The organism is Chitinimonas sp. BJB300 (genome assembly GCF_002735695.1).
Taxonomy (GTDB): domain Bacteria; phylum Pseudomonadota; class Gammaproteobacteria; order Burkholderiales; family Chitinimonadaceae; genus Chitinimonas.
Genome location: NZ_PDZH01000024.1, coordinates 1 through 44,843 on the forward strand (window position 1 = coordinate 1; position 44,843 = coordinate 44,843).

Sequence of the window (44,843 nt, forward strand, 5' to 3'; positions counted from 1 at the left end):
TTGAATGCCTGAGCATCAAGACGCAGAAGAACCCATTCGCACTTTGCCGCAAGTTACTGATCAACGCCTCCCGCGCGGCTTATGATCAGTTACAGCTGCTTCTCGCAGCTACTGCGTAACATCAGTACTTAAGTACATGAGGCTTTCGAACAGCACATGAACCCTGATCACGTCTGCGCAGCAAGATCGTGAACAGGTTCTTAGATTGGAGCTTAGGTATGAAAACGCCATTTACTACCCGCGAAGCTCGTCCCGGCGATGCACCTGCGTTATATGGACTGGTCAGTGCTTTAGCCGCATATGAGAAGTTGACCCATCTTTGTACGGGCAATGCCGAGCAATTGCATGAACATTTATGGGGCGCCCGGCCGTATATTGAAGCCTTGATTGCTGAGGTGGATAGGGGAGGCAATCCGCATGCAGTTGGCTTTGCCCTGTACTTCCATAACTACTCAAGCTTCCTGGCAAAGCCGGGCTTATATCTGGAAGACTTGTTTGTGCTGCCCGAATATCGACGTAATGGGATCGGAGAGGTGCTGTTTCGTGAGGTGGCGAAGCGGGCGGTGGAACGTGACTGCGGTAGATTTGAATGGGCGGTATTGGATTGGAATGCGCCCGCATTGAGCTTCTATCGTAAGCTTGGCGCTACGGTAATGCCAGAGTGGCGCATATGCCGTGCTACCGGTGGAACGTTGCGGGGTATGGCTGAGTTGATCCTCTGAGTACTGAATCGGCCGAGGGTTATCCCAGTCTGTAGCGGTTGTTCGTCATCTATGGGGCAATTCAAAACAGCGAATGGGCTGACGCTAAAGCGCTTTGGCTTTTATAGGTAATTTTCCTTATTTCAAGAACAAATCAGGCATTTTCAAGCCTAAGAACCTTGATCACGCGCTGCGCGGTATAGATCGTTAGTCGGTTTTTAGAACCGGTCTAAAGTCTGGTGAGCTAAGGCAAGATAAGGCGGAAACAGCCGAGGAAGCGGCATTTACACAGGGTAAATGCGCATTGCGAGGATGTTTTCAACGCCATATTGCTGACGCGCAGCAGACTCGTTAGACAGGTTCTTAGTAGGCAGCTTAAATAATACCCATCCAGGAGATTGCATGCGTTTCAAGACCTTGAGCCTAGTCCTCGCCCTATCGCTAGGGACGATGCTCCCGGCGTTGGCAGCGGAAGCTACAGTCAGCGCAAGCCAACCGGTTTCCCTGACACCCTTTGCAAGCGTGGAAGGCATTACTGAATATCGTTTGGCGAATGGTTTACGCGTGCTGCTGGCACCCGATGCTTCCAAGCCCACCACCACGGTTAACATCACTTATCTGGTTGGTAGTCGGCATGAAAATTATGGCGAAACCGGCATGGCGCATCTTTTGGAACACATGGTGTTCAAGGGCACCCCAAAGTTGCCCGGCAAAACCATCGTGCAAGAGTTTTCCAAGCGTGGCATGCATTTCAATGGCACTACTTGGTTTGATCGCACCAACTACTACGAGACCTTCGCCGCCAGTGACGATAATCTCGACTGGGCGTTGCAGATGGAAGCGGACCGTATGGTCAACAGCTTTATCGCCCGCAGTGACTTGGACTCGGAGTTCTCGGTGGTGCGCAACGAGATGGAAATGGGTGAGAACAGCCCTTCAAGCATCTTGATGAAGCAAATGAGCGCAAGTGCCTATCAATGGCACAACTATGGGAAAAACACGATAGGCGCACGTAGCGATGTCGAGAATGTCAAAATCGAGAACCTACAAGCCTTCTATCGTGCGCACTACCAACCCGATAATGCGGTGCTGACCATTACCGGCCATTTCGATCCCGTTCGCACCTTGGCAAAGGTGACGGAATTTTTTGCGCCGATTCCCAAGCCTACCCGGGTGTTGCCTATCACCTATACCCGCGAGCCGGTACAGGATGGTGCGCATGAAGTGACGGTAAGCCGTGTCGGCGATACCCAGTTGATTGGTGTCCAATATCATATTTCACCAGGTGCGCACCCTGATACGGCCCTGATGTCATTGCTGGCGCAGATCATGGGTGACACGCCAACGGGCCGGCTGCATAAGGCCCTGGTGCAATCGAAGATAGCGGTCGGTGTGGGGGCTAATACGTTCGAATTGCAGGAACCCGGCTATGTCATGTTCTTTGTCGAGTTGAACAAAAAACAGTCGCGTGAGGCAGCACGCAAAGCCTTGTTATCGGCGCTTGAAGGCATCGCGAAGCAGCCTATTACGGAAACTGAATTACAGCGCGCCAAGACCGCATTGCTGAATAATTTCGATATGACCCTTGCCGATCCCGTGGCTTTCGGGGTTGGCTTGTCGGAGGCGATCGCAGCTGGCGATTGGCGACTGCTTTTCCTGATGCGGGATCGCATTGAAGCGGCGACCGTCGCCGACGTACAGCGGGTAGCCAACAACTACCTACGGGAGTCAAATCGTACCCTGGGCCAGTTTGTGCCTACGGATAAACCACAACGGGCTGAGATTCCGGTAGCGCCTGATGTGGATAAGCTGGTGGGCGGGTACAAGGGGCGAGATGCCATCATGGCAGGTGAAAGTTTTGACCCTACCCCGGCCAATGTAGAGGCGCGCACTCAACGTATGAAGCTGGGCAATGGCTTGCAGTTGGCGCTCTTGCCCAAGCAGAACCGTGGTAATACGGTGAGTGGCGTGATGACCATGCGCATGGGTGATGAGAAGAGCATGTTCAAGCAGGCGATGGTGGGTGACCTAGCCGCGGCAATGCTGATGCGTGGCGCCGGCAAGTTGGACAGGCAGCAACTGGCCGACCGCTTGGAGCAGTTGAAAGCCAAACTATCTATATCTGCCCATGGTCAAAATCTGACGGTCAGTTTTGAAACGCGCAATAAACAGCTGCCCGAGCTGTTGGCGCTATTGCAAACGATATTGCGGCAGCCAACCTGGTCCGCTGAAGAGTTTGCCGCCCTGCAAAACGAGGCGCTGACTTCGATTGAAGACCAGATGCGCCAGCCAGAAGCGTTGGCCCAGCAGGCGCTTTCCCGGCACGGTAACCCATACCCCAAGGGTGACATTCGCTATAGCGCCAGTTTTGAGGAACAGATTGCTGAACTTAAATCAATCAAGCTGGCCGACCTCAAGCGCTTCCAGCAGCGTTTTTATGGCACACAGGATGCGCAGATGGCGCTTGTGGGGGATTTCGACGCCAAGGCTGCAGCTGCACAGTTGCAAACTTTGTTTGGTAGTTGGACTGCGCAGGAAAAATTTGTCCGCGTGGCTGACCCTTATATAGAGATAAAGCCTGGGAAAGTGCAGTTGGAGACCCCGGACAAAGCCAATGCCGCCTACTTTGGTGGCATGGCGCTGAATATGCTGGATACCGCGCCCGATTATCCGGCATTGGCTTTGGCGGGTCGGGTTCTTGGTGGGGGTGGGTTGAAGAGCCGCCTGATGGATCGGCTGCGCCAGAAAGAAGGCATCAGCTATGGCGTGGGTAGCTGGCTGCATGTAGGGCCGTTGAACAACAACGGTTCCTTGGGGCTGTATGCAATCTATGCCCCGGCCAATCTGGCCCGTGTGCAGGCGGCTATTCAAGAAGAAGTCACCAAGTTGGTCGAAACCGGCGTCACGCAGCAAGAAATCGATGAAGCACGCAGTGGTATCTTGCAAGAAGCCACAATTGCACGTACCCATGATGGTAGTTTGGCGGGTAGCTTGTCTAACCAGCTTTACCTGAAGCGAACCATGGCATTTACTGCGGAACAAGAAACCCGCTTGCGTGCGGTGACTTTGGCTGACGTGAACGCCGCGATTCGAAAGTACATCGACCCCGCGAGATTGGTGAACGTTTACGCCGGTGACTTTGCCCATGCAAAGCAAGCGGTGGCGAAATAGATGCAGTGAAATACGAACGCCCGGTTCAAACCGGGCGTTTTATTTCAGCAGGGCTGGTGGTGGTCAGCTACTTCAATTGCCTCCGGCCGGTATGCTGGCCCACGCCATAACTTCCGGCAGCATGGGTTCCCAATGCTGAAAGCTATGGTCGCCACCTTCTATGATGGTCTGTTTGCATCCTGGATAGTAAGCAAGGGCATCGCGGTAGTTCAGTGTCTCATCACCGGTTTCCAGCAATAGCCAATAGCGCTTGGCTGATATGCGGGCGGGTTCCAGTGCTTTTAGTTCAACTATATGGTGCGCTTCCAGCAGATACTCCTCACCCGTATAAGGGTTAAGTTGCGGACCCAAATATGCCTGCATGAGTTGTGCGGGGCGAACAGCTGGGTTGATCAGAACGGCACGGCAATCAAATTGCTCGGCGGCCCAGCTGGCCAGGAAGCCACCCAATGAGCTTCCCAATAGCGTGAGGTTGGCTGGGCCATGTTGTTCAATCACCTGGGCAATCAGTGCTGCGGCTGCACTGGGTGTCGATGGCAGGGTAGGGCAGATAAATAGTTCTGCTAGCCCGCGTTCTGCCAGCCAGGCCTGGGTCTGTTGTGCTTTCTGTGAGGCAGGGCTGCTATTGAAGCCATGTAGATAGAGGATTTTGGACATACGTTGGATCTTCCTATGAATGGCGAATTCTTAGAACCTGCCTAGCGTCTGCTGTGTGTCAGCAATACGGCCTTGAAAACACCCTCGGAATGCTCATTTACCACGCGGAAACGCCACTTCCTCGGCTGTTTTTGCCTTGTCTTGCCCTAGCCCGCGAGACTTTAGACAGGTTCTTATTCGAGCACGAGTGGTTGTACTGAATACAAGCCCATTATCTGGTTGCGCAGAACAAGCAAAAGTACGAGACCCGGCAAAGCTGTCAATACTGTGGTCAGGAAGAAGTTAGGCCAACCAAATGCTTCTACCATAACCCCAGACGCAGGTCCGACATAGACCCTGCCGAAAGCAGCGAGTGCAGATAGAAGGGCAAATTGGGTGGCGGTGAATTGCGCATGGCATAGTGCCATCAAAAGCGCGACGAAGGCGGTGCTACCCATGCCGCCACAGAAGTTTTCAACCCCTACCGCCAATACCATCAGGCCATAGCTTTTACCCGATACCGCCAGCAACCAATACATCAGATTCGACACCGCCTGCAGTATTCCAAATAAGAGTAAGGCACGCCATAAGCCCAGCCGGGCCATCCATAACCCCCCAACTAATGCGCCGACCAAGGTAGCGATAAGACCGAATACCTTGTTGACTTCGCCGACTTCGGTTTGGCTGAAGCCTACCCCCCGCAGCAGGAATGTAGTGGTCAGGCTACCGGCAAAGGCGTCCCCTAGTTTGTACAGAACGATCAGCGCCAATAGCATCCAGGCGCTGCGGCGCGAGAGGAACTCATCCAGGGGCCCGGTGAGCGCAGGAAATCCTACCCAGCGTGCAGCCCATATTGCCAATGCGCCGGCAAGCATGACCTCTCCGACCAAGTAGACCAGCCCCCAGCCTTTGCCTTCGGTAGGGATGCCGGCCAGTTCAAGGCCATTGCGGGCCAGTAAAAAGCCAAGCCCGCCGCCCAATAGCATCGCTACAAAGCCTTTCAGTTCCAATCCCGCGGGGGATGCCGGTTTGTCGGGCAACGCCAATTTAGGTGAAAGAAGCGTCACGATCGCCATGCCGGCCATAATGGCTGCGATAAGCCGGTAGGTACCGGGCCAGCCTAGCTGTCTTTCGGCGATGATGAGCGCGAATGCACCCGAGACCAGCATGGCCAATCGATAGCCAAGCACTCCGACCGCGGCACCTGCACCGCGTTCATCATCCTGTAGAAGCTCCGTACGGTAGGCATCGTAGGCAATGTCCTGGCTGGCAGACAAGAAGGCGACGGCAACACCAAATCCTGCCAACAGGCCGGGTGATACGACTGGGTTGACTAGCGACATGGCGAAGATCGCTGCGGCCAGCAATAGCTGGGTTATCAGCAGCCAGCCGCGGCGATGGCCAAGAAACGGTGGTTCAAAGCGATCCAACAACGGCGACCAGAGGAATTTATAGGTATAGGGCTGACCAATCAGGGCGAAGTATCCAATGGTTGCGATATCGAGCCCTGTTACGGTTAACCAAGCTTGCAAACTGCCGGCAGTGAGGGCGAGCGGCAGGCCGGATGCGAATCCTAATCCCAAGGATGCTGCAACACGGCGATTGCCGAAGATCGTCAGATAATGCGCCAAAGCCATACTTATAGCGCTCCCTCGTAGTCGATGATCAACGGGGCATGATCGGAGAACTTCACGTCCTTATAAATGCTGCCGGCTTGTGCCTGGGCTGCGATGCCGGGCGTACTGATCTGGTAGTCAATTCGCCAACCCACGTCCTTGGCATAGGCTTGACCGCGGTTGCTCCACCATGTGTAACCTGGGGCCTCGGGATAGAGGGTGCGCCAAACGTCAACCCAGCCATGATCTAATAATTCTGTCAGCCAAGCGCGTTCTTCGGGTAGGAAACCAGAATTTTTCAGATTACCTTTCCAGTTTTTCAGGTCGATAGGGTGATGGGCAATGTTCCAGTCACCGCAGACCACAATTTCCCTTCCTTCTGCCAACAGCTTACGCATGTGGGCCATGAATCGTTCAAGGAAGGCGAACTTGACCTGCTGGCGTTCGTCGCCGCTAGAACCAGACGGCTGATAAAGTGAGATGACAGAAAGCTGACCAAAGTCGGCGCGAAGGTAGCGTCCTTCGGCGTCGATATCGGCAATACCTAGGCCTTCGGTAACGCGATCCGGTTGGCGGCGACTATAAATGCCAACGCCGCTATAGCCCTTTTTTTCCGCTGTATGGAAATAGCCGTAATAGCCGGGTGGTGTCTGCATCGCCTCATTCATATCCGACAGATGGGCTTTGAGTTCCTGAACACAGACTACATTAGCTTTACTGGTGGCCAGCCATTCAAAAAAACCTTTGTTGGCGGCAGAACGCACGCCATTCAGATTGGCGGAAATAATTCGCATGGCAAGTTGCTCGACAAGGCAGATGAGAACCCGGAATGATATGCTATAAAGCATCGAAACCCGCATGCCGTCTCGCTTTTCAGGCCTTACTAATATGTCTAACGTACGTACCGATTTCATCGCCTTTGCCGTTCAACAACAAGTGCTTCGCTTTGGTGAGTTCCAAACCAAGGCTGGCCGGCAGTCCCCTTATTTCTTCAATGCAGGGTTGTTTCATGATGGCGCCAGTATTGGCCGGCTTGCTGAATTTTATGCAGCGGCAGCACTTGCGTCTGAAGTGCCTTTCGACATGCTGTTCGGGCCGGCTTATAAAGGAATATCGTTGGCAGCAACTACGGCAGTGGCATTAGCCCAAAAAGGGCGCAATGTGCCATTTAGCTTTAATCGCAAGGAGGCTAAGGACCATGGTGAGGGAGGATCTCTCATCGGTGCTGCACTGAAGGGGCGGGTCATGATTATTGATGACGTGATCTCGGCGGGGACCTCGGTGCGTGAATCCGTTGAGTTGATTCGTGCTCAAGGGGCGGAACCCGCGGGGGTATTGATAGCGTTGGATCGCCAAGAGCGTGGTCAAGGTAGCCAGTCTGCAGTACAGGAGGTCCAGGCTAAATACGGTATACCGGTAGTGGCTATCGCGAATCTGACTGATTTGATCGATTATTTGAATGGACAGCCAGAACTGGAACGAAATTTGCTGGCGGTTCGGCGTTATCGCGCCGAATACGGCGTCGTCTAAGGAAAACTGGAATCATGCGTACTCATCTACCTTTACTTGCCCTGTTGATTTGTCTGCCTGCTTCGGCTGCCATATACAAGTGGGTGGATGAAAATGGCAAGACCCAATATAGCGACAAACCGCCCCAGCAGCGGACCAGCCAAGGTGAGACCAAGTTGAATAACCGTGGCATGGTGGTGGATAAAACAGAAGGGCTGCTCACGCCTGAGCAGCAAGCTGCAAAGGAGAAAGAGCAGGCGAAGCAGCGAGAGGTGGCGCAAAAGGAATTAGAAGCACGTCGGCGCGATAAAGCGTTGCTCAACAGTTTTACCAATACCAGCGAAATTGATGCGCTTTTGCTTCGCAATGTGGAGCAGTTACAGGCCGGTATTCAGTCCGATAAGGGGCGGGTTGAAGCGGCACAAAAGCGCTTGGATGGTTTTTTGGCCAAAGCAAGCAAAGCCAACGCAAGTAATAAACCTGTATCTGACGATTTACGGGCCAATATTAAGGATCGTCAGGACGACCTTACCAAGATCCAGGAAGAGATAAAGCGCAAAGAAGCCGAAATCGCTCACCTACGCCAGCGTGCGGATGAGGATAAAAAACGATTCCTTGAATTACGCGGCCCAGGTGCCAAATAAAAAACGCCCGAACAGGGCGTTTTTTATTTGGGGTGTAGGTGATTATCAATTGGGCCAAAACGGGTAATCGAAACGCTGCAGTAGGGCCACGGTTTCTGTAAGCGGTAGGCCTACGACACCGCTGAAACTACCGCGGATCTCCTCGATCAACACGGCGCCTAATCCCTGAGCACCATAGCTGCCTGCTTTATCAAGCGGCTCGCCGCTGGCAACGTAGGCGGTAATTTCCTGGCTGCTAATGGTCCGGAAGCGAACAGTGCTCCGTGAGAGCGCATATTCAGTACGCTCACCATTGCTGATGGCGACGCCGGTCAGGACTTCGTGACTGCTGCCTGATAGCTTGTTCAACATGGATCGGGCATCAGCAGCATCAAGCGGCTTGCCGAGAATGGTGTCGCCAAGTGCCACAGTCGTGTCTGCCGCCAGCAATAACCGCTTCGGCAAACCCGCAGAGAGGGCTGCTGTGATGCCGGCATCAGCCTTTGCACGGGCCAGCCTCTCTACATAGGCCATAGCGGTTTCGCCCGCTTGCGGTGTTTCGTCGATTTCGCAGGTCACACGCTCAAAGCGTACACCGATTTGTGTCAGCAATTCGCGCCGACGTGGGCTGGCGGAGGCAAGGTAGATGGCTGGTTTATGGTGCATATGACCGTTATTCACGATGATAGGGATGGCCTTGATTGATGGCTACAGCACGATAAAGTTGCTCGACCAACAGTACTCGAACCATGCCGTGTGGCAGAGTCAGTGCTGAAAGCTGTAGTAGTTCGTTGGCTTGTTGCTTGATATCGGCATGTAAACCGTCAGCACCACCGATGACAAATGCCACATCACCACCATTGCGTTGCCAGCCCTGTAGTTTTTCGGCCAGCTTCATTGTGGTCCAGTTGGCACCACGTTCGTCGAGGATGATTTTGTGGCAACCAGCAGGAAGCGCGGCAAGGATGCGGTCGCGCTCGGTTTCCATCGCTTTTTCTACCGAACTGCCTGTGCGTTGTCCAGGCTTAAGCTCGATCAGCTCTATGTTTGCCTCGCGCGGCATGCGTTTGACGTACTCTTTGTAGCCTATTTCAACCCAATCGGGCATCTTGTGCCCGACGGCGATGATGTAGAGCTTCACACCTTGCCAGTTGGGTCGTCATGAGCCTGAATGGCGGCTTCCCAAGGGCGTGTGGGATTGAACGTAGGTTTCTGGCCGCCCCAGAGTTGTTCGATATTGTAGTAGTCGCGCACTGCCGGCAGCATGACATGAATGATCAGCGGGCCGGCATCGACCAGCACCCACTCACCGGTGGCATCGCCTTCCATACCGAGAATATCGACGCCGGCTTCCTTGAGTTTTTCACGAGCGCTATTGGCCAATGCTTTGACTTGGCGGTTGGAATTACCCGAAGCGACGATCATGCATTCAAACATGGCGGTCAGCTTGGTGGTGTCGAGCACGAGAATGTCTTCGCCTTTGATATCTTCCAAGGCGGCAACGGCGATATCGCGCATCTGCTCGATGGTGAGGTGTTGGGTCATGGTTGTTTGATAGCCTGATAAAGCAAATGCCGCCCGGCGTAATCTTGCACTGCAAAAGGCTCAAGATCATGGGCCAATTGCCCTAGGGTAAATTGAGCGCAAGCGGTGCAGGAAATGGCGAGCGGCGTTGTTAGCAAAAGCGTGATTGTACCTGCATCCACGGGGGTGGTCACGCTAAGTGTTTGAATTCTTGATGGGACTTTCTTTTTTGATGCGATTTGGATCAAATTCTTCCGGGGCACTAATTGATTAATAGGGCAGTGTTTTTTCCCGATCAATGAGATTGGACCACTTGTGCCAGTTTTCCCACGAATGGAAGTGGTTTGTTCCAAGCGAAGTCATGTGAGTGTCTTTATATTCAATCTCAACCCATCCCATTGCCTCAGAGGCAGTCCTCAACCAAGCGAACAATAAAGATATAGAGGGCGGCTTTGGGTGGGTGATGTTCAGTTGAGGGGTTGAGCCGGTTCTCAAAACATGTCTAAAGTCTGCTGTGCGTTAACAATACGGCGTTGCAAATACCTTCGGAATGCGCATTTACCACTTGTAAACGCCGCTTCCTCGGCTGTTTTCGCATTGACTTGCCTTAGCTCGCGAGACTATAGACAGGTTCTCAGGATGACTTCTTGAACTTGGCTACCAATGCTTTCAGCGCGCCAGCAGTTTGGGACAGTTTCTCGGCGGAACCGGCAACATCTTGGGCTTCGCGATTGTTGGAATCAATGGTGCTGGCCATGCGTTCGATGGTATTGGCGACTTCTTCGGCTGCCGAAGATTGCTGACGTAATGTGTCGGCAATTTGGCCAGTCATCTTTACTGTGTGTTCTGCTGCATGGGCTACGGCTTCCAAGCTGCGACTGCTGGCTTCAATTGAAGCCGTGCCTTTGGCGACCTCCGCTACTGCATCGTCCATGGTCATCAAGGTAGCCTGGGTTACCATTTGGATATTGGTGACATTGTTGCTGATGTCTTGGGTGGACTGGCTGGTACGTTCGGCCAGTTTTCGTACTTCGTCGGCTACTACGGCAAAACCTCGGCCCGACTCTCCGGCGCGGGCAGCCTCAATGGCAGCGTTTAGCGCCAGCAGATTGGTCTGGTCGGCGATTTCTTTGATGATGCCGGTCATACTGCCGATTCGTGCTACAGCATGGTTAAGGTCATCAAGGGTAGCGCGCGCATCACCCACCACTTCAACAATACGATTGGTCGAGGCCAGGCTGGCCTGCATATTTGCTTCCCCTTCGCGCACCACTACCTTGGCTTGCTGCGCGCTTGCCGCGGTTTCTTGCGTGGCGCGGCTGATTTCTGTGACGGATACACTCATCTGCTCGGTGGCAGCACTGACATGCATGGCTTGTTCGCTCTGCATATTGGTTTGTTTGGCTAAAGATTCAGCAGACTGGTCCAATTGATGGGATTGAGAAGCAATCTTTTGGGAAGTCGACATGACATCTTCAATCAGCGTGTGCAAATGCACCGACACGGACTGTATTGACACCATCATGGCGCCGAATTCGTCACCTGGTTCCGCTTGAAGATTGTTGTGGAAATCACCTGCCTCGATTTTGGCAAGGGCGGTTTCAAGTTTGTTTAACCCTTTTTCTGCTTGGGTAACCCACCAGCCTCCACCAACGATTGCTGCCAGAGCACCAAGGCCACCGCAGGTCCATACCACGCTTGTACCGGCATCAAGACTGGCGGCCAATGCGGTTGCTATGTTCATTACCGCCAAGAGGATGAATGCAAGCCAAGCGCGCTGGGCAAATGATAGCGTTTGCATAAGGATTACCAGTTGGTGTGGTGGGAAAGAGGCCGTACGTTGCTGATAAAGTGCCTTTGCCTTTGCCTAATGCCTTACCCGCCGAGCACCCGCTAATAGCAATGAGTGCCAGATTTGCGTACAGGAACATACCGATTAAGTTGGTCAGTTCGCCAAGTCGAGACATTGCGCAACCTGAGAAGCCGTCAGGACAGTCTTTAATCATAAGGCGCGAACGCCAACGTATTTCCGGCCTTCTACTTCAAGTTAGTTGATGCCGCGTGTATCAACAACCAACCTGCAAATATATAAAGTGTGGGTTTGTATTTTGCTGGAAAGTTAGGGCGCCTTGCCCACGTGGTTGATGTGATAGGCCCTGCAATCAGGCAAGGTGGTTGGCCGGCGTGGGTTTTCGTGGTTGGTCCCACGCCAAAGTACTAGCTGCGTACCTGCCCATCGCCCAGTACGATCCATTTTTGGCTGGTCAGGCCTTCCAGGCCAACGGGGCCGCGAGCGTGAATTTTGTCGGTCGAAATGCCGATTTCCGCACCTAAGCCATATTCGAAGCCATCGGCAAAGCGTGTCGAAGCATTCACCATCACACTGGCAGAGTCCACTTCACGTAGGAAGCGGCGTGCTTTGCTGTAGTTTTCCGTCACGATGGCATCAGTATGGTGGCTGCCATAGTTATTGATATGGCTGATGGCGGCATCCAGGTCTTCCACGACACGAATGGAGAGGATGGGTGCCAGATACTCTGTTCGCCAATCTTCTTCAGTCACAGCCAAAGCAATGGGCACGATGTCGCGGGTGCGTTGGCAGCCACGTAGTTCCACCCCTTTGGCGGCATAGATATTCGCCAATGCTGGTAACACCAAGGTAGCAATATTGTCGTTCACCAACAGGGTTTCCATGGTGTTACAGGTACCGTAGCGGTGGGTCTTGGCGTTGTCGGCGATCCGTATCGCTTTATCGAGGTCTGCCTCATCGTCGATATAAACGTGGCAGATACCATCCAGATGTTTGATAACGGGCACGCAGGCCTCACGTGACACCCGTTCGATCAGCCCTTTGCCGCCGCGTGGTACGACCACGTCCACGTACTCGCTCATGGTGATCAGTTCCCCCACTGCCGCTCGGTCAGTCGTTTCTACTACCTGGATAGCGGCTTCGGGTAGGCCGGCGCTGTGTAAACCTTCCTTCACCAGCGCGGCGATGGCCTGGTTGCTAAGCGCGGCTTCAGAACCGCCTCGTAGGATCGCCGCATTGCCCGATTTCAGGCACAGGCCTGCTGCATCGGCTGTCACATTCGGTCGGGCTTCGTAGATGATGCCGATGACCCCTAGTGGCACACGCATCTTGCCAAGTTGGATACCACTGGGGCGATAGGCAAAGTCGCTCATCTCCCCCACCGGGTCCGGCAAGGTGGCGATTTGACGTAGACCTTCCGCCATGGCGGTTATGCCACTGGGAGACAAGGTCAAACGGTCAATCAGCGCGGCTTCTAAACCAGATGCCCGTGCGTTGGTGACATCCGCGGCATTGGCAGCCAACAATGCTTCCGCATCGCGTTCGATTGCGTTGGCAATGGCATGGAGTGCTGCATTTTTTGCATTGGTGTCGGCCCGCGCAATCTGGCGCGAGGCAGCGCGAGCGGATTGCCCCATTTCATTCATGTATTGTTTGATATCCATGTCCCTGCTCCCTGAATACTGACTGACGTTCAATCGATTCTGCCAGATTCATCAGCGGCTTGTGGGGCTGGTTTGGGGCATCTATTTTGCGCCGTCCGGGCCGATAGCTCAGCTGGGAGAGTGCCGCGTTCGCAATGCGGAGGTCGGGAGTTCGATCCTCCGAAGGTCCACATCCCTGCCAGAAGATAAGGTGATGTACCCGATCCCTCGGCTAAAACCATCCATTGCCGGGATTAAAAATCTAAGCCATTGCACGAATGGCTTCATCGTGAAATTGTTCTGCTGCCAGCAATAGATGACCTGTCTTGACGTAGATAAGACAGCCTTCGACGCTAAAGGGGGTATGGCCCGACAAGTGGGGGCTTCGCATCCAGGTGCCTGCCGGATATATGCCGTGCTCGTCTTGAAAGGTGCCTTCCAAAACCAGGATTTCCTCACCTCCCCAATGGCGGTGACGGTTGAAGTGAGTGCCCGGTGCCCATCGAACCAATGCCACATTTTCGGTTCCATGCGCATGAAGCGGCAACACTGACAGCCCTGGCGTTACGCCGCTATACCAAGTTGCTTGCAGGGTATCGATGCGAATTTGCGTAACATCATCGTGATCAAACTGGTGGAGTTTGACAAAAAGGGTACAACCATTCTTGCTGAAGGGAGTGTGGCTGCTACCTGAAGGGTTGCGAATATAAGTACCTGCGGGGTAGTCCCCGTTTTCATCCGAGAACACACCGTCAAGCACCAGGATTTCCTCGCCACCTGCATGGGCATGTTCGGTGAAGCCTGAACCGGGGGCGTATCGGACAATCGTAGTGGCTCGGGCTTTTTCTCCGCCTATCCGATCGAGCATTCTGCGTTCTACTCCCGCCACGGGGGAAGCAACCCAGGGTAGAGTGTCTGACGGAATGATGACCTGACGGCCAAAGTCTGCGTTGATGAACATTGGGGTTTCCTCCTGATGAAGGCTAGGCCGCACAAGTTGTCCGGCCCATGCTTGTTTATTCAAATCACCTGCACAGAGCCTTCGAAGTTCACAGGCATGGCAAGGTTGAATCGGTTGGGGGATACACGTTGGCAGTTGCGATGAATTTCCTCGTACTGCTCTGGGGTGCCATCGCCAGAAACAATCAGCCGGTAACGTATCGTGTCGTAGCCGGGTTTGACCGCCGCGTCGATACCTAGGAAACCGCGCAGGTCTAGTTCACCACTTGTTTCAATGGCCAGTGAAGTCAACTTGACGCCCCGAATGGCTGCGCCGATGACAAACGTGGCAATCATGCAGGCGTTCAGCCCTGCAAATAGCAGCTCCTGTGGGTTGGGCGCGGTGTCTTCTCCGAGCAGTTCGGCTGGCTCGTCGGCTGGCATTGCAAAGGTGCGGTTGGTTTTGACGCCGGCCAGCGTCATATCTACGGCACGCGCCAGGCTGCGTGTCTGCCCTTGCCAGTCTGTACGTACCGTGTAGCTGATCATGCCCTTGGCTGCATCATGCTTTACGGCATCGACGACACCGCGCAAGGCATCGGTATCGATACCATTGATAAAGCCATTGGTGATATTCGGTTGCATTTCATTCTCCAGAGTTGGTTGGAACCGGCTTGCTGCCTTACGGTGGTTCCCTTGACGGATCTTTGCTGCTTGGAAGGCTGCCGTTAACAGGGAGTAGAACTGTTGAAGGTGCTGTGCACCCGGCAGTTCGCTACCCTACTGAGAACCTGTTTACGATCTGTCACGAGCGGCCGTCAGCGGGGTGAAGCGCGGCACAGAAACCGGAATGTACTTTGGTACATGAGGATTTCGAGCAGCACATGAGCCCTGATCACGGCTGCGCAGTAAGAGCATGAACAGGTTCTAAGGGCTGCTCGCAGTTCTTAATTCCGGCCTGCCATTACGCCGCCATCGACATCCCAAACCGCGCCCGTTACCCAGCCGGCTTCTTCTGACAGCAAGAAGGCGATCACATTGGCAATGTCTTCCGGTGTCCCAATACGGCCAATCGGGTGAAAACCGTTGAAGCCTTGCAGTGCTTCGTTGACTTGTTCCTTGGGAATGAAGCCCTCGTAGATGGGCGTCTGCACGACTGCAGGAGAAACGGCATTGACGCGGATACCGTGGTCAGCCAATTCCATCGCCAAATGCTGGGTCATGGAGTGCAAGCCGGCCTTGGCCATTGAATAGGCGGTTGACGGTGTGGCCTTGATGGACTGTTTGGCCCACATGGAACCGATATTGACGATGGCGCCCTTCGCTTTACGTGCAACCAGATTCTTTGCAAAGGCTTGTGTCAGGAAGAAGAACGCACGGTTGAGTACCAGATATTGGTCGTAGTCCGGCCCGGTGTGCTCAAGGAAGGTCTTAGGCAGGAAGATGCCTGCAGCATTGACCAGGAGATCCACATTCAAGTCGCTGCCAAGGCGTGCAATCAGTGTGTCGACATCCGCCTGCTTTGAAAAGTCAGCCACGATGCCGGTGACAATACCCAGGGAGCACAGCTCGGCGACTGTTGCGTCGACCACGGGTTGATCGCGACCAACAACGATAGCCTTACCGCCACCTTGCAGAATCTTGCGAGCGGTTGCCTTGCCCATACCGCTGGTGCCACCAAGAACAAGAACCGTCGACTGATTAAAATTACGCATTTTACAACCCTTCTAGTAGGTAGGCATGAAAGCCAAAAAGAATTAATTGGTTTGATCGAATGACTTTAGTACAGCATTAACAGCCTGATCAAAGCCATCAACAGACCGCATTGCACGCGCCACCAGCAAAGCACCCTGACAAACTGCCAAGAGCATGCCTGCTTGCGCAGCAGAATCAATTGCATCAGAAACGGTTTTCTGCTGCTGACCCGCCTCCAAAACCTGCGTCAGCCAGTGTTGATTCATTGACATGAATCGACGTACGCCAACTGCAATCTCGGGGGATACCACATCCACATCTGCTGCCAGCATGCCGCACACACATCCCCAGCCTTGTTCAAGGCTAGACCGGTACAAGTTTGCAAATGCTCGCAATTGATCGCTAGGGTATTTCTCGTGGCGAGAGATATCTTCAAGGAGTTGCTCGAATTGCACGATGTACTGGTCCAACAAAGCCACGCCCAAATCTTCTTTGGCGGGGAAGTGGTGGTGAATGCTTGGTTTGCGGATTCCGACTCTTTCAGCCAAATCAGCATAACTAAATCCGGTGTACCCACGGGTGCGGATGAGTTCTGCTGCGTTGTCGAGGAGTGCTTGTCTGGTGTCCATGTCGAGCACTCTACCTTCTGGTAGGTTTGTTGTCAACGGGAGGATATTTTTATTTTGCATATTGCAAATCGTCATGGTCTGCTTCGCTAAGCAAGAGATACTTCCCCACTCTTGCGGCTTGTCGGTCATGCGGTGGTGATGGTTGGGTGATGTGCGTAGTACTTACTGACTAACGAGCCATGTCATGCGCCAAGCCGTCGACCTGAAAAAAGCCTACCGCTTACTCAACCATGGTCCACCGTGCTGGTATCCAGCGCGTACGGCGACCAACGTAATGTCATGGCTGCCGCGTGGTGCATGCCGCTCGATTTCGACCCGCCCAAAGTCACCGTGGTCATCGACAAACACACGCTAACGCGGGAACTCGTCGAAGCCAGTGGTGAATTCGCCGTGAATATCCCCGCACGAGGGTTGGCTGCTATGACGGAGTCAGTGGGCAACCTCAGCGGCCGGGACGTTGACAAATTCGCTGACCTGAAACTCACCACCTTCACCGCAGAGAAAATCGGCGCGCCATTACTGGAAGGTTGCGTAGGCTGGCTGGAATGCAAGGTGATTGAAGAGCGGCATAACCAAGACAAATACGATCTATTTATCGCCGAAGTCATCGCAGCCTGGGCTGACCTTCGCGACTTTAGTAATGGCCGCTGGCATTTCGAACCGGGTAGGGCACGGTCAATCCATTATGTCGCGGGAGGCACGTTCTTCGAAACAGGAGAAGCCTTCAACGTCAAGGACCTATGAGGCGCAAAGGGCGCCAAACTCTTCGTCTCCAACGAGATATTACCGGGGACCATACGCTAATCCAGTGTATCGCTGGATACACCGGCAGCACGTAGGGCAGATCGCAAGGTTTGTTCGTAGCTGGGGCGAAAATCCTGGTCTAGCACAGTATTCGTTTCGATGCGGTCCAGACGGAACTGCCGATGCGCATTGCGTAGTTCGCACCATGCCACAAGGGTCCAGACCTTGCCCCAGAAGAACAGCCCCAATGGCCAGATATCACGCTGGTCCGCCTGACCATCCGGCTTACGGTAGTACAACCGGACTATTTTCTGTTTATCGATAGCATTGCGTAACGGGGCAAAGGCCGCCTCATGCTGGCCAGGGATGGCTGGTGCATGCATCGGCGTCATGCCGTGCAACATATCTGTCGGCAATTCGCTGCGTATTTTTGCCAGCGCCGCCTCCGCCGCACGGGCAAGCTGGGGGTCGCTCCAGGCAACCACCATCTCGGCACCCAATCGTAATGCTGCTAGTTCTTCACGATCAAACATCAGCGGCGGCAAATCAAGCTTATGGCGCAGGACATACCCTACCCCTGCTTCACCCTCGATAGGCACACCGCTCAGACACAGGTCACGCACATCCCGATACACAGTACGTTCCGACACTTCCAGGCGATCCGCCAACCAACGGGCAGTAGTCAACCGCCGGCCGCGGAGAAACTGGACAATCTGGAAAAGGCGGTCGGCTCGGCGCATGTCAGTATTTTATGGTCTAAGAACCTGTCTAAAGTCTCTCAAGTCAGGACGATACAAGGCGAAAACGGCAGGCTCTACCCCTCAACCTCTTTGCCAATCAATTCACACTGTGCAGGCCAACGCTATTGCCCTCACTATCACGCATGATGGCAATCGAACCAATGTCTGCACGCAGGAAGGTTTTGGGCATCAAAATCGCGCCACCAGCCGTTTCCACCCGGCTTAACACCGCATCCAGATCTGGCGTATTCAGATAGACCAGCGTGCCCGTAGTGCATATGCGGGCTTTTCACCAACGCGCCGCCCACACTAGTCTCACCATATGGCAACAAGGCCATCTGCATATCGCCAACGCTGTCATCATGGCGCAGCTTGGCTGCCAACACCGTCTCTTAGAAGCGGGTAGACCGGTCAAGATCGTCAGTCGGCAATTCAAACCAGTTCACGGCATGCATGGAAAGCTCCTGTCGGATGATTACCACCAAGTGGTGTAACGCCCATGCTAGGCGGGCACTACTGACAGCGTAGTGTCAGCAGTGCCGAATAGAGCCGCGCCTTTCTTTCGTACCGTCGCTCATGCTGTTGAATAGCGTGACGCCAAACCCGAATTTGGACCCTCGCGATTTCTTACATGGCGATATACCATATTGCCCATTTCTAATAAAGGTAGCTATCGTTCGCTTCGCTTTGTCATGCAGCAAGGTGCTCATAAATTCTTGATTAAGTACAAACTATGCGAATAAAACTGCGTAATATCCTTTTGATATGCTTTCTTTTCAGCTTTGCCGCTTGGGCAGGTGGAAAACACTTCAGCAATAATGCGGCTTCTGGCTCCACCACCCGCTCAGCTTCTAGTTTGACTATCACAGACATACATCAACAGCTGACCGAAACCGGCAATCTCGTGATTGTCTACGGCACTGGGATGTTAGGCGTCAGCCACGCGGCTATAGACGACGTGACAATGAAATTCAGTGCAGACTCAGACGATCGCCTGACGATTGAAGTACCTCAGAATACTAAACTTGGCCTCATCGAACTACAGGCTCACGAGTCCATCGTCCACTCTATTGAGCCGATTGCCTGATCCCCGTCCAGTCGAGGCAACAGAATCCAGTAGGGAGCAATGACTTTCGCCGCCTGCCCTACGCTGCCTAAACTCGTCGAACCCATGTTCGCCAACGACAGTAACCCGACGGGCAACCAAGCTGCCCGTGCGCTTAAATTGCATTACACCCGCAGCAGCACCATCTTCAAAGGGTGCTTGCCATCGCTACTGGGGAAGTCTGCCTCAGGGGTAATCCATTCGAATTCACGTACTGGACGGTCGGCCTTGGCGGCGCTACGCTGCAATTGGTCCAGCCAAGCATTGGCATCAACCTGGGCAACGTTGTTGCAGCAGATGATGCTGCCACCTTGTGCCGTCGCCAACAAGGCGGGCTTGAAGACGCTGCTGTAGTCATTGACCAAGTCCACAACGCCGAAGAGACTCTTGGCATAACGTGGCGGGTCTAGAAACACCAAGTCGAACTGGCGAGCTTCCAGCGTGTGGAAGGGGGGCATGCGTTTACCGCGCACCATCTTCGGCTGGCCAATACCTGCCAACTGGCGTACAGCCGGGAAGACGTCGCTCTGCACAAAGCGCGGCCGCGTGGCCAGCATGTTCAAGCGGGCGTTTTCCTTGCCAACCATAATGCTGGATTCGGCAAAGTCCACGTTCAGCACAAAACGCGCGCCAGCCTTGGCAGCCGCAATACCAACGCCTGAGGTATAGGCGAATAGATTCAGCACCGACTTACCCTCGGCTTCCTGCATGACACGGCGGCGGCCAGCACGCAGGTCAAGAAAAAGCCAAGGGTCCTGCCCCGCATGGCGAGCCTGGATACGGTAGCTCACGCTCAGTTCTTTCGCCTCACGCGGCAGCATCGCAACTTCCAGTTCAGCACCAGACAACGGGTTACGAATACGCGAATTGGCGTCGCTGCGGTCGTTGTAAACCGTTGCAAGGCCGGGCAGCACGCTGGCGTAGTAGTCGCTGATTACCGCCAAATCGCCCTCAGCCAACGGGGTATGGAAGGTTTGCACCAGAAGAAGGTCGCCATATCGGTCCACCGTAAGACCCGCTGCGCCCTCTACACTGCCATGGAACAAACGATAGGTATTGGTTTCTTCAGCATGCAGTTGCGCCAGTAAATCGGTGCGGTTGACATAGGCAGTGGCAAGCAAACTGGGCAAATCGTTGGACATAAGTGGTCTCCATGGCAGCCACCCGGGCTGCCAGTCAAAATTAGGGGAATGCGCCATTGTACCGGGCCCACATGGTTTTCCCCTTTCGACTTTACCGGACGGCAAGTCTGATGGCGTTCAAGCAGCGCTGCCGAAATCGGCTCAGTCTGGCTAATATCGACACCTATAAGCGATGTGATCGTCCTCAATCAAACCAACAAGATGACGTACTATCGCCTCCCAGTTCGACAGCATTAGGATGCTTAACCATGACAGACAACACACCACTCAGCCCGAAACCGTGCAAAAAATGCGGCTCGCCCGGCGAAGTCATGAAGGCAGGGTCAAATCGATTCTGGATCGAGTGCGCCAAGTTCGGCCGTAATGGCAACTGCAATGTCATCAGCGCCCAAGCCACTACCCGCAAGGCTGCAATCCAGAATTGGAACACCAACTGCGCCTAAGAACTTGTCTAAAGTCTGCTGCGCGTCGGCAATATGGCGTTGAAAACACCCTCGGAATGCTCATTTACCACTTGTAAACTCCGCTTCCTCGGCTGTTTCCGCCTTCTCTTGTCTTAGCTCGCGAGACTTTAGACAGGTTCTAAGCGCCTGTTCGATGCCTACTGCGAGCAGTATTAGTCCTGATGAAGAACCAGCAGCAGGCTTTGAAACAAGCCCTAAGGTGCTTTCGGAACCACTATGCCCTTCACCCTGGCCAACCCGGCCCATAGCATGCTGGAAATCAAAAAGAGCCGCTTTATTGGCTGTGTAGAACCCATTGGTGACCGTAGCGCCGCGCAATTGCGTGTGGCTGCACTCAAAGCCGAGCACCCCGGTGCGGTACATGTTTGCTGGGCACTTTTAGCGGGTGGGCAGTCAGCAGCGGTGGATGATGGCGAACCTTCCGGCACCGCTGGGCTGCCTATGCTGAACGTATTGCGCCACCAAGAGCTGGAAGGCGTATTGGCTACGGTCGTGCGGTATTTCGGCGGGGTAAAGCTGGGGGCTGGCGGTTTGGTACGTGCTTATACCGATGCCGTAGCTCAGGCCCTGCTCACAGCCGATAAGCTGCCTTTGCAAAGGCGAGTCCACCTTCGCTGTACCGTGCCTTACGCCTTGGAAGGCTTGCTCCGCCGCCATATTGCAACCGCAGGCGCAACTGAATTACAGGTCGAGCACAGCAACCAGGTTCTGTTCAGCTTTAATTTGCTTGATAGCGAGAAAACCGCATTCATTGCCCAATTGAATGAGGTATGTCACGGCCAACTGAATTGGCTGAATCCTGTCGACTGAGCTCGGCGCTAAGCCAGGTGATGCGCCAGCAATGGCGCCACATGCTGAAGAAACTGGGGCGACTTGCACCCCCGCGGGAACAGCAACCCCTAGCCTTTTGCCAGCAATCAACGCCTACCAGCGTCAATACGCTGCCTGTATTAACCAAGAAATCGAGCAGCGGCTATATCAGGGTCACTTCAAACCGGGTGCAGCTACGAAGGCACTTCCACCAGCATGCCGGGGTTGATCAACTCTACTTTCAAGCAAGCCCTGACGGGTGCAGAGCCGGGGGCTAGCCATGCATCCCATACCGCATTCATCGCAGGCACCTTGGCAAGGTTAGTCACATAAATCGTCGCCATCAAAAGACGTGATTTATCACTGCCGCCCAATGCAAGCGTGGCTTCAGCCTGGGCCAATACCTGTTTAACCTGCCCCTGCATATCCGCGTTGAGGACTGCCGGTACTTCGACAAAGTGAATCAGCCCCTGGTAAACCGTAGCGTCCGACCAGCGTTGTGTGGGGTTGATGCGTTGAATTTCCATAATTACTCCCTGGCAAATCAGCACGCACCGAAAGGCTCACTTAACTTTGGCGCGCGGGTGGCTTTGGTCGTACACCTCGGAAAGACGGTTGAAATCGAGGTGCGTATAAATCTGGGTTGTAGCGATACTGGCATGCCCCAACAATTCCTGGGTTGCACGTAAATCACCACTGGCTTGCAGGAAATGGCTGGCGCAAGCATGCCTTAAGCGATGAGGGTGCAGCTTGTCGCCCAGGCCCAGCTTGTCCGACCAATTTGAGAGCCGCATCTGTACTGCGCGGGCTGTCATGCGGTGGCCGAAGCGGTTCAGAAACAATGCCGTTTCACCAGCTTGAAGCAATACGGTACGGCAAGGCAGCCAATTCGCAATCGCCGCCAGGGCAATCCGCCCAACCGGCACCACGCGCGACTTGCCACCTTTACCCAATACCCGCAACGTGGCGTCCGGGTGAAGGTCGGCAAGGTCGGCACCTACCAATTCGGATACCCGCAAGCCAGACGAATAAGCAAGCTCGTACATGGCGCGGTCGCGCAGGGCCAGCGGGTCGTTATCGCTCAGGTTATCCAGAAAGCCCGCCGCCGCATCAACACTGACCGGGCGGGGTAGCTTCTTCTCGGCGCGAGGCGCACGCACCGAGGCCACTGGATTGAGGGTGAAGTCGGTTTCCCGTACCAATAGCCGGAACCAGGTTCGCCAAGCCGATAATCGCCGAGCGATACTGCGTGCATCGTGCTTTCTTTGCCGCATCTGTCTGACAAAACCGCGAATATCGCGTGCTGTCAGTCGGTCCAATGGGCAGTCACCCGCTAAATCCAACAACAACTGCGCATCCGCCAAATAAGCCGATCGGGTAGCCGCTGAACTACCGTGCTCACCTGTCAGATACCGCTCGAATCTTGCCAGTGGCGTCATCGACAACCACTCAGTCCAGGCAACGCGCCAGCGCAGCCGAAGCCAATTCGCCAATCCGCGCGAGGTAGAGCGTGCCCATCTCTGGGTAGAAGCGCTGCGCATCTTCACAGGCCAGCACCAAGAGTCCAAAGGGTGCATCATCGGTCTTGAGCGCAACCTGGGCGAATGATTTCAGGCGTGCGGACGACTCGCCCAGCCAAGCACTGACTTCGTCGGTGACATAAGGGCCGCAATAAGGCATGCCCAGGCTATGCGCCAACTGCTGCACTTCATGGCTGACCTGGGCGAATTCGCTCAAGGTCTCGTCTACCTCGCTTCCCCACAGGCGCACAGCCACATGTGGCACACGGAAGTGCTCTTGCAAGTGGTAATTCAAGGTAGCCAACACACCACTCAAATCCCGCGCCTGCAGCAACGCCATGCTCAGCTGATGCACCTTGTCGCCAATCTGGTCATTCTCTTCACCAAACTGCAGCAACTCGGCAAGCTTGTTTTCGATCAGCTTGTTTTTCTCACGCAGGGTAAGTATTTGGCGTTCCGCAATAGGAATCGCCCGGCCGCCATGCGGGTGAGGAATAAAAATCTCCGCGACCAGATCGGCATATTCTTCGAAGAAATTCGGATTGGCTTTCAGCCAGGTAGCAACATCGGGGGACTGAATGGGCATGGCTTTATCTCTCCATGGATTGATTCAGAATACGCGCGCAAGAGGGCGGCGTAGTCTCTCGAACATCGTAGGCACTTCGCACTACGAATCCAAATAACTCAAATATCGATTTCGCCTTCAAACACCGTTACAGCCGGGCCCGTCATCTTTACAGGATAGCCAGGGCCGTCCCAGTTGATGGAAAGATCACCGCCGCGGGTATGCACCAATACGGTGGTATCGAGCAATCCTCGACGAATGCCAGCCACGACCGCCGCACAAGCGCCACTACCGCAAGCCAGCGTCTCACCCGCACTGCGTTCGAACACGCGCAGGCGGATCTCGCATCGACTGACAATCTGCATATACCCGGCATTTACCCGGGCAGGAAAACGTGGGTGCGACTCAATGAGCGGCCCTTCAATCACCACAGGCGCGGCATCAATATCAACCACTACCTGTACAGCATGGGGGTTGCCCATTGAAACAACCGTCATCTCGATCAAGCTCTCCCCCACCAGGACAGGGTGGCTGACCGCCTCCTCATCGGCCACAAAGGGAATCTCCGCCGGCTGGAAACGTGGTTCCCCCATATCCACCGTCACCAGCCCATTCGCTTCGAGCTGCGGCACTATCAGCCCCTTGGCAGTCTCAACCCGAATCGCTGGTTTACGGCTTAGGCCTTTATCGTGCACAAAGCGGACAAAACAACGAGAGCCATTACCGCACTGCTCTACTTCGCCGCCATCCGCACCATTAAAAATGCGATAACGGAAGTCAGCCTCGGGGTGATGGGGGTTTTCCACCAACAAAATCTGGTCGCACCCGATGCCGAAGTGGCGGTCGCCAATCCGTTTGAGTTGGTCGGTACTGAGTGCAATCGGCTGGCTGACGCCATCGAGCACGACAAAGTCGTTGCCCAGGCCGTGCATCTTGGTAAAACGGAGCTTCATGAAAAGAGCCTGCTATGCACTGGTGGAAAAGGATTTACCGCCCCCGGCCCTTGGCGTCAATCTGTTGCAACCCATCAAACCATCGCGGCGTAGTCAACCATGATGCATCGGTACATCACAACGAACAGCCCCGCTGCTTGCGCGCGTAGCGCCGCCCCATGGTTGATGATGCCCTGCTGGATCCAGATCGCCGGTGCGCCTATCGCAATTGCGCTATCCACCACGCCATCGACTTCAGCGGCATTACGGAACACATTGACGATATCCACCTTACCCGGCACATCTTCCAGCCGCGCATAGGCAGTTTGGCCCAACACCGATTCGACCAACGGCCGTACCGGCACAATCTCGAAACCCCAGGCCTGCATCTGGTGTGAAACGCGGTAACTGGGCCGGGCTGGCGCAGGCGAAAGCCCAACCACCGCAATGCGGCGGCTACGCTTGAGTAGCGCACAGATTTCCTGGTCGGGAGGATTCTGGAACATAGAGGAGATGATGCCACCACTGGCCTGTAGAAGCGACTTTGCTTTTAGAACCTATTCACAATCTTATTGCGCAGCCATGATCAGGGCTGCTCGCGACAGATCTTGAACAGACTCTTAACCAGCAGACAGGTTCTACCCAAAGGTGGTTCAACTGCCGGACTTAAACCAAAGCAAGCGACAACGCAGCCAAGCTGGCGCCTATCATCGCGCCGGCCACGACATCGCTAGGGTAGTGCAAGCCAAGCACAGGCCGGGAAACCGCAACCAGTACGGTAAAAGGAATAAGCAAACCGGCCAATACCGGGAGATAAGCCAAAGCCACGATGCTGAGGCTGACGGCGTGCAGGGTATGGCCTGAAGGAAAGCTGTACTCATCGAGCACATCGTAAGCACGGAGGATTGCTTCGGAACGCATAAAGGGGCGGGGCCGTGACGTGATGCGTTTCAGCCACTTGTACAATATCAACCCAGCCAAGCCCACACCCACCATGTGCATTACCACGGGCAATGCACTCAGCCCGTTCACCAGCAACAGACCCGCCATCAATACATACCAGAAGATACCGTTTCCCACCCGGCTGATGCAGACAAAGAAACCGCGCCAGAAATGATAACGGCTGGCGCGGTTGCAGCAGGCGGTCCAGTGCTGGTCTAGCGCCAGCCAATCTTCACGATTCAAAGGCAGACGCATGCTGAATCTCCAGAGGAGGGCCGGGCGGGCAGCGGCATACCGCATTGCCGCTCTTGACGTACAGCACGATCGCACAGTCTTGGCTTGTCATACGCTGTAGCCTGCTATGCAAGCATGTCTAGCGCATGACGTTCCCATTAAGCTTTCGTGACGCCTGCCCGCCAACTACGCGTTATTCGCCACGGTGCGAACACCCGCAAGCCACATGGCCCCCGGCAATTGTTTTGGATAGGGTGGGGCTCATGCGATCCCCGGCCGCCAAACGCGTACGAATCTGCCATGTAGCCGATAGCATATTGCGCAGCGCCGCCTCGGTTTCCGCCCAGCCACGGGTTTTCAAGCCGCAGTCTGGGTTCACCCACAAGCGCTCGGCGGGAATCACCTTCAACGCTTTTTCCAACAACGTCGTCATCTCAACCACGGGCGGCACGCGTGGGGAGTGAATGTCGTATACACCCGGGCCTATTTCATTGGGGTAGGCAAACTCACCAAAGGCATCCAGCAACGTCATGGCCGAACGTGAGGTCTCGATGGTAATCACATCAGCGTCCATGTCCGCAATCGCCGGCAGGATGTCCTCGAACTCCGAATAGCACATGTGGGTATGGATCTGTGTCTCGGGCCGAGCACCTGCTGCGCTGAGCTTGAAGGTGGTCACCGCCCAGTCCAGGTATGCCGGCCAGTCTGCCTGTTTCAGTGGCAGACCTTCGCGAAAAGCCGGTTCATCGATCTGGATCACCGCGATACCTGCCGCATCCAACTCGGCCACTTCATCACGCAAGGCAAGCGCCATCTGGTAAGCCACTTCGGCACGTGGCTTGTCATCGCGCACAAATGCCCATTGCACCAGCGTAACCGGGCCAGTCAGCATCCCTTTCATGGGCTTTGGTGTGAGTGTCTGGGCGTAGCGTGTCCATTCGACAGTCATGGCGTGAGGGCGGCTCACATCACCCCAAATAACCGGTGGTTTCACACAACGCGAACCATAGCTTTGTACCCAACCATGCTGGCATACCGCTACGCCGACCAGTTGCTCGGCAAAATAATCGACCATATCGCTGCGCTCGGCCTCGCCATGCACCAACACATCAATGCCCAGTTCCTCCTGCTTGGCCACTGCTGAGGCAATCTCAGCCTTCATGGCGTGGGTATAGTCCGCTTGGCTAAGTTCACCCCGCTTGAAGGCTGCCCGCTGCGTCCGGATTTCGGTGGTCTGTGGGAAGGAACCTATCGTAGTGGTAGGTAAAAGCGGGAGTTGTAAGCGCGCCCGTTGCAGTTTGCTGCGGCCTGTATAGGCCAAACCACGGTTATGGTCGGGCAATTCAGCCAATCTAGCGGCCACTACAGCACTATTACGCGCTGGCAATTCGCGGAAACGGGTCAAGGCAATACGATTGGTCTCCAAAGCCTGAAAGCAGACACTGCGGCCCAAGCACAGCGCACGAGACAAGGTAGTCAGCTCAGCCAATTTTTGTTTGGCGAAACTCAAGCCATCCTTGATGTCATCGGTCAGCCTGGTTTCCTGATCCAAATCGGTGGGTACGTGTAATAGCGAACAGCTGGGTGCTAACCACAATGACTCACCCAGTCTTACATATAGTGGCGAGAGCCTATCTAGCGCGACATCGAGATCAGCCTTCCAAATATTGCGTCCATCGATAATACCCACCGACAGTACTTTGCCAATTGGCCAATCGACAAAGGCATTCAACTGGCCCACTTCGCGTACGGCATCCAAATGCAAGCCGGCAACTGGCAAGGCTTGCAAGAGGGTTGCCTTATCGGCCACACCCGCAAAGTAGGTGGCAAGCAGAATATGCGAGTGGGCTGCAGCCAATTCACGGTAAACCGGCGCAAAGGCAGCAAGCCATTGGGCATCCAGGTCCAGCCCCAGGATTGGCTCATCCAACTGTACCCATTCACAGCCTTGGGCTACCAATTGCTTAAGCAGCCGTACATAGGCAGGTACCAGACGTGGCAGCAGGGAAAGCGCGTCGATGCCGTGTACACGAGCCAGCTTCAGCAGGGTGAGGGGGCCAACCAACTGCACCTTTGCTTTGAATCCAGCTAACTGGGCTTCTTGCAGTTCGTCGATCAACCATTGCGGCCCACCATCGAACCGGGTGTCGGCATCAAACTCGGGCTTGAGGAAGTGATAATTGGTGTCGAACCATTTGGTCATTTCACACGCAGGCTGGGCTGCATTGCCACGGGCCAGTTCAAAGTACTGGCGACGACTCAACTTTGCAGGTTCAAAACCAAAACGCTGGGGCGGTGCACCAAGCAATACGGTGGCATCCAATATCTGGTCGTAATAAGAAAAATCTCCCACCGCGACAAAACGTAAACCTGCTTCACGCTGCCATTGCCAATGACGCAAGCGCAATTCCCTACCCTTGGCTTCGAGGCCTGCCTGGTCTAAATCGCCACCCCAAAATTTTTCGACAGCAAACTTCAGCTCACGCTGGCTACCAATACGGGGAAAACCAAGGATGTGAGTGGTCAACATGAGTAATCCTTTAGCATTTGGCTGGAATGAATGAACGATTTGCATCATGGGACGGCAATGCTTATGATTCAAACGCATCTTTTTCCAGTTCTTCATCGATATTGCTCATGAACCACCAATTAGAACTGCGCCATCTGCGCACCATTGCCGCCTTATTCGATGCCGGCGGTGTGGCGCGGGCGGCCGAACGACTTAATCTGACGCAATCGGCCTTGTCACATCAGCTCAAGCAATTGGAAGATCATTTCGGGTTGAGCTTGTTCGAGCGCAAATCACAACCGCTGAAGCTCAGTCCTGCGGGGCAACGCCTGCATGCACTGGCGCAGAACGTATTGCCAGCGGTGGCCGACACCTGTCGCGATATCGCCCGGATACGGGACGGTGCGGCTGGCAGCTTACGGGTAGCGGTGGAATGCCATACTTGCTTCGACTGGCTGATGCCCGCCATGGATGAATTCCGCCCACGTTGGCCCGAAGTAGAACTCGATATCGTCTCGGGCTTTCATGCCGACCCGGTGGGGCTCATCCACCATGACGAAGCAGACGTAGCGATCGTCTCGGAAAAAGACACCAATGAGCCGATGTATTACTTTCCTTTGTTTCGATATGAAATTGTCGGGCTGGTGGCGAACGACCATGCCCTAGCCGCCAAGAGTCAGCTTGATGCCGCCGACTTCGCCAGCGAAACGCTTATCAGCTATCCCATCCCTGACGACATGCTGGACGTGATGCGCCAAGTGCTGACACCTGCGGGCATTGCCCCGAAGCGGCGTAGCAGTGAGCTGACCGTGGCGATTCTGCAACTCGTCGCCAGCCGGCGCGGGGTGGCCGCCCTGCCGGCATGGGCGGTGGCGCCCTATTTGGAACGACGCTATGTCACAGCGTTGCCGATTACGGCTCAGCGTCTGTATGGCGAGCTCTACGCAGCCGTTTCCAAAGGACGAGCCGCTCTGGCGTATGTGGAAGATTTCGTGGATACGGTAAAGGCTACCTGCGCAGCAAGCCTTCCCGGCATAGAACTACTATAAGGCTACGTGGCATACGCGAGAGGGTATGAAAGTGCGCTAAGAACCTGTTTACCATCTTGCTGCGCAGCCGTGATCAGGGCTCATGTGCTGCTCGAAAGCCTCATGTACCCAAGTACATTCCGGTTTCTGCGCTGCGCTTCACCCCGCTGACGACTGCTCGCGACAGATCGTAAACAGGTTCTAAGCAAAGTTGCGCCATACTTATGTCGCTCTACGCGACTTCCGCCCCAAAACCAAACACAACGATTGCCATTCGAGCACTTGCTTGGTTACAGTGACCCCCGCATGAATGAGACCGCCAAACGTATACTCGATCTGGCCGAAGTCCTGTGGTTGGAGCGTGGCTTCAATGGCTTCAGTTACCAGCACCTCGCCAAACCCATGGGCTTGAAGAATGCAGCTATTCATTACCATTACCCAGGTAAGGCTGATTTAGGCGTGGCGCTGGTGGCTCGCTTTCGACGCCGCTTTCAGCGCTCGGCTGCGCACTACGCCGCGACCAGCAACGACCCATGGGACAAGCTCGAAGCGTATGTCGAACTCCTGACGGTAAGCTATGCCGATAGCGAACGGCTGTGCCCAACAGGCATGCTGGCTGCCGAATGGGCCACATTGCCCGAGCCGGTGCGCGAAGAGGCGCGGGGGTTCATGCGCGAGTTATATGCCTGGTGCGCGGGTGTATTACATGAAGGTGTGACAAGCGGGCATTTCCGCTTTGCTGGCAGTTGCGAAGATAAAGCCGCCCTCCTGCTGGCTACATTGCAGGGGGGCCTGCAAGTCGCCCGTTTTGAGCCTAATTGGCTTGACGCCATCAAAAAGCAGCTGCGGCTTGACCTGGGCGCACGCTAGCCGCTTTTATAAAAACCTCCTCTCCTCCTCTTGCGGAGACGGGCTAGTAACAACACCTCACTGAATAACGGTACCGGCCCTAACGCCGGACAATCTGGAAGACAGCATGGAAAAATTCAGCAACGCCTTTAGCCGCATCGTCGCCAAATTCGAGAAGGTGCCCGGTCCTATCCGCCGCTGGGCACGCTCGAAAGCCTTAGGCAGCTATGTGAAGTTTGCCGGTACCGCCGGAGTGGACTTTGAAACCATCAGTACTGAACAAGTGGTCTGCCACATCAAGAATGTCACCAAGAACCAGAACCATATCAAAGGCGTTCATGCCGCAGCCATGGCACTGCTTGCGGAAACAGCCACGGGTTTTGCAGTGGGAATGAACCTGCCCGACGACAAACTGCCCCTACTAAAAAGCATGAAGGTAGAGTATAAAAAACGCGCCCAAGGTGATCTGAAAGCCATCGCTGCGCTGACGACCGAGCAAATCCAGCATGTCCGTACCTTGGAAAAAGGCGATGTCACCGTGCCGGTAACCGTCACTGATGAATCAGGCAATGAACCTATTCAATGTGAAATGGTATGGGCTTGGATTCCGAAGAAACGCGGCTGAAATAGCACGCAGGCACTCTTCCTGCACGCTAAGCTGAAAGAAGAATTGCCTTAACAGGATATCTCCATGTCCCTGCCCCACTACACCACGCTCAGCATCACCCTGGAAAATCACGTCGCCCAGATCATTTTGAATCGGCCTGACAGGGCGAATGCCATGAATGAAGCCATGTGGCGTGAGCTGAAAGAAGCCATGCACTGGCTTGATGAGGAGCCCACCGCGCGTGTCGCCATTCTTAGCGGCAATGGCGCGAACTTCTGCGCCGGCATTGACTTCAGCATGCTGATGGCAGTGCAAAATCACGTGCAGGATGAATGCCAGGGCCGCCAAGCCGAAAAACTACGCCGGCTCATCATGAGCTTGCAAGATAGCCTTAGTGCGATTGAACGCTGTCGCAAACCGGTTATCGCCGCTATTCACGGCGCATGTGTTGGCGGTGGGCTTGATTTGATCGCAGCTTGCGACCTGCGTTACTGCTCTGTCGATGCCCATTTTTGCTTGAAGGAAGTCGACCTGGGGATCGTCGCAGATGTGGGTGTATTGCAGCGTCTGCCCATGATTATCGGCGATGGCCGTACACGCGAGTTGGCATTCACCGCCCGCGAGATCACAGGGAAGGAAGCAATGCGCTACGGCCTGACAGCCCAATGCCTTAGCGACCGGGATTCGCTGCTGATGGAAGTCATGACCATCGCCGACACCATCGCCGCCAAGCCACCTCTAACCGTGCGCGGCATCAAGGACAACCTTAACTATGCCCGCGACCATTCAGTAGAAGAAGGCTTACGTTACGTCGCCACCTGGAACGCCGCCATGCTGGTGTCCAAGGACTTGGAAGCCGCTGCATTGGCGCAAATCACCAAACAGGTGCCCAGCTTTCTGGACTGAGTCACACCGTAGCGCTGCATGAATAAAAAAGCCCGGACCAATCTTTCGGGCTTTTTTATCGTCGCCTATGCTGTCGATTCAATGTTGCAGAATCTTCGACAAGAATTGCTGTGCACGCTCGCCCCGTGGCGTACCGAAGAAATCCTCCTTCAAGCAATCTTCTTCGATCTTGCCCTTGTCCATGAAAATCACCCGGTTGGCTACCTTGCGGGCAAAACCCATTTCGTGAGTCACGCACATCATGGTCATGCCTTCGTGCGCCAATTGCACCATGACATCCAGCACCTCATTCACCATTTCCGGGTCAAGAGCCGAGGTAGGCTCATCGAACAACATCACGATAGGGTCCATTGCCAGGGCACGGGCAATGGCGACACGCTGCTGCTGGCCACCTGACAATTGACCTGGAAACTTGGCAGCCTGCGCCTTCAGACCCACCCGGTCCAAAAGCTTGGCGCCCTTGTCCATCGCCTCTTCGCGGGTACGACCCAATACCTTCTGCTGGGCAATCGCCAGATTGTCGGTAATGGTGAGGTGAGGGAACAGCTCAAAGTGCTGGAATACCATGCCGACACGTGAGCGCAACTTGGGTAAGTTGGTCTTCGGGTCTGCGATCGAAATCCCATCAACGATGATGTCGCCTTTCTGAAAAGGCTCAAGCGCATTGACCGTTTTGATCAACGTGGATTTACCCGAACCAGAAGGGCCGCAGACCACCACAACTTCGCCCTTCGTCACTTCGGTGCTGCAATCGGTCAGCACTTGGAAGTTGCCGTACCATTTGGAAACGTTCTTGATAGAGATCATGGGATGGTCCTCAAAGCCTTAGCGGATCACGGCAATCTTGGCATGCAATTGCTTTACCAGTCGCGACAGCGTGAAGCTGATAACTAAGTAGATAATGGCAACAGAGACATACATCTCAATAGGGGTGTTATCACGGTTAGCTACCTTGCTAGCCGCGCCCAATAAGTCGGTAGCGCCCACCACATAAACCAGCGACGTATCCTGGAACAGAATGATGGTCTGGGTGAGCAGAAGCGGTACAACATTGCGGAAAGCCTGCGGCAGAATCACGTAGCGCATGTTCTGGCCATAAGTGAAACCCATCGCATAACCCGCAGCCACTTGGCCTTTGGAAATGGACTGGATACCGGCACGCATGATTTCACAGAAATAGGCAGCTTCGAAGATAGCGAAAGTCAGATAGGCTGACTTCTCAGCACCAACCTGCACACCCGTCATCAACGGCACCAGGATATAAAACCAGAAGATCACCAACAGCAGCGGTATCGATCGAAACAAATTCACATAGGCACTGGCGGCCCAATTCAGTGATTTGATGCTGGAAAGACGAGCCATGGCCAGCAGGGTGCCGAACAAGATGCCAAAACAGGTGGCGAAAGCCGTCAGTGACAGCGAGTACTGAAACCCCTGCCAGAGATAATCTGCCGAGTTACGGACGGCGGCGAAATCAAAATCCATTATTTGCCCCCTCCGCTGATATAGCCGGGTACCTGGGTGCGGCGCTCAATCAAAGCCATCAGACGATTCACCGAAAAAGCGAGTATCAAATAAATGACGCTGACGATGGTCATCACCTCAATTGGATTACCCGGTGCGTATTCACCGGTAATCTGACGCATCTGGAATGTCAGTTCGGTAACACCAATCGCCAATGCCACGGCAGAGTTCTTAAATACATTCATGAACTCAGAGGTCATCGGCGGAATGACGATACGGAACGCCATTGGCAAAATCACATAGCGATAGGCTTGCGGCAAGGTAAACCCCAGCGCCAATCCTGCGTTCTTCTGCCCACTCGATAAAGCCATGATGCCGGTCCGTACTTGCTCGGCTACCCGGGCGCTGGTGAATAGGCCAAGCCCGATAGCCGCAGTGATAAATTCCGGCATCGGCATATCCTGCTTCATCCAGAAACCGGCGCTCTTCGGCAGCACTTCCGGCAGCACATAAAACCACAGGAAAAGCTGCACAATCAGCGGGATATTACGAAACAGCTCGACATAACAAGTGGCAAGGCTTGCCAGCCACTTGTTTGGCACCGTACGCAAAGTCCCCACCAGGGAACCAAGTACAAGGGCAAGCACCCAAGCACATAGCGCAGTAGCCACCGTCCAACCCAAGCCGGTGATCAGCCACTGATAGTAATATTCTTTCGTGCCAGCCACTTGCTCAAAGACAATGGCCCAGTTCCATTGGTAATGACCCATGGAGAACTCCTCAGGATTTTTGCGCCAGCATAAAAACCTCCGCAAAATCGATACAAAAGGGGGCTTTTCAGCCCCCTCTGGGCACCTTTCGAAGCGCGTGTCACATCCATGTGGCCGCGGTTGTCAAAGTACCATCTACCTCTGCTTCAGCAGTCAGATCCCGACATCGTTCGGGTTTTTGATCGCTTCCTTAAGCTTCTCACTCATCGGTAGATTGATGGTGATGTTCTTAGGCGGAATCGGCTTCATAAACCATTTATCGTAGATTTTGTTGACCTCGCCCGACTTATAGAGCGTGGACAGCGTTTCATCCGCCAGCCTCTTCAGCTGTGGGTCGTCCTTGCGCATCATGATGCCATATGGCTCTACCGACAGCGCTGGGCCAACGATCGCGAAGTCCTTAGGATTCTTGTTATTGGCAATCAAGCTGGCCAACAGAACGTCATCCATCACAAACGCTGCTGCACGACCCGTTTCCACCATCAGGAAGCTCTCGGCATGGTCCTTGGCGTACACGTTTTTTACATCGATTGAGTGGCCTTGCTCATTTTGCTTGATATATCGGTCGGAAGTAGTACCGGTAGTCGTCACAACAGGCTTGCCGTTCAAATCATCCAGGCTCTTGATGCCCGAATCGGCACGAACCAGCATGCGCACTGAGGTGACAAAGTAGGAATCACTGAAAGCAACCTGCTTTTGACGTTCTTTTGAATTGGTCGTCGAGCCACATTCCAAATCAACCGTGCCATTTACCATCAGCGCGGTGCGTGTTTGCGAAGTCACCGGCACCAGCTTCACAACCAGCGAAGGCTTGTTCAGCTTTTTCTTTACAGCTGCCACTACCTGGTTGCACAAGTCCATGGCATAGCCAACAGGCTTTTGCTTGTCATCCAGATAGGAGAAGGGAATCGACGATTCACGATGGCCAATGGTGATGATGCCGCTTTCGTTGACCTTTTGAAGCGTGCCGGTCAGCTCTTCGGCTTGAACGCTGCCCATATAGGCTGTGGCCAGAGCGGCCGACAAGATCAAGATTTTGCGCATTGCTCAGTATCTCCTTCTTTTAGATTGTCCGACAGTATGGTGGCAAGCTGTAATGACTATAGCCACGTTCAATGCATGGGCGATAAAACCTGCTGCAGAAACTGCTTGGCGCGTTCAGATTTTGGCGCACTGAAAAACTCGGCGGGCGTTGCCATCTCAACAACTTCCCCCTGATCAAGAAACACAACCCGATCAGCCACTTCACGGGCAAAACCCATCTCATGGGTGACACACATCATGGTGATGCCCGTATGCGCTAAATCCTTCATCACCTTCAACACTTCGCCGATCATCTCAGGATCAAGCGCGGAGGTCGGCTCATCAAACAACATTACCTTGGGCTGCATGGCTAAACCCCGGGCAATCGCCACGCGCTGCTGCTGGCCCCCGGACAGCTGGCTGGGGAAAACATCGCGCTTGTTGGCGAGCCCCACTTTAGCGAGCAATGTTTCCGCAAGTGCCTCGGCCTCAACACGCGGCTGCTTGCGGACCTGAATTGGCGCCAACGTGATGTTGTCGAGCACAGTCAGGTGCGGGTAAAGATTGAAATGCTGGAATACAAAGCCGACATCCGCCCGAACAGTGTTGATATCTGTTTTCGGGTCAATCACGTTCTGGCCATTTACCCAAATCTCGCCGGAACCAATTGTCTCAAGCTGGTTCACAGTACGGATAAGTGTGGATTTGCCCGAGCCGGATGGGCCGCAAATCACCACCACTTCACCCTCGGCAACCGAGAGGTTTACATCTTTAAGGACATGCAAGTCCTTGAACCATTTATTAACTGCATTGAACCGGATAATAGACATGGTGCTTTCTGTCGTATCGAACAAAGTGTAGCGATGCAAAACCATGCTACAAGCGGGGATTCCCTAACAAAGGCGCAAATTCAGGGAAAACACCTATTCTCCTTCGTGCCGTTTAGGCATCTTGCTGCAATGCACCACTCGGTGTATGCAAATAATTGACCAAGCGTACGTAATCGCGTACCGGCAAGTTCTCTGGCCTAATACTGGAGTCAATATCGAGCGCCGCAAAGTCGTCATCGCTGACGATACCCTTGAGGTTATTGCGTAGTGTTTTGCGCCGTTGTGAGAACGCTTGCGCCACAAGTTTTTCCAACGCAGCAGGATCTGCAGCCTGAAGCTCAAACGGGCGTGGAATCATGCGCACAATGGCTGAATCCACTTTGGGCGGCGGAAAGAAAGCATCTGGTGGTACATCCAGCAGCTTTTCCATATGAAAATGGTACTGCAACATCACGCTGAGGCGGCCATAGTCGGCATTGCTCGGTTCGGCCACCATGCGTAACACCACTTCGTTTTGCAACATGAAGTGGCAATCGTTCACCTGGGGCGCAAAGCCAGCCAGATGAAATAACAGCGGCGTCGAAATGTTGTAAGGCAAATTGCCGACCAAACGTATCTGTCCCCCCGGCGCAATTTGGTCTGCCAGGCTACCAAAATCGAATTTTAGCGCATCGAAATTGTGGATAACCAACTTGTCAGCCGAAAATCGACCGGTCAGGTTCGCCACGATGTCGCGGTCGATTTCAACAGCATGCAGGGTATTGATCTTGGTCAGCAAAGGCTGGGTAAGCGCGGCCAAGCCAGGGCCGATTTCAACCATGGCGTCATTCGGCTGCGGATGAATGCAACTGATGATGTCATTGATGACACCTTGGTCCTGCAGGAAATTCTGACCGAAGCGTTTACGGGGGGTATGCGGTTTCATGGCCGATATTGTAGGGCCAACCGGCCCGCAGCCAAAGCATGCAATTACATACTTATCTTGCGAGTGAGGCTGCCAGCGTCACTGCCGCAATCAACGAGCCGCCATCCGCCTTGCCCATACCCGCCAAATCAAGCGCGGTACCATGGTCAACCGAAGTACGGATCAGTGGTAAACCCAAAGTGATATTGACCCCCTGACCAAAGGTTGCGTGTTTAAGAACAGGCAAACCTTGGTCGTGATACATCGCCAGCACTGCATCCGCCTGTACCAAGACAGGAGGATTGAACAATGTATCGGCTGGCAAAGGGCCTATCAACTGCATACATTCCTTCCGCAAGCTCTCCAGCACCGGAATTATCACATCCAGCTCTTCACGCCCCATATGCCCCCCTTCGCCAGCATGGGGGTTCAGCCCCGCCACTAAGATGCGCGGTTGGGGCAAGCCGAATTTGCCGATCAGGTCGACATGCAGAATACGCAGGGTTTGGGTCAGCGACGCTGCTGTAATGGCATCCGCCACCTCACGCAACGGCAAATGGGTGGTGGCTAACGCCACACGCAGCGCATAACCGGGCGCAACCATATTGCATTGCCCCGCCAGCAGCATCACCACCTGGGCAGTGCCGGTCTGCTCCGCAAGATACTCTGTGTGGCCGGTGAAATGGCCATAGCCGGCATCGCGAATCACGCCCTTGTGCAAGGGAGCCGTCACCATTGCGCTGAACTCTCCCGACTGACAGCCGGCTACCGCGCGATCCAGCAATGCCAGCACGTGCATTGCGTTTCGGGTATCAAGCCGGCCCGCCACGCATGGTACCGCCAGCGGTATATGCAGTACTTCCAGATAACCGGGAGGTGGGGTCGTGGTGGGGTCGTAATCACACAGCCGCGCCACCGCCGGAACGCAGGCGGCACGATCAGTCAGCAGATGACGGTCGCCCAGCAATACTAAACGGGCAGCGTGATTCGCCGGGTTCAAGGCAGCAGCAAGCTCGGGACCAACCCCCGCGGGCTCGCCACAGGTTATGGCAATGATGGGGCGCTTTGACATGGTGGCGGCTCCGCAGCTGAACGACGCCCCGTCCCAAACCGGCCCACGTATTTGCGACGGCTACACGCAACACATCATAAGCAGGTTTTAAGGCGGGCGATCGTGCAGCGATTACTTGTCGTCCAGACGCAACTCGACAAATGCTTGGTCACGCATCTGGCGGGACCAATCTTCATATTGCTCATCAGCCTTACGCTCGCGCAATTCGGTGCGTACTCGCACCTTTTGCCGCTCGTGGGTGACATCCTGATCCCGCCGCTCCAGCACTTGGATCAAATGCCAACCAAAAGGTGTCTTGATAGGTTGGGAAAGATCACCAGGGTTCAAGGCATTCATTGCCTGCTCAAAGTCTGGCACTGTATCGCCCGGTGAAATCCAATCAAGATCCCCGCCTTTTTGGGCCGAACCATCTTCGGAGTGCAGCTTGGCCTGTTCAGCAAAGTCGACGCCATTGACAACACGCTCGCGGATTTCGCTGATACGCTGCTTGGCGTCGGTATCCGAGGTCAGTTCGTTTACCTTGATCAACAAATGACGCGCATGGGTCTGACGTACAACCTCCTTGCCATCGCGCTGGCGCGTTTCGCTGAGTTTGATGATGTGAAAACCTGCCGGACTACGCAAGACAGGCGTGTACTGACCAGGTTTCAGCTGATCGACAGCTTCCAAGAACAGTGGCGGCAAACGCCCGGCGGAACGCCACCCAAGGTCGCCCCCCTGCAACGCATCGCCCGCCTCGGAAAAACCCGCAGCCACTTCGGCAAACGCTTTCCCGCTATCCAACGCCCGCCGGGCGCTTTCAGCTCGTAGGCTACGCTGCGCCACCACATCTGGCCCCGCCCCTTCAGGGATCGCAATCAAGATATGCCCAAGCTTGTATTCCTGCTCGGCACGGTCGCTGCCTTTAGCCGCAGTCAGGTATTGGTCCACTTCGACATCGGTGACAAAAACACGGCTATCCACTTCACGCTCACGCAACCGTTGCAACAGCAAATCTTGACGTATTTGTTCCCGGAAGGCCTTGAAGTTGGTGCCTTCTTTTTCCAACGCTTGCCGGAATTGAACCTGACTCAACTTGTTCTGCTCGGCAATACGCTCAACCGTCTGGTCAAGCTGGCGATCATCCACCCTCAACCCGGTATCCGCCGCAAAATCGGTTTGGACGCGTTCGTTCACCAGCCGCTCCAACACTTGTTGGCGCAACACATCATTTGCCGGTGGGCTGACCTTCTGGCGAGCAAAGTTCTGCACGACGCTCTGGATACGAACATTCAGCTCATACTCAGTAATCACTGATTTGTTAACGACCGCAACAATACGATCGAGCGATACAGGCTCAGCGTTGGCCGACAGAAACAAAGCAGCGGCTACAAGGGACGTGGCAAGGCGGGAAATGGGGCGCATGATCAATTCAGTTTGGTATAGCCGGGGATACTGTTTTTGAGGGTTTGCAACGGATTGGAACCGATAGGGCCAAGATCGTTCAGCTCTAACTGTAGGAAGAACATGTCCCGGGTTTCATTGGCAGGCGTAACAAAGCGCTGGTTAACAGCGCGGAATACCCAGCAGCCGCCATTGTATTCGAGGCCGGCCAAGGACTCCAAAGTACGTCCATCGGAAATCGACCAGTTGTAACGCGCAATCGCATGGATCTTGCGGGTTAGCGGCCATTGCGTCGAGATGTCAGCCTGCTTGATGTCATAACGCTTATCCACGCGATAGCCCAGATTAAGTGAGCTACCCGGTAGAGGCTGATACCGCAGATTCAGCGCGGACTTACGTGTGACCCGGGTCTGCTGGTCATATTGCCACGACGCATCCAGCCACCAATCATCATGCGGCCGCCCACCCACGGTTGCTATCAGGTCCGACGTTGTTACGTCATGGCCACGGGCGGTTTCATTCAAAGTGACGCGCTGCGAATCAAAATAAAAACGCTGGCCGATCGCAACTCGTGCACGTTCAACGCCCGTTTCACGTTCAAACAGGCGCGAGGTCAACGCCATCGTCAGCTGATTGGCATCGTTGACCCTGTCCCCACCTGTGTACTGGTTCTCGCTGAACATCTGCGCGAAGTTGAAGTCTGCCAAGCCTGAATCGAAGTTCGGGAAAGCCGACTGATCACGATAGGGAATACGCACGTAATAGGCTCGGGGTTCCAGCGACTGAGTCATATCACTGCCAAACCACTTGGTCTCCCGGTCGAAATACATGCCGGAATCAACACTAAACACTGGCAGATTACGTTTCAGCTTACGGCCATCACCCAGCACATAGCGGCTCAGATGGGCACCAATCCGTGGCGTGATAAAGCCCCAATTACGCTCCAGGGGCAGGCTGACGCTCGGATAAAGAATACTGCGCCGCCCATCAAGCGTAGAGCGGGTGTTGGCTAGACTGCTATCCAACTGGGTACCATATTTGAAGACCGTTGCTTCACCACTCAAATCAAAACGGTAAGGTGTGGGCAAGGCTGGAGAATAGTTAAAGTTCAGCTGCGGCAGGCGGGCATAGGGTTGGATAACCGGGTTCGATACATCCTGGAGCGTTTGGTAGCGCTGCACCAATAACTGCATATTCAAACCAGGCACAGCATAGCTGAGCAAACCCTGCCGCGGCAGAAACGTCTGCGACGCCACCGCGAGCCGGTCGCCGAAGTCAACGAAGTAACGGTCGTCAGACGCCCTTTGCAAATCCAACTCACCAACCAACCCATCCGCCAGTTGATGTTGGTGCTGATAACTAATCGCATACCGACGATCACCGCCGAAATTACGGTCTTTATCGATCACTTCTCCATGGAGCTCGCCCGAGAACCTTTCACCCAGATAACGAAACTCGTTATTGAACAACACCCCCCGCTTGGCAATAAACCGCGGTGCAATGGTGGCATCCATATTCGGCGCAATATTCCAATAGAAGGGGAGTGAAAGATCAAGACCGCCCGCACCGGTGTACTTGAAAGACGGCGCCAATAAGCCCGACTTACGCGAACCGTCCAAAGAGAAATCGATATAGGGAGAGTAAAGGATAGGTACACCTTTAAACTCGATCGTGCCACTACGGGCAACACCAAGATTCCGGTTGTAGTCGAGCTTCAGCTGGTCTGCCTTGAGAAACCAATCGTCCTCGCCCACTGAACAAGTGGTGAAACGCGCCTTTTGCAAACGGTATTTGCCCGGACCTTCGAATAACAGCTTCCAGGCATCGCCCCGTCCTGGCCGCTTGCCATTACCAAACCGGAAGCTGGGGGTAGACATTTCTCCCGTACGATCAGACTCTCTCAGATGGAAAAGTCCCCCCTCCACTACGTTACGGTCTTCAGTAAGCCGGGTGTGATCACCCGCGCGCAACTCTCTCGTATCTTGAAACAGCGTCATCCAGTCGGCTTCGACACGGCGCCCATCGCGATCTATTTGCACGTTTCCCTGGGCTCTTACGGTGGCCGTGCCCTGACCGTCGACCTGATCGGCAAGGATGGTGCTACTGCCCAGCCCTTCTTCAGCTTGGGCAGAGAAAGCGGTATATAAGGCCAGGATAACAGGGAGCGGGCAAAAACGCGGCATGGGCGCGAAACAGGGGAAAACGCGAAGTGCGCTAAAATCGCACACTTTCCCGCTTCGCACAAACTCACCCATGGAACGAATCAATACGTTGCACCAATGGCTACAAACCCAGCTTGGCTCAAACCCAAGCTTGTCGGCACCAATCGGCGATGCAAGCAGCCGGCGTTATTTCCGCCTGCTATTGGCTGATGGCACCAGCCGGATCGCCATGGATGCACCGCCAGAGCGTAATGATCTACGCTCATTTACTCAAATCGCCACACTTTTGAAACCGGTGTTGCGGGTACCCAGCATTCTTGCCCAAGACCTCACGCAAGGGTTTCTGCTGCTGGATGACCTGGGTGATATCGATCTGCAAACCGCTTTGGCCGCGTTGCAAACGCCACCACACCCCAGCCGGAGCCAGCGCGAACAGGAAGATAACGACCGCCAAGTCTTTACCCAGGCGGAAGGACTGTATCGGTGGGTAATCCAAGACCTGATCGCCCTTCAGAAAAGTACGCCTACCGACAGCCTGCCGGTATATAGCGCAGAAATCATGGTCGATGACCTGAACCGCTTTGCCGAATGGTATGCTGACAAGCACCTGGGCAAACCGCTGCAAGGTGATGACCTGGCTGTATGGGAACGTAGTCGTGCCCTTCTGGTTGCGCGCGCCCAAGCACAGGGCAAGGTGCCCGTTCACTTTGACTTCCACTGCCGTAATTTGATTGTCGGCCATTCCCAGGGTCCACAAATGGGTTTAGCGGAGCGGGTCGGCATCATCGACTTCCAGGACGCACGCTTGGGGCCGATCACCTACGACCTTGCGTCCTTGCTGAAGGATATGTACGTACACTGGCCCGAGTCATTGCGCCTTGAATTGGCCATACGTTTCTGGGAAAGCGCACGGCTGGCAGCGCTGCCGGTTTCTCCTGCCTTTGACGCTTTCTACGCCGAGTTCGAAATCATGGGCGTGTTCCGCCAGATTCGTACGCTCGGCACCTTCGCACGCTTGGCGCATCGTGATGGTAAAGCCCAGTACATCGCGGACATGCCCATCGCGCTGGACTACCTGCGTGAGACCTGCGCCCGTTATACCGAGTTACACCCTCTGTACAAGCTGATCAACAAGCTGACTGACTATCAAGTAAGCGTGGGTTATACATTTTGAGAAGAGTGGGCTAAGGCTGGTTTAGCAACATGGTTTGCTTCAATCAACTGGGTGCCATAGCGTTAGCAGGCTGTTGAAAAGCAATTCTTAGTGGGAGAAATTGACTCAAAGCACCCCGTCTACTACCTAAATTGCCCAAACCTTAAGCAGATTTTGCTTGGTTTTTAGGCAAAACGGTATGATTTTTCGCAATTTTCGAGCCTCAGATGGGCGCCAGAATCGTTTTTCAACAGCCTGCTAACTCAGTAGGTATTGCGGGAGTAAAACGAACTTTCCGCCCGTATAGCAAACTGACACTATTGGCGTGCGCTTGCCTTGCCCTGGGCCAGACGTCTATCTACCCCTCACTCTATCTATAAACAGGAACTGGCATGAGTTATCCGCAAGCAACTACAGGCTTCAAGTTGTACGACTTCCGCTCCGACACTGTTACCAAGCCAACCCCCGGCATGGTGGCTGCCATGGCGGCTGCCCAGGTAGGGGATGATGTTTGGGGGGATGATCCCAGCGTTAACCGCTTACAAGCGGTGGCAGCAGAGCGTTTGGGATTCGAAGCCGGTCTGTTCGCCCCCTCGGGCACTCAAAGCAATTTGATTGGCTTGCTGACACACTGCCAACGTGGCGATGAGTATCTGGTGGGGCAGGAAGCCCATACCTATCGCTATGAAGGAGGTGGCGCCGCCGTGCTGGGTAGCATCCAACCCCAGCCGTTGGAAAACGCGGACGATGGCAGCATTCCGCTCGACAAGCTACGCAAAGCCGTCAAACCCATCGATCCACACTTCGCACGCACCCGCCTTTTAGCACTGGAAAACACTATTGGTGGCAAAGTGTTGCCTGCATCCTACGTGCAAGCTGCAACGGATTGGGCGCATAGCATTGGCCTTGCAACCCATCTGGACGGTGCACGCTTATGCAATGCCGCGGTTCAACGTGGCTTGGCCTTGTCTGACATGGCCCGCGGATTCGATTCTGTATCGATTTGCCTGTCCAAAGGGCTGGGCGCACCCGTTGGCTCGCTGTTGCTGGGTTCACGCGATTTCATCACCAAAGCCAAGCGGTGGCGCAAGATGCTGGGCGGCGGCATGCGCCAAGCCGGCTTCCTGGCTGCGGCCGGCCTATATGCGCTCGACCACCATGTCGAACGGCTGGCTGACGATCACCGCAATGCCGCCCGGTTGGCTGAAGGGCTGGCGGCATTGCCAGGTCTTACCGTCACCCCTCCGCACACCAATATCGTATTCGTCGATGTCGATGAAAAAATCGCCACGGATTTTTCCTCCCACTTGGCCAAACACGGTGTATTGATCAGCGGCCGCGACCAGCAACGCTGGGTGACGCATCTGGATGTCGATGCCGATGCCGTCGAAGCGACGCTGCGCATTGCCCAGGCTTACTTCGAAGGAAGATAAGTTGCGCGCCATGATTCTTGCCGCCGGCCGCGGTGAACGGATGCGTCCGCTGACAGACACCACCCCCAAGCCCCTGCTGGATGTCGGCGGGACACCCTTGATAGGATGGCATCTCCGTAAGCTGGCTGCGGCGGGCATCCGCGACGTCGTCATCAATCATGCTTGGCTTGGCGAACAAATCGAGGCGGCGCTGGGTAACGGCGCTGCCTATGGCTTACGCATAGTCTACTCAGCCGAGGGGACGGCGCTAGAAACTGCCGGCGGCGTCGCCAAGGCCCTCCCTTTGCTGGGTGAGTCACCATTTATTCTGCTATCCGCCGATATCTACACAGACTTCCCCTACGAGCGATTGGTTGCTGCCGCCAAACGACTCGCCGAAACCCCACAGCAGCTGGCCCATCTCGTTCTCGCGCCGACCAATCGATACCAGCTTGATTTCAACCTTGACGAGCAAGGCCTCGTTCGTAGCGAGGGTGCGCCAAGCTATACCTACGCCAATCTGGCAGTACTCAAACCAGAACTGGTTGCAAGCATCAGCGCCGGCCAAACCGCCAAGCTGGGGCCATTGCTGCACACATTTGCCGCGCAAGGCCGTATCAGTGGGGAGGCATATGACGGGGCGTGGCTGAATGTCGGCAGCCCTGCCGATCTGGCCGAGGCGCGCACAGCCGCGGGTCGCTAAAGACTCTCAAAGCGCACAAAAAAGCAAACGGGCGTCGTGAACAAACGCCGAGGTGGCTGCTATGCGTACCTGCGTCTTTATCTTGGTTTCGTTCTTATTGGTTGGTTGCGCCAACCCGAAATATGAACAAGCGGTTGACCAATCTTATGTCAACGCAATCGACAAGGAAGCGCGGCAACGTGGCAGTACGGTCATCTGGCTGTCGTATCCAACAGCGCGACAAACCGCCAAGCCAGCGCCCCAGTCCTAATAACTGATGTTACGCAGTGCATACGATAACCTGTCGCCATGAAGAACAAAGAACTCGATTTGTACACCGACTATTTGCTGAGCACGTTTGGTGCGGCGACAGCAACGGGCTTGTCGGCGATGGT

Annotated in this window: 48 protein-coding genes; 17 read left to right on the forward strand and 31 right to left on the reverse strand. The window is 54.6% G+C overall.

The genetic code is table 11. The annotated features are described in order from the left end of the window. The first annotated feature begins 218 nt into the window (after window positions 1-218). Both CSQ89_RS05965 and CSQ89_RS05970 read left to right on the forward strand, forming a co-directional pair. A complete protein-coding gene (locus CSQ89_RS05965; RefSeq protein WP_099405269.1) occupies window positions 219-722 on the forward strand; it encodes a GNAT family N-acetyltransferase in 504 nt (167 codons plus the stop codon). A gap of 381 nt (window positions 723-1,103) precedes the next feature. Then, complete coding sequence (locus CSQ89_RS05970; protein WP_099405270.1) at window positions 1,104-3,872, forward strand: M16 family metallopeptidase; 2,769 nt, start codon at window positions 1,104-1,106, stop codon at window positions 3,870-3,872. Window positions 3,873-3,944: 72 nt separating this feature from the next. On the opposite strand, the gene CSQ89_RS05975 is transcribed toward CSQ89_RS05970, so the two are convergent. The 3 genes from CSQ89_RS05975 to CSQ89_RS05985 all read right to left on the reverse strand — a co-directional run bounded on the left by CSQ89_RS05975 (window position 3,945) and on the right by CSQ89_RS05985 (window position 6,918). Next, complete coding sequence (locus CSQ89_RS05975) at window positions 3,945-4,529, reverse strand: YqiA/YcfP family alpha/beta fold hydrolase (RefSeq protein WP_099405271.1); 585 nt, start codon at window positions 4,527-4,529, stop codon at window positions 3,945-3,947. Window positions 4,530-4,702: 173 nt separating this feature from the next. Continuing rightward, the gene (locus CSQ89_RS05980) at window positions 4,703-6,145 is read right to left on the reverse strand and encodes an AmpG family muropeptide MFS transporter (RefSeq protein WP_099405272.1); all 1,443 of its coding nucleotides are present in this window, start codon (window positions 6,143-6,145) and stop codon (window positions 4,703-4,705) included. A 2-nt stretch (window positions 6,146-6,147) separates the two neighbouring features. Further along, complete coding sequence (locus CSQ89_RS05985) at window positions 6,148-6,918, reverse strand: exodeoxyribonuclease III (protein ID WP_099405273.1); 771 nt, start codon at window positions 6,916-6,918, stop codon at window positions 6,148-6,150. Window positions 6,919-7,012: 94 nt separating this feature from the next. On the opposite strand from CSQ89_RS05985, the gene pyrE reads away from it, so the two are divergent. Both pyrE and CSQ89_RS05995 read left to right on the forward strand, forming a co-directional pair. Then, entirely contained in the window at window positions 7,013-7,654 is a 642-nt protein-coding gene (pyrE, locus tag CSQ89_RS05990; RefSeq protein ID WP_099405274.1) for an orotate phosphoribosyltransferase, read from the forward strand. A gap of 14 nt (window positions 7,655-7,668) precedes the next feature. Further along, window positions 7,669-8,277: a DUF4124 domain-containing protein gene (locus tag CSQ89_RS05995; RefSeq protein ID WP_099405275.1), complete on the forward strand. Its 609-nt coding sequence runs from the start codon at window positions 7,669-7,671 to the stop codon at window positions 8,275-8,277. 45 nt (window positions 8,278-8,322) lie between these two features. Here the strand turns inward: CSQ89_RS05995 and CSQ89_RS06000 are convergent, their stop codons facing one another. The 10 genes from CSQ89_RS06000 to CSQ89_RS06040 form a co-directional block, all read right to left on the reverse strand. Next, window positions 8,323-8,922 (reverse strand): Maf family protein, encoded by a 600-nt coding sequence (locus CSQ89_RS06000; protein WP_099405276.1) that lies wholly within the window; start codon window positions 8,920-8,922, stop codon window positions 8,323-8,325. A 7-nt stretch (window positions 8,923-8,929) separates the two neighbouring features. After that, on the reverse strand, window positions 8,930-9,397 hold the full coding sequence (rlmH, locus tag CSQ89_RS06005; RefSeq protein WP_099405277.1) for a 23S rRNA (pseudouridine(1915)-N(3))-methyltransferase RlmH: 468 nt from the start codon (window positions 9,395-9,397) through the stop codon (window positions 8,930-8,932). Next, on the reverse strand, window positions 9,394-9,801 hold the full coding sequence (rsfS, locus tag CSQ89_RS06010; protein WP_099405278.1) for a ribosome silencing factor: 408 nt from the start codon (window positions 9,799-9,801) through the stop codon (window positions 9,394-9,396). Before rsfS ends, rlmH begins: the two co-directional genes overlap by 4 nt. Next, window positions 9,798-10,133, reverse strand: coding sequence for a hypothetical protein (locus CSQ89_RS21990; protein WP_139022853.1), 336 nt, complete (start codon window positions 10,131-10,133; stop codon window positions 9,798-9,800). Before CSQ89_RS21990 ends, rsfS begins: the two co-directional genes overlap by 4 nt. A gap of 281 nt (window positions 10,134-10,414) precedes the next feature. Then, the gene (locus CSQ89_RS06015; RefSeq protein WP_099405279.1) at window positions 10,415-11,581 is read right to left on the reverse strand and encodes a methyl-accepting chemotaxis protein; all 1,167 of its coding nucleotides are present in this window, start codon (window positions 11,579-11,581) and stop codon (window positions 10,415-10,417) included. Window positions 11,582-11,997: 416 nt separating this feature from the next. Further along, complete coding sequence (locus CSQ89_RS06020) at window positions 11,998-13,254, reverse strand: glutamate-5-semialdehyde dehydrogenase (RefSeq protein WP_099405280.1); 1,257 nt, start codon at window positions 13,252-13,254, stop codon at window positions 11,998-12,000. Between the two features lie 241 nt (window positions 13,255-13,495). Continuing rightward, the gene (locus tag CSQ89_RS06025; RefSeq protein WP_099405281.1) at window positions 13,496-14,194 is read right to left on the reverse strand and encodes a cupin domain-containing protein; all 699 of its coding nucleotides are present in this window, start codon (window positions 14,192-14,194) and stop codon (window positions 13,496-13,498) included. Window positions 14,195-14,253: 59 nt separating this feature from the next. Next, window positions 14,254-14,817, reverse strand: a complete 564-nt coding sequence (locus tag CSQ89_RS06030) for an OsmC family protein (protein WP_233202972.1) — start codon at window positions 14,815-14,817, stop codon at window positions 14,254-14,256. Between the two features lie 302 nt (window positions 14,818-15,119). Beyond that, window positions 15,120-15,887 carry an SDR family NAD(P)-dependent oxidoreductase gene (locus CSQ89_RS06035; protein ID WP_099405282.1) on the reverse strand — a complete coding sequence of 256 codons (768 nt, stop codon included), beginning with the start codon at window positions 15,885-15,887 and terminating at the stop codon, window positions 15,120-15,122. 42 nt (window positions 15,888-15,929) lie between these two features. Beyond that, complete coding sequence (locus CSQ89_RS06040) at window positions 15,930-16,625, reverse strand: TetR/AcrR family transcriptional regulator (RefSeq protein ID WP_099405283.1); 696 nt, start codon at window positions 16,623-16,625, stop codon at window positions 15,930-15,932. A 111-nt stretch (window positions 16,626-16,736) separates the two neighbouring features. Here CSQ89_RS06040 and CSQ89_RS06045 point away from each other — a divergent pair, with 111 nt between their 5' ends. After that, window positions 16,737-17,240, forward strand: coding sequence for a flavin reductase family protein (locus CSQ89_RS06045; RefSeq protein ID WP_308418121.1), 504 nt, complete (start codon window positions 16,737-16,739; stop codon window positions 17,238-17,240). A gap of 56 nt (window positions 17,241-17,296) precedes the next feature. On the opposite strand, the gene CSQ89_RS06050 is transcribed toward CSQ89_RS06045, so the two are convergent. Next, the gene (locus CSQ89_RS06050) at window positions 17,297-17,980 is read right to left on the reverse strand and encodes a helix-turn-helix transcriptional regulator (protein WP_099405284.1); all 684 of its coding nucleotides are present in this window, start codon (window positions 17,978-17,980) and stop codon (window positions 17,297-17,299) included. Window positions 17,981-18,243: 263 nt separating this feature from the next. Between CSQ89_RS06050 and CSQ89_RS23080 the strand changes: the two genes are divergently transcribed. Together CSQ89_RS23080 and CSQ89_RS06060 are read left to right on the forward strand one after the other, a co-directional pair. Then, the gene (locus CSQ89_RS23080) at window positions 18,244-18,474 is read left to right on the forward strand and encodes a hypothetical protein (protein WP_233202973.1); all 231 of its coding nucleotides are present in this window, start codon (window positions 18,244-18,246) and stop codon (window positions 18,472-18,474) included. A gap of 239 nt (window positions 18,475-18,713) precedes the next feature. Beyond that, complete coding sequence (locus tag CSQ89_RS06060) at window positions 18,714-19,067, forward strand: hypothetical protein (protein ID WP_099405285.1); 354 nt, start codon at window positions 18,714-18,716, stop codon at window positions 19,065-19,067. A 143-nt stretch (window positions 19,068-19,210) separates the two neighbouring features. Here the strand turns inward: CSQ89_RS06060 and CSQ89_RS06065 are convergent, their stop codons facing one another. Then, a complete protein-coding gene (locus CSQ89_RS06065) occupies window positions 19,211-20,227 on the reverse strand; it encodes a class I SAM-dependent rRNA methyltransferase (RefSeq protein ID WP_099405286.1) in 1,017 nt (338 codons plus the stop codon). Between the two features lie 248 nt (window positions 20,228-20,475). Between CSQ89_RS06065 and CSQ89_RS06070 the strand changes: the two genes are divergently transcribed. Together CSQ89_RS06070 and CSQ89_RS06075 are read left to right on the forward strand one after the other, a co-directional pair. Next, window positions 20,476-20,670, forward strand: a complete 195-nt coding sequence (locus tag CSQ89_RS06070) for a Lar family restriction alleviation protein (RefSeq protein WP_099405287.1) — start codon at window positions 20,476-20,478, stop codon at window positions 20,668-20,670. Between the two features lie 237 nt (window positions 20,671-20,907). Then, window positions 20,908-21,501 carry an IMPACT family protein gene (locus CSQ89_RS06075; protein ID WP_099405288.1) on the forward strand — a complete coding sequence of 198 codons (594 nt, stop codon included), beginning with the start codon at window positions 20,908-20,910 and terminating at the stop codon, window positions 21,499-21,501. 194 nt (window positions 21,502-21,695) lie between these two features. Here CSQ89_RS06075 and CSQ89_RS06080 read toward each other — a convergent pair whose 3' ends face one another. From CSQ89_RS06080 to metE, 7 genes are all read right to left on the reverse strand, one after another. Further along, window positions 21,696-22,028, reverse strand: a complete 333-nt coding sequence (locus CSQ89_RS06080) for a RidA family protein (protein WP_099405289.1) — start codon at window positions 22,026-22,028, stop codon at window positions 21,696-21,698. Between the two features lie 36 nt (window positions 22,029-22,064). Then, entirely contained in the window at window positions 22,065-22,940 is an 876-nt protein-coding gene (locus CSQ89_RS06085; protein WP_099405290.1) for a tyrosine recombinase XerC, read from the reverse strand. Window positions 22,941-22,950: 10 nt separating this feature from the next. Continuing rightward, window positions 22,951-23,607, reverse strand: coding sequence for a DUF484 family protein (locus tag CSQ89_RS06090; protein ID WP_099405291.1), 657 nt, complete (start codon window positions 23,605-23,607; stop codon window positions 22,951-22,953). A gap of 98 nt (window positions 23,608-23,705) precedes the next feature. Further along, window positions 23,706-24,539, reverse strand: a complete 834-nt coding sequence (gene dapF / locus CSQ89_RS06095; RefSeq protein ID WP_099405292.1) for a diaminopimelate epimerase — start codon at window positions 24,537-24,539, stop codon at window positions 23,706-23,708. 74 nt (window positions 24,540-24,613) lie between these two features. Beyond that, the gene (locus CSQ89_RS06100; protein WP_099405293.1) at window positions 24,614-25,024 is read right to left on the reverse strand and encodes a CoA-binding protein; all 411 of its coding nucleotides are present in this window, start codon (window positions 25,022-25,024) and stop codon (window positions 24,614-24,616) included. A 160-nt stretch (window positions 25,025-25,184) separates the two neighbouring features. Further along, window positions 25,185-25,715, reverse strand: a complete 531-nt coding sequence (locus tag CSQ89_RS06105; RefSeq protein ID WP_099405294.1) for a phosphatase PAP2 family protein — start codon at window positions 25,713-25,715, stop codon at window positions 25,185-25,187. Window positions 25,716-25,887: 172 nt separating this feature from the next. Next, window positions 25,888-28,224, reverse strand: coding sequence for a 5-methyltetrahydropteroyltriglutamate--homocysteine S-methyltransferase (metE, locus tag CSQ89_RS06110; RefSeq protein ID WP_099405295.1), 2,337 nt, complete (start codon window positions 28,222-28,224; stop codon window positions 25,888-25,890). 107 nt (window positions 28,225-28,331) lie between these two features. Here metE and CSQ89_RS06115 point away from each other — a divergent pair, with 107 nt between their 5' ends. The 4 genes from CSQ89_RS06115 (at window position 28,332) to CSQ89_RS06130 (ending at window position 31,593) form a co-directional block, all read left to right on the forward strand. Continuing rightward, window positions 28,332-29,252 carry a LysR family transcriptional regulator gene (locus tag CSQ89_RS06115; protein ID WP_099405310.1) on the forward strand — a complete coding sequence of 307 codons (921 nt, stop codon included), beginning with the start codon at window positions 28,332-28,334 and terminating at the stop codon, window positions 29,250-29,252. A 285-nt stretch (window positions 29,253-29,537) separates the two neighbouring features. Continuing rightward, a complete protein-coding gene (locus CSQ89_RS06120; RefSeq protein ID WP_099405296.1) occupies window positions 29,538-30,101 on the forward strand; it encodes a TetR/AcrR family transcriptional regulator in 564 nt (187 codons plus the stop codon). 106 nt (window positions 30,102-30,207) lie between these two features. Continuing rightward, on the forward strand, window positions 30,208-30,705 hold the full coding sequence (locus CSQ89_RS06125) for a DUF4442 domain-containing protein (RefSeq protein WP_099405297.1): 498 nt from the start codon (window positions 30,208-30,210) through the stop codon (window positions 30,703-30,705). 66 nt (window positions 30,706-30,771) lie between these two features. After that, the gene (locus CSQ89_RS06130) at window positions 30,772-31,593 is read left to right on the forward strand and encodes a crotonase/enoyl-CoA hydratase family protein (RefSeq protein WP_099405298.1); all 822 of its coding nucleotides are present in this window, start codon (window positions 30,772-30,774) and stop codon (window positions 31,591-31,593) included. 78 nt (window positions 31,594-31,671) lie between these two features. On the opposite strand, the gene CSQ89_RS06135 is transcribed toward CSQ89_RS06130, so the two are convergent. From CSQ89_RS06135 to CSQ89_RS06175, 9 genes are all read right to left on the reverse strand, one after another. Beyond that, window positions 31,672-32,400, reverse strand: coding sequence for an amino acid ABC transporter ATP-binding protein (locus tag CSQ89_RS06135; protein WP_099405299.1), 729 nt, complete (start codon window positions 32,398-32,400; stop codon window positions 31,672-31,674). An 18-nt stretch (window positions 32,401-32,418) separates the two neighbouring features. Next, entirely contained in the window at window positions 32,419-33,078 is a 660-nt protein-coding gene (locus tag CSQ89_RS06140) for an amino acid ABC transporter permease (protein WP_186293310.1), read from the reverse strand. Continuing rightward, entirely contained in the window at window positions 33,078-33,827 is a 750-nt protein-coding gene (locus CSQ89_RS06145; protein WP_099405301.1) for an amino acid ABC transporter permease, read from the reverse strand. The genes CSQ89_RS06140 and CSQ89_RS06145 overlap by 1 nt, the downstream gene beginning before the upstream one ends. 153 nt (window positions 33,828-33,980) lie before the next feature. Next, entirely contained in the window at window positions 33,981-34,871 is an 891-nt protein-coding gene (locus tag CSQ89_RS06150) for a transporter substrate-binding domain-containing protein (protein WP_099405302.1), read from the reverse strand. 68 nt (window positions 34,872-34,939) lie between these two features. After that, a complete protein-coding gene (locus CSQ89_RS06155; protein ID WP_186293311.1) occupies window positions 34,940-35,680 on the reverse strand; it encodes an amino acid ABC transporter ATP-binding protein in 741 nt (246 codons plus the stop codon). A 112-nt stretch (window positions 35,681-35,792) separates the two neighbouring features. Further along, window positions 35,793-36,605 carry a 16S rRNA (adenine(1518)-N(6)/adenine(1519)-N(6))-dimethyltransferase RsmA gene (rsmA, locus tag CSQ89_RS06160; protein WP_099405303.1) on the reverse strand — a complete coding sequence of 271 codons (813 nt, stop codon included), beginning with the start codon at window positions 36,603-36,605 and terminating at the stop codon, window positions 35,793-35,795. A 52-nt stretch (window positions 36,606-36,657) separates the two neighbouring features. Continuing rightward, entirely contained in the window at window positions 36,658-37,656 is a 999-nt protein-coding gene (gene pdxA, locus CSQ89_RS06165; RefSeq protein WP_099405304.1) for a 4-hydroxythreonine-4-phosphate dehydrogenase PdxA, read from the reverse strand. 111 nt (window positions 37,657-37,767) lie between these two features. Further along, complete coding sequence (locus tag CSQ89_RS06170) at window positions 37,768-39,060, reverse strand: peptidylprolyl isomerase (RefSeq protein WP_099405305.1); 1,293 nt, start codon at window positions 39,058-39,060, stop codon at window positions 37,768-37,770. 2 nt (window positions 39,061-39,062) lie between these two features. Then, window positions 39,063-41,222, reverse strand: a complete 2,160-nt coding sequence (locus CSQ89_RS06175) for an LPS-assembly protein LptD (protein ID WP_158228912.1) — start codon at window positions 41,220-41,222, stop codon at window positions 39,063-39,065. A gap of 70 nt (window positions 41,223-41,292) precedes the next feature. Here CSQ89_RS06175 and CSQ89_RS06180 point away from each other — a divergent pair, with 70 nt between their 5' ends. The 4 genes from CSQ89_RS06180 (at window position 41,293) to CSQ89_RS06195 (ending at window position 44,719) form a co-directional block, all read left to right on the forward strand. Next, window positions 41,293-42,375 (forward strand): aminoglycoside phosphotransferase family protein, encoded by a 1,083-nt coding sequence (locus CSQ89_RS06180; RefSeq protein WP_158228913.1) that lies wholly within the window; start codon window positions 41,293-41,295, stop codon window positions 42,373-42,375. A gap of 371 nt (window positions 42,376-42,746) precedes the next feature. Then, entirely contained in the window at window positions 42,747-43,787 is a 1,041-nt protein-coding gene (gene ltaE / locus CSQ89_RS06185) for a low-specificity L-threonine aldolase (protein WP_186293312.1), read from the forward strand. 1 nt (window position 43,788) lies between these two features. Continuing rightward, complete coding sequence (gene murU, locus CSQ89_RS06190) at window positions 43,789-44,469, forward strand: N-acetylmuramate alpha-1-phosphate uridylyltransferase MurU (protein WP_199065258.1); 681 nt, start codon at window positions 43,789-43,791, stop codon at window positions 44,467-44,469. 61 nt (window positions 44,470-44,530) lie between these two features. Further along, window positions 44,531-44,719, forward strand: coding sequence for a hypothetical protein (locus CSQ89_RS06195; protein WP_099405307.1), 189 nt, complete (start codon window positions 44,531-44,533; stop codon window positions 44,717-44,719). Window positions 44,720-44,843: the final 124 nt, after the last annotated feature.

Excerpts from the sequence above, each read along its gene's own strand:
- CSQ89_RS06050 (WP_099405284.1), bottom strand. The coding sequence starts at position 17,980 with ATGCGCCGAGCCGACCGCCTTTTCCAGATTGTCCAGTTTCTCCGCGGC.
- CSQ89_RS06145 (WP_099405301.1), bottom strand. The coding sequence starts at position 33,827 with ATGGGTCATTACCAATGGAACTGGGCCATTGTCTTTGAGCAAGTGGCT.
- CSQ89_RS06175 (WP_158228912.1), bottom strand. The coding sequence starts at position 41,222 with ATGCCGCGTTTTTGCCCGCTCCCTGTTATCCTGGCCTTATATACCGCT.
- CSQ89_RS06030 (WP_233202972.1), bottom strand. The coding sequence starts at position 14,817 with ATGCAACCGAATATCACCAATGGCTTTATCAATGGTATCGATACCGAT.
- CSQ89_RS06135 (WP_099405299.1), bottom strand. The coding sequence starts at position 32,400 with ATGATCTCTATCAAGAACGTTTCCAAATGGTACGGCAACTTCCAAGTG.
- CSQ89_RS06025 (WP_099405281.1), bottom strand. The coding sequence starts at position 14,194 with ATGTTCATCAACGCAGACTTTGGCCGTCAGGTCATCATTCCGTCAGAC.
- CSQ89_RS06065 (WP_099405286.1), bottom strand. The coding sequence starts at position 20,227 with ATGTCCAACGATTTGCCCAGTTTGCTTGCCACTGCCTATGTCAACCGC.
- CSQ89_RS06100 (WP_099405293.1), bottom strand. The coding sequence starts at position 25,024 with ATGTTCCAGAATCCTCCCGACCAGGAAATCTGTGCGCTACTCAAGCGT.
- CSQ89_RS05985 (WP_099405273.1), bottom strand. The coding sequence starts at position 6,918 with ATGCGAATTATTTCCGCCAATCTGAATGGCGTGCGTTCTGCCGCCAAC.
- CSQ89_RS06000 (WP_099405276.1), bottom strand. The coding sequence starts at position 8,922 with ATGCACCATAAACCAGCCATCTACCTTGCCTCCGCCAGCCCACGTCGG.
- CSQ89_RS06075 (WP_099405288.1), top strand. The coding sequence starts at position 20,908 with ATGCCCTTCACCCTGGCCAACCCGGCCCATAGCATGCTGGAAATCAAA.
- rsmA (WP_099405303.1), bottom strand. The coding sequence starts at position 36,605 with ATGAAACCGCATACCCCCCGTAAACGCTTCGGTCAGAATTTCCTGCAG.
- CSQ89_RS06035 (WP_099405282.1), bottom strand. The coding sequence starts at position 15,887 with ATGCGTAATTTTAATCAGTCGACGGTTCTTGTTCTTGGTGGCACCAGC.
- CSQ89_RS06040 (WP_099405283.1), bottom strand. The coding sequence starts at position 16,625 with ATGACCGACAAGCCGCAAGAGTGGGGAAGTATCTCTTGCTTAGCGAAG.
- CSQ89_RS06090 (WP_099405291.1), bottom strand. The coding sequence starts at position 23,607 with ATGCCCATTCAGTCCCCCGATGTTGCTACCTGGCTGAAAGCCAATCCG.
- CSQ89_RS05995 (WP_099405275.1), top strand. The coding sequence starts at position 7,669 with ATGCGTACTCATCTACCTTTACTTGCCCTGTTGATTTGTCTGCCTGCT.
- CSQ89_RS06080 (WP_099405289.1), bottom strand. The coding sequence starts at position 22,028 with ATGGAAATTCAACGCATCAACCCCACACAACGCTGGTCGGACGCTACG.
- CSQ89_RS06020 (WP_099405280.1), bottom strand. The coding sequence starts at position 13,254 with ATGGATATCAAACAATACATGAATGAAATGGGGCAATCCGCTCGCGCT.
- CSQ89_RS06150 (WP_099405302.1), bottom strand. The coding sequence starts at position 34,871 with ATGCGCAAAATCTTGATCTTGTCGGCCGCTCTGGCCACAGCCTATATG.
- CSQ89_RS06195 (WP_099405307.1), top strand. The coding sequence starts at position 44,531 with ATGCGTACCTGCGTCTTTATCTTGGTTTCGTTCTTATTGGTTGGTTGC.
- CSQ89_RS05965 (WP_099405269.1), top strand. The coding sequence starts at position 219 with ATGAAAACGCCATTTACTACCCGCGAAGCTCGTCCCGGCGATGCACCT.
- CSQ89_RS06125 (WP_099405297.1), top strand. The coding sequence starts at position 30,208 with ATGGAAAAATTCAGCAACGCCTTTAGCCGCATCGTCGCCAAATTCGAG.
- ltaE (WP_186293312.1), top strand. The coding sequence starts at position 42,747 with ATGAGTTATCCGCAAGCAACTACAGGCTTCAAGTTGTACGACTTCCGC.
- CSQ89_RS06070 (WP_099405287.1), top strand. The coding sequence starts at position 20,476 with ATGACAGACAACACACCACTCAGCCCGAAACCGTGCAAAAAATGCGGC.
- CSQ89_RS05975 (WP_099405271.1), bottom strand. The coding sequence starts at position 4,529 with ATGTCCAAAATCCTCTATCTACATGGCTTCAATAGCAGCCCTGCCTCA.
- CSQ89_RS06105 (WP_099405294.1), bottom strand. The coding sequence starts at position 25,715 with ATGCGTCTGCCTTTGAATCGTGAAGATTGGCTGGCGCTAGACCAGCAC.
- CSQ89_RS06180 (WP_158228913.1), top strand. The coding sequence starts at position 41,293 with ATGGAACGAATCAATACGTTGCACCAATGGCTACAAACCCAGCTTGGC.
- CSQ89_RS05970 (WP_099405270.1), top strand. The coding sequence starts at position 1,104 with ATGCGTTTCAAGACCTTGAGCCTAGTCCTCGCCCTATCGCTAGGGACG.
- CSQ89_RS06170 (WP_099405305.1), bottom strand. The coding sequence starts at position 39,060 with ATGCGCCCCATTTCCCGCCTTGCCACGTCCCTTGTAGCCGCTGCTTTG.
- pyrE (WP_099405274.1), top strand. The coding sequence starts at position 7,013 with ATGTCTAACGTACGTACCGATTTCATCGCCTTTGCCGTTCAACAACAA.
- metE (WP_099405295.1), bottom strand. The coding sequence starts at position 28,224 with ATGTTGACCACTCACATCCTTGGTTTTCCCCGTATTGGTAGCCAGCGT.
- CSQ89_RS06130 (WP_099405298.1), top strand. The coding sequence starts at position 30,772 with ATGTCCCTGCCCCACTACACCACGCTCAGCATCACCCTGGAAAATCAC.
- dapF (WP_099405292.1), bottom strand. The coding sequence starts at position 24,539 with ATGAAGCTCCGTTTTACCAAGATGCACGGCCTGGGCAACGACTTTGTC.
- CSQ89_RS06155 (WP_186293311.1), bottom strand. The coding sequence starts at position 35,680 with ATGTCTATTATCCGGTTCAATGCAGTTAATAAATGGTTCAAGGACTTG.
- rsfS (WP_099405278.1), bottom strand. The coding sequence starts at position 9,801 with ATGACCCAACACCTCACCATCGAGCAGATGCGCGATATCGCCGTTGCC.
- CSQ89_RS06120 (WP_099405296.1), top strand. The coding sequence starts at position 29,538 with ATGAATGAGACCGCCAAACGTATACTCGATCTGGCCGAAGTCCTGTGG.
- CSQ89_RS06140 (WP_186293310.1), bottom strand. The coding sequence starts at position 33,078 with ATGGATTTTGATTTCGCCGCCGTCCGTAACTCGGCAGATTATCTCTGG.
- CSQ89_RS06015 (WP_099405279.1), bottom strand. The coding sequence starts at position 11,581 with ATGCAAACGCTATCATTTGCCCAGCGCGCTTGGCTTGCATTCATCCTC.
- CSQ89_RS06115 (WP_099405310.1), top strand. The coding sequence starts at position 28,332 with ATGAACCACCAATTAGAACTGCGCCATCTGCGCACCATTGCCGCCTTA.
- CSQ89_RS06085 (WP_099405290.1), bottom strand. The coding sequence starts at position 22,940 with ATGACGCCACTGGCAAGATTCGAGCGGTATCTGACAGGTGAGCACGGT.
- CSQ89_RS06060 (WP_099405285.1), top strand. The coding sequence starts at position 18,714 with ATGCGAATAAAACTGCGTAATATCCTTTTGATATGCTTTCTTTTCAGC.
- CSQ89_RS05980 (WP_099405272.1), bottom strand. The coding sequence starts at position 6,145 with ATGGCTTTGGCGCATTATCTGACGATCTTCGGCAATCGCCGTGTTGCA.
- pdxA (WP_099405304.1), bottom strand. The coding sequence starts at position 37,656 with ATGTCAAAGCGCCCCATCATTGCCATAACCTGTGGCGAGCCCGCGGGG.